Origin of the sequence: Microtetraspora niveoalba, from assembly GCF_001570405.1 — a bacterium.
GTDB lineage: Bacteria > Actinomycetota > Actinomycetes > Streptosporangiales > Streptosporangiaceae > Microtetraspora > Microtetraspora niveoalba.
The window spans coordinates 1-55,059 of the sequence record NZ_BBYM01000030.1 but is presented as its reverse complement, the minus strand read 5'-3'; the positions used below and the strand labels follow the sequence as shown (position 1 = coordinate 55,059).

Sequence of the window (55,059 nt, the reverse complement as noted above, 5' to 3'; positions counted from 1 at the left end):
GGGCGAGGAGGAGAGATGAGCGACCCCACCCGCGAGCCGACGCACGATCTGACCCATATCGACGAGACGGGCGCCGCCCGCATGGTGGACGTCTCGGCCAAGGACGTCACCGTGCGCACCGCGACCGCCACCGGGCGCGTCCTGCTCGCCGCGCCCGCCGTGGCCGCGCTCCGCGCGGGCGACGTCCCCAAGGGGGACGCGGTCGGCGTGGCCAGGATCGCCGGGATCATGGGCGCGAAACGCACCCCCGACCTCATCCCGCTCTGCCACCCGATCGCCGTGCAGGGCGTCGAGGTCGTGCTCGACGTCGTCGACACCGGCGTGGAGATCACCGCGAAGGTCAAGACGGCCGACCGCACCGGCGTCGAGATGGAGGCCCTGACCGCCGTCACCGTCGCGGCGCTCGCCCTGGTCGACATGGTCAAGGCCGTCGATCCGGCCGCCGTCATCACGGGGGTGCGGGTCGAGGAGAAGACCGGCGGCAAGACCGGCGTCTGGACCCGCCCGTGAGAGCGCTCGTGATCACCGTCTCGAACCGGGCGTCCGCCGGGGTCTACGAGGACACCTCGGGGCCGCTCCTGGCGAGGCTGCTCGCCGAGGCGGGCTGCGACGCCGTGGACGGCCCCGCCGTCGTCCCCGACGGCGAGCCGGTCGAGGCGGCCCTGCGCAAGGGCGTCGGCGACGGCTACGACGTCATCGTGACGACCGGCGGCACCGGCCTCACCCCCCTCGACCTCACGCCCGAGATGACGCGCCGCGTCCTCGACCGCGAGATCCCCGGCATCGCCGAGGCCGTACGGCAGGCCAACCGCGAGAAGGTGCCCGCGTCGATCCTGTCGCGCGGGCTCGCCGGACAGGCGGGGTCCACACTGGTCGTCAACCTGCCCGGCTCCTCCGGAGGCGTACGGGACGGGATGGCGATCCTCGCCCCGATCCTGGCGCACGCCGTTGACCAGATCCGGGGCGGCGACCACCGTCGGTGACCGGTTCCGGCACCGGCATGGCGCCCCGGCGGGCTTCCGGGAGATGATTGACGCGTGGATCGACTTCGCGGCTGGCCGGCGGCCCTGACCGAGGGGCCCGTCGGGCTCCGGCCCCTGCGGCTGCGTGACGTCCGGGCCTGGCGTGAGACCCGGCTGCGGAACGCCGACTGGCTGCGGCCATGGGAGCCGAGCAACCCCGAGACCCCGCTCTTCCGGACCGGCCTCGGGCCGTACGTCTCGATGGTGGGCACCCTGCGGCGCGAGGCGCGGCAGGGGCTCGCCCTGCCCTGGGTGGTCACCTACCAGGGGCAGTTCGCCGGGCAGCTCACCGTGGGCGCCATCGTCTGGGGCTCCGCCCGTTCCGCGCAGGTCGGCTACTGGGTGGACGGCGCGCTCGCCGGGCGCGGCATCATCCCGACCGCGCTCGCCATGGCCGTCGACCACTGCTTCTTCACCACCGGGTTGCACCGCCTGGAGGCCAACATCCGGCCGGAGAACCACGCCAGCCGCAGAGTGGTCGAGAAGCTCGGCTTCCGTGAGGAGGGCATCCGCAGGCGCCAGCTCCACATCGACGGCGCGTGGCGGGACCACATCTGCTACGCGCTGACGGTCGAGGACGCCCCGCGCGGCCTCCTCGTCCAGTGGCGGCGCGCCCGCGAGGCGGCGGCGTCCAGGCGCACGGAGACGACCCCGGGACAGTGAGCGTTCCCGGTGATCACACACCGGGATCGAATTACATGAAGAGCTTTGACGATCTCGCGACACACCGCATCGAATGCTCGTCAATCAGTGACACGCAGTCTTACGGTGCGTGACGTGAGCACATCTCCGACGCCCAGAGTCCGCAGGTGTGCTCGGCATCTCCGGAGGTGGTCGCATGGGTAGCGTCCTCCTCTACCTCGCCATCGTCGTCATGTGGCTCGGGGTCCTGCTGCCGATGTGGCTGCGCAGGGACAAGCACGCCATCGACGACCTGTACGAGGACGAGCCCGCCGAGCCCGCGGCCGACGCGGACACGGTCATCGAGAGCCCGCGTACGGCGTCCGTGGAGGGCGAGGGCTCGGCCTCCGCTCCGCTCACCGTCCCGCTGCCCGCTCCGGTCCCGGAGGGGGCCGGACAGGCCGCCGCCACGGCCACCACAGGCGCGTCCGCGGACTCCGCGGACGACGGCGGCGTCCCGTCCGGCGCGGGCACCCAGCGTGACGACGCGTCCGCCGACGAGGCGTCCACCGGCAGTGAGGAGGCGGCCGCCGAGGGCGCCTCCCGGCCCCGGGAGGACAGGGTGGCACGGGCGCGCCGGGCGGCACGGCGCCGTCGGGCGCTCATCATCGCCCGGCGCCGCAGGCGGCTGCTCTGGAGCATCCTGCTCGTCGTCGCCTCGACCGTCACCGCCGCCGTCAGGGTCATGCCCTGGTGGGCCGTCGCTCCCTCGGGCGTCCTCATGGTCGCTTACCTCGCCGTGCTGCGCGTCGCCGTACGGGTGGACGCGGAGCGCCGCGAGCTGGCCGCCAAGGCGCGCGCGGAGCGGCTGGCCAAGCAGCGTGAGCGCCGGCGCGCCATCGAGGCCATGGCCCGCGAGGCGGAGGTCATCATGCTGGAGGCGCGCAAGCGGGTCCAGGTCTTCGACCAGTACTCCGACAGGCGCGCGGTCGGCGATTGATCGGATGGCGCGAACAGCTCCGAATGTTTGCTAATCTAGTCGAGGCATTGGGGCTATAGCGCAGTCCGGTAGCGCACTTCGTTCGCATCGAAGGGGTCTGGGGTTCAAATCCCCATAGCTCCACCAGGCCAGAGGCCGGTTCCGATCCTCGGAACCGGCCTCTTCGTTTTCCCGGCCGACCGCGGCTCGAAGTCTTTCCCGTCGATGGCGGCTCGAGAACCGGGGATCGCCGACGCCGTCTCTACGCGGGGACGTCGACGCGCGCGTCCCACGGGATGCGGTAACGCAGCTCCGGGCCCGTGGTCCTCTCCGGATTCATGACCGTCTTCATCAGCAGCGGCATGAGGAGCGGCATCAGCGTCCGCGCGACGGGGCCCGGCGTCTTGCTGTGGTTGATCTTCGAGGCGCGCGCCGCCACCTTCTCCACCCGGGTACGGCGGAGCCGCTCGTACGCGGCGAACGCCTGGGGCACGTCGTCGATGTCCCGCAGGCAGCGGGCGAGCTGTATCGCGCTCTCGATGGAGAGCGACGCGCCCTGACCCGAGCTGTTCGACGGCGCGTGGGCGGCGTCGCCCACCAGGACCATCCGGTCCCGGTGCCAGCGCGGGACGCTGGGCATGATGTGGAGCGCGCCCGTCACGTGCACCGACTCCACCGACGTGTGACGGATCAGATCGCCGCCGGGCACGTCCTCGCCGTAGGTGCGACGCAGGATGCGCATCCACTCCTCGGTCGACACCTCGCGGGCCTCGGTGAGGGACAGCGGCCGGTGGTAGGGGAGGTTGACGCCCCAGGTGCTGCCGCCGTCCCTCTCGGGCCAGTAGAGGTAGTAGCCGCGCTTCCCGAAGGCGAAGACCATCGTCTCCGGATCTTCGGGCACCTCGTACGACGACACCCCCTCCAGGCCGAGCATGCCGGTCCACTTGGGGCCGGGCGCGTTCGGGTCGATGAGCCGGCGAACGGTCGAGTGGATGCCGTCGGCGCCGACCAGGACGTCGAACTCGGCCCGGCCGCCGTCCTCGAAGACCGCCGTGGTGTGGTCGACCTCGACGAGCCGCTTGCCGTACTCGATCTCGATGCCCTGCCTGACGGCCTCGTCGTGCAGCACCCGGTAGAGGTCGGCGCGCCGGACCACGGACAGCGGCCCGACGCCGGACAGGCCGGGCAGCTCCATGCGCTTGCGGCCGGCGATCGTCAGGACCGTCCGCGAGCTGGGGCGGGAGACCGCCCTCACCGCGTCGGCCGCGCCGAGGATCTCCAGCGCCGCCATGCCGTTGGGGGCCAGGGCGAGCGTGCCGCCGATGCCGTCGGCGGTGGTCGGGTACGCCTCGTAGACGGTGGCGTCGATGCCCGCCTTGCGCAGCGCCAGGGCGGTGACCGGGCCGGCGATGCCGGCGCCGATGATCGCGACGTGTCTCATTTCTCCTCCTGGTCGGTTGACGTGCTCGAACCGCCATGGAGGAGAGCCGTTATCCTCGTGACCGCCATCTTCGGGCCATCCGCATGTCGGTTCGAAGGTTCCCCTGGTGGCGGTGTTGCAGCACCGCCACCAGGACTAGATGCCAGTGATCTTCTTTTCGGCGAGCTCCTCCAGACCGGGCGGGATCTCCCCGGTCTCGTGGAAGGCCCGCCACTCCCGCAGGCCGGGGAAGGCGCCCTCGGTCAGTTCCTCGAGCAGGGAGCCGATCCAGGCCGCCTCCGCCTTCAGCATGGCCAGGTCGTACTCGGTCTCGATGAGGAACAGCCGCGGTACGTCCGCGATCTCACGCTCGTGGAGCTCCCGCAACTCCGTGATCTCTTCGCCGAGCGTCGCCAGCCGGTCGGTGAGCAGCCCGATCACGTCGTCCGGGGCGAGCGCCGCCATGACGGAGAGGCCGGCTCGGAACCGGGGGAACTCCGCGTGGGGCACTCCGAGCAGCTCGCGGGTCCAGTCGACCAGCTCCTCGCGGCCCGCCTCGGTGATCCGGTAGACCGTCCGCTCCGGGCGGCGCCCCTCGCGCGTGCTGCCGGCCTCCTCGATCAGCCCGTGCTTGGCCAGGTTCCCGACGACCGTGTAGAGGGAGCCCCACTTGATCCCCATGTCGCGCTCTTTGTTCCAGCCGCGCAGGGCCGCCGCCATCTCGTACGGATGCATGGGGCGATGCACGACCGCCGAGAGCACCGCCAACCCCAGCAGATTCGTCACCTTGCGCCGCTTCGCCATCACCGATCACCTCGCAGACGTTTACTCGTACACGAGTATACGTAGGCGAGCAAAACCTCGGCAATGGGCGGTCGCGGGTTTCAGTCGAGGCGGTTGAGGGTGGCCACGAGGACCATGCCGTAGACCACGTGTCCGGCGGCGAGAACGGCGGCGCGGCAGGAGTCGTCGCGGCTCTCCGGCGGCAGGATGCCGATGCGCGGCACCCAGCCGCGCCGGCTCGCCAGCCAGGCGGTCAGGGCGTACCCGACGCCCAGGGGCAGGCTGGCGCGTTCGCGCGTCAGGGTGCAGAAGACGACGCCGGACGCCACGCCGAACCCGAAATGGGCGAGGGACTCGGCGGGTCGGGAGCGGCGGGGTGTTCGCCGGGGAGACGGGGCGGGAGCGGGACGTCCCGACGGCCGGTCGCGCATGAGCCCGGCCTGGTCTCCGGCCAGTGACACCGCGGTGAGCGCCACGGTGGCGAGAGCGCCGCCGGCGGCGCCGCGCACCAGCATCCTGAGCATGATCATCCTTCTTCCCCGAGAGATCGGCTCATGCCCGTACGCGGCGGCGGGGAAACGGAGGACCGCAGGTGGGAGGGGTTTCGGCGGTCCCCGCCCGGGCAGCGAGGGGCACATGCGAGTAGTCGTGGTCGGAGCGACCGGCAACGTCGGGACGAGCCTGGTCTCCGCGCTGGAGTCGGATCCCGGCATCACCTCGATCGTCGGCATCGCCCGGCGGCTTCCCGGATGGCGGCCCGGCAAGACGGAGTGGCAGGCGGCCGACGTCGCCACGGCGGACCTGGCCCGGATCTTCACCGGAGCGGACGCCGTGGTCCACCTGGCCTGGCTGTTCCAGCCGACCCATGATCCGGTGACGACCTGGCGGGCCAACGTGATGGGCAGCCAGCGGGTGTTCCGCGCGGCGGGGAAGGCCGGTGTGCCCACGCTGGTCTACGCCTCGTCCGTCGGGGCGTACTCTCCCGGGCCGAAGGAGCAGGCCGTCGACGAGACCTGGCCGACCCACGGCTGGCCGGACGCCGCGTACGGACGGGAGAAGGCCTACGTCGAGCGGCTGCTGGACATCTTCGAACGGGATCACCCCGCCGTCAGGGTCGTCCGGATGCGTCCGGGCTTCATCTTCAAGCGGGAGGCCGCGACCGAGCAGCGGCGCATCTTCGCGGGGCCGCTGCTGCCGGGACGGCTGGTCCGTCCGGGGCTGGTCCCGTTCGTGCCGGACATCCCCGGGCTCCGGTTGCAGGTGTTGCACACCGAGGACGCGGCCGAGGCCTACCGGCTCGCGGTGACGCGGCCGGTCGTCGGCGCCTTCAACCTCGCCGCCGACCCCGTCATCACGCCGCGCATGCTGGCGGAGATCCTCGGCACGCGTACGGTGCCCGTGCCCGCGATCCTGGCGAGGAGCGCACTCGCGGCCTGCTGGCACCTGCGTCTCGTGCCCGCCGCGCCGGGCCTGCTGGAGATGGCGCTGAAGATCCCCCTGATGGACGTGTCGCGGGCCCACGACGAACTCGGCTGGCACCCGCTCAGGGACGGACGACGGGCGCTTGAGGAGTTCTTCGAGGGCCTCCAGCGAGGAGGAGGGATGGACACGCCGCCGCTGGCGAGCGAGGAGGGCGTGAAGGGCCGCGTCAAGGAACTCGCCACAGGCGTCGGGCAGCGCTCCTGACGCCCCTCGCTTGGCGCTCTCCGCTTGGCGCTCCCGGCTTCACGCTCCCGGCTTCACGCTCCCGCTTGGCGCTCTCCGCCGCTCCGTCGTGGGTGTCCTTGCACCGGAAGCGCACCGGCCTGATGAGGCCCGTACGGACCCGCCGGCGCCGGCCCGGCGCGGCCGACCCGGGCCGGCGGGGACGGAGGATTGTCGGTGCCGGCTGGTAGACCTTCCGCATGGACGAACTCGCTGATCAGGCAGTCGGTGTGGAGGAGTTCCTGCGGATCGTGCGGGCGCTTCCGGAGGCCGAGCTGGGCGCTCCGGGAAACCACGTCGGAGTCAAGGTGCGCGGCAAGGGGTTCGCCTACCTCCAGGAGGACACCGGCGTCGCCCTGGTGAAGGCGACGATCGAGGAGCGGGAGGCGCTCGTCGGGCAGGAGCCCGAGGTCTTCGCCCGTTCCTATACGGCGGGCCGTTTCGGCTGGGTGGAGGTCCGGCTGGACCGTGTGCGGCCGGACGAGCTGGCCGAGCTGGTCACCGAGGCGTGGTGCCTGACCGCGCCCCGGCGGCTGGTCGAGGAGTACGAAGCCGCCGGTTGAGCCGGGCCGGAGCGTCACGCCGCCGTCCAGGAAGTGTCCGGTCAGGCGAGAAGCGTGTGCTGTGCGGGGGTTTCCGGTCTGAGATGTCGGTGTCTCCGGGGGCGGGGAACACGGACGACGAGTTCGAGAGCCTCAGCAAGGCCGTCTGAGGCTGTATCGGCGATGCCGTGCGGGGAGCGCGGCATCAGGCCTGCTGGACCGGCGTGGCCCACGACCTGCTCCAGTCGAGGTCGCGTCCGTCCAGGCGGATGGTCGGCGTGCCCTGCACGCCGCGCGCGAAGGCGAGCCGGGACAACGCGTCGGCGCGGTCGGCGGTCTTCTCCGAGCTCAGGCACGCGGCGAACTCGGCCTCCGCGATGCCGACGCCCTTGGCGTACCGCACCAGCTCCTCGACCGCGAAGCCGCCTTCCAGGGTCTCTTCGGGCTGGTGGGAGTACAGCTCGTCGTGGTAGGCCAGCCACTTCCGCGGGTCGGTGACGCACAGGGACGCCATGAGGGCGCGGCGCGAGTTGTCGCGCGTCACCCCGGAGCTCTCACCGAAAACCGTGAAGGGGTGGATGACCAACGCGACCTTGCCCTGCATCGCCCACTCCCTGGCGACCCCGCCGTTGAGCCGCTCGAAGTCCCGGCAGTACGGGCACTGGTAGTCCTCGTACACCTCGAGGACGGGCGAGGTCACGCCGGGGAGCGCCATCAGGACCGTCCCGTCGGCACGGAAGGAGACGAGATCGGACGGGGAGACGCTCGCCGGATCCCTCTGGGGGGCCGGCGCCAGGGCGATCACGCCGAGGACGACGAGGACCACGGCCGCGACGGCCAGCTTGACGGCGCGCGTGCGGATCGAATGGAGGCGGGAGGTGTCCACGATCAGATAGCCCCTAGAGACGGCGCCGGATTGCGCGCCTGATCGTATCGGGAGCGGCCTCCCGCGCAGACCGCCGGACTCGGCCTGCGGGGGAGGGCGCCGAGCGGGGGGAAGACGGCGTACGAGCATGTGTGGGATGGGGGCCGGGGGACGCCGTCAGCGAGGCGGCGTGACCAGACCCGTCTCGTAGGCGATGATCACGAGCTGAACCCGGTCCCGGGCGCCCAGTTTGGTGAACAGCCGTGACACGTGCGCCTTGGCGGTGGCCACCGAGATGAACAGTTCCTCCGCGATCTCGGCGTTCGACCGGCCGCGCCCGACCAGGGTCAGCACTTCCCGTTCCCGCTCGGTGACGCCCTCGACCGGTCGTGTCGAGCGCTCAGGGGCGATCTGGGGGCGCCCGACGAAGTCGGCGATCAGACGGCGCGTCACGCCCGGTGCGATCAGCGCGTCGCCGGCGGCGACCACACGGATCGCGGCGAGGATGTCGTCCAGCGCCATGTCCTTGACGACGAAGCCGCTCGCGCCGGCCCGGAGCGCGCCGTAGACGTGGTCGTCCTCGTCGAAGGTGGTGAGGACGAGGACGCGGGTGGTCGCCGGACCCGCCGTGATCCGGCGCGTGGCCTCGATCCCGTCCATGCCGGGCATCCTGATGTCCATCACCACGACGTCGGGGCCGACGTCCTCGACCAGCCGGACCGCCTCGGCCCCGGTGGCGGCCTCGCCGACGACCTCAAGGTCGGGGTGATCGGCCATGAGCACGCGCAGACCGGACCGCACCAGCGGCTGGTCGTCGGCGAGCACGACCCGGACGGTCATCGGGCCTCCACCGGGACTCCGACGGGTTCGGGCAGCGGCAGCCGGGCCGCGACACGGAAGCCACCCTCGGGACGCGGCCCGGCGCTGAACCGGCCGCGCAGCAGGCCCACTCGCTCCCGCATGCCGACGAGACCGAAGCCGTGGGCCGAGCCGTTCTCGGCGGCGCCGCGCCCGTCGTCGACGACCTCCACGGACAGCTCCTCGTCCCCGTAGTCGATGGCCACCCGGCAATGTCCGGTGCCCGCGTGCCGGACCACGTTGGTCAGCGCCTCCTGCACGATGCGGAAGGCGGACAGGTCGATGTCGGCCGGCAGGGGACGCTGCTCCCCGCTGAAGCGCACGTCGACGCGTACTCCCGCGTCCGCGGTCGCCGCCGCCAGCCGTTCGATATCCGCCAGACCCGGCGACGGGGCGAACGACGCCTGCTCCGAGGCCACCGCGCCCGGGTCGGCCTGACGGAGCGCCACCAGCGTGCGCCGAAGGCCCGACAGGGTCTCTCTGCTGGTGGACTCGACGGCTCGCAGCGCCTCGCGGGCCGCCGCCGGCTGCGTCTCGATGACGCGGCCGGCCACCCCGGCCTGGATGGCGATGATGCCGATGCTGTGCGCGACCTGGTCGTGCAACTCCCGCGCGATCCGGAGCCGTTCGGCGGTCACGGCCTCGGCCACCTCCTGTGAACGCAGCGCCGCCGCGTGCTCGCGGCGCTCGCGGATCAGCAGGCCGACCGCGCAGGACGCGGCCATCGCCAGGAGGGCGATCACGCTGTTGACCGTCAGGTTGTCCCCGCCCCCGAAGCCGCCGATCACCAGGAGCTGCACGGTGAACGATACGGCCATGGCCACGATCGAGACGCGCCGCGTACGGGTGGCGACGATGAAGCCCAGGACGAGGTCCACCGCCAGGTACGACAGGAACTGGCCCTGATACGGCTCCTGATACGACTGCTGATACGACATCGCCAGGCTCGCTGGCACGTCGTGAGATGGGACCACCACCACGGCGGTGGCACCGACGAGTGTCATGGCCAGGGCCGGCAGTGGCGTCCGCCGCAACACACCGGTGAGCAGGCTCACGGCCAGCAGCGACCCGACGGCGTGGACCGTGCCCGAAGCCCGCGGCGCGCCCGTCAACAGCAGACCCAGCAGGAACAGGTACAGGACACCCCCTACCCACGCCGTGACCTTCGATCTCGTCATCGGCGGGGTGCGCTTCCCGGAACGGGGGTGCACCGCGAAACATGCATATGCACCGAGATGGGCGGTTTTTCCGGCATATTGTGACCCTAACCGGCCCCCGTCCTGGCAGGCATCAGCCCGTGGACGTACGCCCGCGGGCGGTGGGCCGGTCCCGCTCAGTGAGGCCCCGCCCGAGTCCTGACATGAGCGACTGTGCATGATGCGTATGACATGTATGACGGAGACAGCGGTGTCGGGATATGGGCCGCTCCGCCCGATTTGCGAGCGGAGGCCCTTTGAGCGCGACGCCACTCACCGGTCATGAGGAAGAGGCCGAGATCCGCTCGTCACGCGCCAGGGGCGTGGTCGTCGTACTGTCCTTCGCCGGCATCCTGGTCGCCCTGATGCAGACCCTCGTGCTCCCGCTGGTGTCCGAGCTGCCCGTCCTGCTGCACACGACCGCTGCCGACGCGTCCTGGGTGATCACTTCGACGCTGCTGGCCGGAGCCGTCGCCACCCCCGTCATCAGCAGGCTCGCCGACATGTACGGCAAGCGGCGGATGTTGCTGCTCAGCCTCGCGCTGCTGATCGTGGGCTCCGTGGTGTGCGCGCTGAGCGGCTCGCTCGCCCCCATGGTCGTCGGGCGGCTGCTGCAGGGAGTCGGCGTCGGGGTGATCCCGCTCGGCATCAGCATCATGCGGGACGAGCTGCCGCCCGCGAGGCTGGGTTCGGCGATGGCGCTGATGAGCTCCTCGATGGGCATCGGAGGCGCGCTGGGCATGCCGGCCGCCGCCGCGGTCGCGCAGTACGTCCACTGGCACGTGCTCTTCTGGGCGTCCGCCGGTCTGGCCCTCGTGGCGCTGGTGCTGGTGGCGGCCCTGGTCCCGGAGTCGCCGCTGCGCAGCGGAGGCCGCTTCGACGTCGTCGGCGCGTTCGGGCTCTCCGCGGGGCTGGTCTGCCTCCTGCTGGCCGTCTCCAAGGGTGGTGACTGGGGCTGGAGCAGCGGCGCGACGCTGGGCCTCTTCGGCGCGGCGCCGCTGGTGCTGCTCGTGTGGGGCCGCTACCAGTTGCGCACGCGCGATCCCCTGGTGGACCTGCGGACGAGCGTGCGCCCCCAGGTCCTCATGACCAACCTCGCCTCCGTCGTGGTCGGGTTCGCCATGTACGCGCAGGCGCTCGTCCTCCCGCAGCTCCTGCAACTGCCGGAGGCGACCGGGTACGGCCTGGGCCAGACCATGCTGGCCGCCGGGTTGTGCCTGCTGCCCGGCGGGCTGGTGATGCCGCTGGTCTCGTCGTTGTCCGCGCGGATCTCGGCGGCCCGGGGGCCGAGAACGTCGTTGTTCATCGGTTGTCTGGTGATCCTCTGCGGCTACGTGATGGGGCTGGGGATGACCCGGCACGTCTGGCAGATCACGCTGATCTCCGCGGTCATCTCGGCGGGCATCGCGTTCACGTACGCCGCCATGCCCGCACTGATCATGTCGGCGGTGCCGACCTCGGAGACGGCGGCCGCGAACGGGCTGAACAGCCTGATGCGGTCGATCGGCACCTCCAGCGCCAGCGCGGTCGTCGGCGTGGTGCTCAGCCACATGGTCGTGCATCTCGGCCCGAATTCGGTTCCGTCCATGGAGGGGTTCCGTACCAGCTTCATCGTGGGCGGCGGTGCGGCGCTGGTGGCCGCGCTGCTGTCCCTCGCGATCCCGGCCCGGCGGCGGCGGGCCGTCGCGGGCGTGCTCGCGGGTGAGAACGCCTGACCCGGCGCGCCGTTCGGAAGCGGTCGCTCATCCGCCGAGGATGTGGTCCGGCGGATCGGACCGCCACGGCTGCGGCGGCATGAGGGCGAGAGCACGATCGGCCAACTCACGCAGCAGTGCCCAGGTGGGGTGCGTGTACGGCCGGTTCCGGGGCGAGTCCCGCGATTTTCGTGGAGGCGGAGCCGCCAGGCTGGTGGGTCGGCCTCATCTGGAGTCCGCGGCCCTTGGAGGTGCGCGGCGCCCGATGCAGACTGGACCGATGATCGAAACTCTGCGTCCCCGGGACTGAGCGCGTTGTTCGACTTCGGCATTCCCGGCTACCTTCCGCAATGGTTGAGCGGCCGCGAAGCGATCACCGCCGCGCACGGCTCCCGGCTCGCCACGCTGGTGGGCCGGAGGCTGACGCGATCTCTGCTGGTGTGGGATGAGGACGAGGACGCCTGGTTCCCCGACGCTCCGGTCCTGCTCGACTTCGAGGGAGAGCAGGTCGAGATCGTCCACTGGAAATTCGACGAGCTCTCGATCACCTGGAACACCGTGGACCCGGACCGGTCGCTGAAATGGGCGGCGGAGGAATTCCGGTTGTCCTGGCGGAGCGGGGTGCCGAGCGCACTGGCCGCCCTGGCCGGGCGGCCGCTGCTGGAGGTCAGCCTCCTCGAATGGGCCGGACGCGATCTCGCGTACGGGACGGTGGCCCCGGCCTTCCGCTTCCCGGACGGGCAGGTGACGGTCTACAACGCGCTCGACGAGAACGGGCTGGAGTTCGAGACTCCGGACCACCGGTACGTACGGCACCGGTTGGGGAGGGACGGTGGCGGGGGCGTCAGGCCGTACGGAGGTCGGCGATGACGCGGAAGCGTTCCAGGACCACCGGTGTGGTGTCGTCCACGGTGAAGGCGTCATCCCCCAGCGCGGCGCGCATCTCCTGACCGTGCCAGAACGCCTCGTGGGCGGCTCGCCACAGCCCGACCGTCGTGTGCCCCTCGCCTTCGTCCCTCGCGTGGGCGTCGTCCACCTCTCCCAGGGGCACCACGTGTACGCCGGTCGTCTCGATGACGGCCACCGGGCGGTCGTCGGAGTCCACCACGGCGGAACGGTCGCCGACCGCGGGCAGCGCCTCGCCGGCGAGTTCGTACTCGATGAGCAGGGAGGTCGTGGCGACCTTGCGGCCGTCGAGGATCGCCGCGACCAGCAGGTCCCGCAGCGGGCCGGGGAAGGCGAACTCCGCCCTGGGCAGGGAGGCGGGATCGATGATCTCCATGGATTCGGGCATTCCATTACCTTTGCCGAAGTTCGTCATATTTTCCAGGACGTCCGCGAAACATGTCCGGAGCCGGAAACGTCAACCATCTCTCCCGACGACGCGGTGAAGACGTGAGGGGGACGACGTGGCCGGGAAGGGCGCGGGCGACGGGGACCGCACGCGGGTCCACCGCTTCACGGTCGGGGATCTCTCCTGCGCGGTGGTCAGCGACGGTCAGCTCGACCCTCCCTGGGATCCCCCGCTGGCCGATTTCTTCAGCCCCGCCTCCGGTGTGCCCGAGCAGGAGTTGCGGGACGCCGTGGCCGAGGAGGGGCAGGGGAGGGCGACGCTGACGTGCGGCTACAACTGCCTGTGCGTCGAGACCCCGGCCGGCCTGGCCGTCATCGACACCGGACTCGGCAGGGGTTTCCTCGGATACGGCCCCGATATCGCCCCCCTCGTCGGCGGCTTCACCGGCGGACTGACCGAGGCCGGGTTCCCGACGTCCGAGCCGGCCGCCGTCGTGTTCACGCACCTTCACGAAGACCACGCGCGCGGAGCCGTGTGGTCGGGCGAGCCGAGCTTTCCGGACGCGATCCCGCTCGCGCACGCCGCCGAGGTGGCCTTCTGGTCGGACGCCGCCTGCTCTGCCCCGCCGGAGCAACGCCGCCCGGCCCGTGAGGCGATCAGGCTCTTCGGCGAGCGGCTGCGCGGGTTCGAGTACGACGCCGAGATCCTGCCCCACGTCCACACCGTGGACGCGGCCGGCCACACCCCCGGGCATTCGGCGTTCTTGCTGCGGTCGCGGGGGGAGCGGTTGTTGTGCGTCGGGGACACCTTCTACGACCGGCTCCAACTGGCCCACCTCGCCTGGCGCACACCATGGGATCTCGACGCCGGGCGGTCGGTGCTCAGCCGCCGGAGGCTGGTGGAGCGGGCGGCCGACGAGAACCTGCTCGTCCACGCGTACCACATGCCGTTCCCGGGGCTGGGGCGGATCGAGCGCCGCGGGGACCGCTTCGGGTGGCGGCCGGTTCCGCCCTCCTCGTCCTGAAGCGGAGACGGCCGCCTCGTGAGGTGGTTCTTTACGCGGCGGCGTCGTCCTTCTGGCGAGAAACCGCGTTGCCCGTGAACGGCCGCCGGGTATGGGGGACTGACCACAGGTGGAGTACTGCTCGCCGAGACCGGGCAGCGAGATCGGGCAGCGAGGTGGGGACCAGTGACCACATCCGCCGAACACCGCCGGCACGTCGATCACGACCACGTTCACGGGGCCGACTGCGGGCATGTCGCCGTCCCGCATGGCGATCATGTCGACTACGTCCACGACGGGTGCCTGCACCGGGTGCACGACGACCATGTCGATGAGTGCGAGCCCTCCGGCCACACCACGCACACCGAGCACGACCACCAGCACGGGCCCGGCTGCGGCCACGTGGCCGTCCCGCACGGCGATCACATCGATTACGTGCACGACGGCCATCGGCACGCGAGCCACAGCGGGCACTGGGACGACCACTGAGCCCTCCCCGTCCCGGGAGGCCGAGATCGTCGATGGACCTCGCCGGCGGGCGTGGTTTACAACTGGGGAATGCGTCTGGGCATTTTCCTGATCGCCCCGTGTCTTCCGGATCGCTCGCCGGGAACGGTCCTCGCCCAGACCGTCGACGCCGTCGCCGCCGCCGAGGCCGCCGGTTTCGACGACGCCTGGATCGCCGAGCACCATTTCATGACCTATGGGGTCTGCCCCTCGGCCACCGTGCTGGCGGGCGTCGCGCTGGGCCGGACCACGCGGATCGCCGTCGGCACCGCGGTGGCCACGCTGTCCACCCGGCACCCGGTCGCCCTCGCCGAGCAGGCCGCGGTGCTGCACCACGCTTCCGGCGGCCGGTTCCTGCTCGGTGTCGGTCGTGGCGGCCCCTGGCGGGACCTGGAGGTGTTCGGCACCGGCCTGCCCCGGTTCGAGCGCGGGTTCGCCGAAGGTCTCGACCTGCTGTGTACGGCCCTCTCCCGGCCCGAGGTGGCGGCGGACGGCGAGTTCTTCAGGTTTCGCCCGGTGCCGATGATGCCGCCCGCCCGGCTGCGGCCGCTGGTGGCCTGCACATCCGCGGACACCGTACGGCTCACCGCCGAGCGGGGCCTGCCCATGCTGCTGGGCATGCACATCGACGACGCGGAGAAAGCCGCGATGATCGAGGAATACGGACGATACGCCGCAGCCCCGAGCGTGCCCGCCGCGTCCGACGGGCTCGACGGGCTCGGGGTGAGCGGGCACGTGGCCGCCGTGATGGCCCATGTGGCCGACTCCACGGCGGCGGCCGTACGGGAGCTGCGCGCCGAGATGCCCCGCTGGCTGGAGCCGGGACTGGCCGGGTACGTGCGGGTGGACGGCGCGGGCCCCGTCCGCACCGACCCGGCGAGTTACGTCGAGCGGCTGTGCGCGATCCATCCGGTCGGCTCGCCGGAGCACTGCGTCGAGGTGATGCGGGCCACGGCCGGCGCGACCGGTCTGCGGCACCTGATCCTCATGGTGCAGGGCACGGCCCGCCATGAACGGACCCTGGAGAACATCGCCCGGCTGGGCGCCGAGGTGCTGCCTCGCCTCCACGGCCATAGCAGTACGATCCCCCAGGGGCGCGGGACGCGTCCGGGAACGGGATGACATGTCGTGATCCGGGAGCACGCCGGGGATGAGCGCTGAGGCGTCCGAGTCGCCGCAGGAGCGGGCACTCCGCCATGTCGCGGCCCTCTCGTCAGGCGGTCCGCTCAACCCCCGGACGCGCGTGACACTGAACTTCCATCCGGACCGGCCGGCGGGCGACCGGCCGATTCTGCTCGAGCTCGCGGACGACGGTCACTACCGCTCCCAGTTCGTCACGGGAACGAGCAACGGCGGGCTGACGGCGTATCCGGGCGGGGACCGGTGGCGCTGGGAGAGCCGGATCTTCGGCGGCGCGTACGATCACGCGCCCGCTCACCATCGCCCCGTCTACGGCGCGTTGAACTTCCGCGGCAGGCCGACCGGCGCGGCGCCGCGGTTCGGGTCCAGCCATCTCAGGCTGACGCCGGAGGCCCTTTCACGAGCCACATTCTGTTATCCGGACAGCTTCTTCGAACCGTCGGCCTTCGGCGTCGCGACCCGTATGGCGCTCATCGAGCTGGCCGAAGCCGATGACCGGGACGCCCTGGACGACTACGTCGAGGCCCAGGTCCACGGACCGGTCAGGCTCGACCGGGACGTGGAGGCACTGGTCCTCGATCCGAGCTATCGCGGCACGGCGGTTCACCGCGCGGCCGAACGGCTTCCCTGCCCGGTCGAATGGCACGCGGGATTCCGGCTGTCCGTCGACCGGCTGCGCCGCGAACCGGACTACCGCGGACAGGAATATGTCGATCTGGGCGCGGAGATCGCCGTGGACGGCCGTCTCGATCCGCAAATCATCGGAGACGCGGCCCGCACGGGCCGGTACGACCCGCAGGCACTCAAGAAGGTGTGGCACTGCGTGGCGCGTTTCGGCGCGCCACCCGGATCGCCCGGTGGATGAGCACCGCCCCATTCGAGCGTCGCGAGATCCATGACTGTAGCCAAGGGGGGTGGCGGGGTGTTCGCCGACGAGGTCCGGGGAGGCCGCCGCAGTCCGGAAAGGGCCGTCGCCCGGAGGGGGCATTCGTTGGTACTACCAACGGTGTAGGGTGGCTGTCGTGGAACAGATCCCCGCACGCCTGACCGCGAAGCCGAGCTGGCTGCTCACCCAACTGGCGGTGCACGCCCACCGGTTGGCGTCGGAGGGCTTCGGCGAGGTGGGGGCGCGCGGATACCACTACCGCATCCTGGCCGCGCTGGATCAGTTCGGGGAGGCCAGCCAGGCCGAGCTCGGTCGCCGGTGCAACATGGACCGCAGCGACGTGGTGGCGGCGATCAACGAACTGGCCGAGCAAGGTTTCGTCGAGCGGACGCCGGACCCCGATGACCGAAGGCGCAACATCGTGACCCTCACCGAGGCGGGTGAGCGGCAGATGCGGCGCATCGACCGAGCGCTCGACGAGGTGCAGGACGACCTGCTCGGACCGCTTTCGCCCGAGGACAGGCAGACCTTGACCCGCCTGCTCACCCTCCTGCTCACGCACCACCGGCAGGAGCGGACGTAGCTTCACGGCCGGCAGGGGAAGGTACGGCTGTCGCCGCGGCGGAGCCGGGCGCGGCGGCCGTGTACCGAGACCTCCAGCGTGGGGGGACCGTCGTCGGCCCGGGTGACGCGCACCTGGAGCGGATCGGCGTCGATCGCCAACTCCGCGCCGCGGAAGCGGACGGTCAGCGACAGCGCGGTGAGGTGTTCGGGGAGCGCCGGATCCAGGCGCAGGCCGTCGGGCCCGGCCTCCAGGTCGAGGTAGCAGCGCTGCACGAGGTCGAGCGTGCCCGCCATCGCGCCGAGGTGCACGCCTTCCGCGGTGGTTCCTCCCTGGACGTCGGTGAGATCGCCGGTGAGCGTCTCCGTGAAGAACCGCCAGGATCTCGCGCGATCCGATCGCGCGAGCACCCAGGCGTGGACGACCGCGCTCAGCGTGGAGCCGTGGCAGGTGCGGGCCAGGTAGTGGCGGATCGTACGGTGGATCATGTCCGGGGTGGTCGGATAGCCCAGCCGGTCCAGGATGTGCCTCAGCTCTCGTGCCGTCAGGAGATAGAACAGCATGAGCACGTCGGCCTGCTTGGACGCCTGGTAACGGTTGGGGCTGTCGTCCTCGGCCTCCAGCGCCCGATCCAGCCGGCGCACGCCCCGATAACGCGTCCAGTCCAGTTCCGCGAGCCGCTCGTAGCCGGTGAACTGGCTGATGATCCCGTCGTGGAAATCCACCCGCATCCGGCGGGTGATCTCTTCCCAGCGTTCGGTCTCCGCCTCTGTGAGGCCGAGCCGGCGGCGCAGGTCCTCCCGCGCGCGCCGGGGGACCAGGTCGAGGGCCTGGCGTGCCCGCAGCAGGAGCCAGACGGCCATGATGTTGGTGTAGGCGTTGTTGTCCAGACCCGGTGAGGACGCGCCCGGATAGCCGTCGTGGTACTCGTCCGGCCCCATCACCCCGTGGATCTCGTAGCGTCCCGACGCGGGATCGAGACGCGCCAGCGAGGCGAAGAAGCGGGCGATCTCGGCCAGCAGGCGGACACCCGTCCCGGACAGGAACTCGACGTCCCCGGTGATCATGTAGTGCTGCCACGTGTTGTAGGCGACGGCCAGCCCGGCGTGGCGCTGGAGGTGCGAGTGGTCGGGCGTCCACCGGCCGGAGCGGGGATTGAGATGGAACCGCTGGGTCTCGTCCCGCCCGTCGCTGCCGCTCTGCCAGGGGAACATCGCTCCCCGCAGGCCGGAGGCGCGGGCGGCGGCCCGCGCCTCCGGGAGCCGCCGCAGCCGATACCGCAGCACGCCGCGGGCGATCTCGGGGAACCTCAGGCTCAGCCAGGGCAGCACGAAGAGCTCGTCCCAGAACACGTGTCCCCGGTACGCCTCGCCGTGCAGGCCCCGCGCGGGCACGCCGACGTCGAGGTCGGCGCTGTGGGGCGACAACGTCTGCAGCAGGTGGAAGGTGTTCAGGCGGACGTCCCGCTGGACGCGGGGCCCCGTGACGTCCAGGCGGGCGCGTTCCCACAGGTCGTGCCACGCGATCTCGTGCTGCTCCAGCAGGTCCGCGAAGCAGGGCGCCAGTTCCGCTCGGCGCAGCGCGGCGGAGGAGGCGTCGGCGAACGCGAGATCGCGGGACGTCGTGAGCGCGACGGTCTTGGTCAGCACGACGGGGCGGTCGCGTTCCAGCCGCAGCACGCGCGTCTCGGCGACGCGGTCGTCGTTCCGCTCGATCCCGGCCGGTTCCTCGCGGCCGGAGGCGACGTCGACGCGCGCGGCCAGGACGACCTCGACGCCGGAGGAACGGGTCCGCGCGCGGAGCCACGTCAGCGGCCCCCGGACCCCGGTCGCGTGCCCTGTCAGGTGGTCGCCGCGCAGATCGCGGTACCGGGGCACCCCCGTGTTGGCCACGCGGCCGTCCAGGCCGGACCGCACGCGGAGCGGCCCCGACCAGTTCTCGGCCGTGAAGGTCGTCTCCAGGGCGGCCAGGTACGGATCGGCCATGGAGACCAGCCGGCGTTGCCGGACCGAGGTGACGCGGCCCTCCGCGTCGCGGAGGCGGATCACGCGGTGCAGGACGCCGTGGCGCATGTCGAGCTCCTGCCGGTACCTGAGCAGTTCGAAGCCGCCGGGGGAGAACCACTCCGAGCCGGGCGTCGCGAAGGTCAGGGGCAGCCAGTTCGGCAGGTTGACCATGTCCTCGTTGGTCACCTCGTGGCCGGCGACGACCGAGGTGAGCCGGTCGTAACATCCCGCGACGTACGTCCCCGGGTAGTGGACCCCGTCGGCCTCGGCCTCGGGCGCCGCGCCGCGGGTGGCGAAGCGACCGTTGCCCAGCGTGCAGAGCGCCTCCCGCAGCCCTTCAAGCGCCGGGTCGAATCCCTCGTACACCACCGACCATGGGTTCACCGCCGCTCCTCTCCGGCCGCCGTGATCGCGTCTCGATCCACCCGGTTCAGCCGAGCCGCAGCCGTATGGCGTCGGCCGTCTCGCGGATCGCCGCACGGACCGGTGGGGTGACGGGTGCGTGGAGCCCGAAGTCGCCGCCTTCGATCCCGAAGACGAGCAGCTCGTCCGGGAGCCGGTCGAGGGCCTCCCCGAGCACGATCGCGTCCGCCGGCCCGAGGGCGCGTGAGCTGCGTCCGTCAGTTGGGGTGATGCCCCTGTACACGCTGATATCGCCGAAGCGAGCCGTAATTTGTCCGAAATCCAGATCTATGTCACGAAAAGGCGGGAAATGGCGGGATCGCGCTCACGGCCCGGAGCGGATGCAGGGCATCCCGTACGGCGCGTGTCCGATTAGGGGCGATCGCCGGGGGAAGGGGCGGAAGAACGTACTGCGCCCAGGGCGTCGGCCCGCCGACCGGCGACGGGTCGGCCTCGGGTCCCGGCGGTCAGACCCGCGACCAAGGGGGAGGCGTGAGGGCCCATGGTGCGACCGATCGTCGTCGGTGTCGACGGATCACGGGGCTCGCTGGAGGCGGCCGGGTGGGCGGGGGACGAGGCCCAGTTACGCGGCGCACCGGTCCGGATCGTGCACGCGGAGCCGCGATGGGCGCACTTCGTCCCGCTGGTCCCGCAACCGGATGCCTGGATCTCCGCGGAGATCGAGACCGTCCAGGAGATGCTGCAGGAGGCGGCCAACCGCACCCGGGCAGGCCATCCGGACGTGCAGGTCAGCACCGAGGTCGTTGAGGAAGGGCCGCAGGAGGCGCTCGTCGCCGCGGCGGAAGGGGCGCAACTCGTCGTCGTCGGCAGCAGGGGACACGGCGGGTTCGCCGAGCTGCTGCTCGGATCGGTGAGCCGGTACGTCACCTCGCGGGCGCCGTGCCCCGCCGTCGTGGTCCGTGACCCGCGCGCCCACCTCGCCGGACGGATCGTCGTCGGCGTCACGGGCAGGCCCGACCAGGAGCACGTGCTGGACTTCGCCTTCAGGGAGGCCGACCTGCGCGGCGCCGAGCTGTGCGTCCTGCACGCCTGGACGCGCCCCACCAGTACCGGGCCGGACGAAGCGCTTCTCCCGTTCGACATCGAGGCCGTGGGGAGGGAGGAGGAGGTCCTCCTGGCCGAGAGCGTCGCAGGATGGCCGGACGAGTTCCCCGACGTCCGGCTGATCCGCGAGGTCGTGTACGGGCATCCGGCCAAGGCCCTGATCGACGCGTCGGCGGACCACGACCTGACGATCGTGGGGGCGCACCGCGGAGGCCGCGCCCTGCTCGGCCTGGGATCCGTCGCCCACGCGGTCGTCCACCACGCGCGCGGCCCGGTCGCCGTCGTCCGCCGCTGAGCCATCCGGCACGTCACGGGAGGATAGGCAGTGCAGCGATCATGCCGTAGGAGAGGAGGAGGACATCGGAGCCGGTGAAACCGGCAGGTCAGAGGTGAAGCCACCGTGAAGCCGCGATGAAGCCGACAACGCGGAAGCTCTCCTCGGACGCCGGGAGGTACCCGGCGGAGAGAGGAGACGCGTCATGGCGGACCTCAGTGCCGTCCGGGCCGAGAGTCTGGTCAAGGACTTCGGAGACTTCCGGGCCGTGGACGGAATCGACCTTCACGTACGGCAAGGCGAGATCTTCGGAGTCCTGGGCCCCAACGGAGCGGGTAAGACCACCACGCTCCGGATGCTCGCCACCCTGCTCCCGATCGACGGCGGCCACGCGGAGATCTTCGGTGTCGACGTCCGGCGGGAACCCCACCGCATCCGGCAGCTGGTGGGCGTCACCGGCCAGTACGCCTCGGTGGACGAGGACCTGACCGCCCGGGAGAACCTCTGGTTGTTCGCCCGTCTACAGGGCCTGCCCGGCACCCGGGCCAAGACCATCGCCGGTGAGTTGCTCGAACGCTTCGGCCTCCAGGAGGCGGCCGACCGTCCCCTGTCCCAGTTCAGCGGTGGCATGCGCCGCCGCCTGGACCTCGCGTCAAGCCTGATCACCCGCCCACCCCTGATCTTCCTGGATGAGCCCACGACCGGCCTCGATCCGAGAACCCGGGGCCAGATGTGGGACACCATCCGCGAGCTGGTCACCGACGGCTCCACGATCCTCCTCACCACCCAGTACCTGGACGAGGCCGACCAGCTGGCCGACCGCGTAGCCGTGATCGACCGAGGCCGGAAGGTCGCCGAGGACACCCCCGACGCCCTGAAGACCCAGGTCGGCGACTCGACCCTGCAGCTCAGCCTCGCCGACGGCTCCGACATCGCCCTAGCCGCGAACGTCGTCCGCCGGCTGCTGGGCGAGGAGCCGGTCCTGACTCCGGAATCAGGACGCATGAACATCCCCCTCCCCGACCCCAACCGGGCCGCGGACGTCCTGATCGGCCTGCGGGAAGCAGGCCTCGGCATCTCCTCGGTGAGCGTCGCCAAACCGACGCTGGACGAGGTCTTCCTGGCGCTGACCGGCCACGGCGCCGACGACGAACCCCAGATGGAGGCGGCCCGATGACCACGACGAGCACCATGACCGCGACCACCCCCACCCCTCGGCGCGTCGACCCGTCCGCCGCGGTCGCCCGCACCACGTCCCACAGCTCCGTTCAGGAGACCTGGGTCCAGATCCTGGCGATGGCACGGCGAGCCCTGAAGAAGATGCGCCGCAAGCCCGAGCAGTTCTTCGACGTCCTCATCCAGCCCCTGCTGTTCACCGCGATGTTCGCGTTCATCTTCGGCGGCGCGATCTCCGGCAGCGTGTCGGACTACCTCCCGGTACTGATCCCCGGCATCCTCGCCCAGACGGCCCTGACCGTCTGCATGGCGACCGGTGTGCAGTTGCGCGAAGACATGGACAAGGGGGTGTTCGACCGCTTCAAGTCCCTGCCGATCGCGAGGATCGCCCCCTTGGCCGGACCGATGATCGCCGACCTGATCCGTTACGGCATCGCGTCGGTGCTGACGCTCGTCACCGGCCTGGCCATCGGTTACCGCCCCGGCGGCGGCGTGTTCGGCTGCGTCGCCGGTGTGGCACTCACTGTGATCTCAGGCTGGTCGCTGGCGTGGATCTTCACCTGGCTGGGCACGATGGCGCGTTCCGCGCAGAGCGTCCAGGGCATCTCGATGATGATCATGTTCCCGCTCACCTTCCTGTCCAACGCCTTCGTCCCCGCCGAGACGCTGCCCGGGTGGCTGGAGGCGTTCGTGAAGGTCAACCCGGTGTCGCACGTCGTCTCCGCGGTGCGCGACCTGTTCAACGACGGGGCCGTGACGGCCGAGGTCGGCTGGGCGCTCGTCGGCTGCGTGGTCGTCGTCGTGATCTTCGCTCCGCTGGCGGTCCGCTCGTACTCCCGCAAGATGTAGAGGGTGTCAGCCCACCCGCTCCAGGACGGTACGGGCCTCGGCCAGCAGGTCGGGGCCGCGTCGTTCGCCGTATTCGGCCCCGATCCGCGACAACACGCCGGGAGCGATCCGCTCGGCGTGCGCGGACAGCACCGACCACTGCATCGTCGGGGTGAACCGGTTGTAGGCGAACCGGTCGGCGAGCACGAGCAGCCGGACCGCCTCCTCGGCGGGCAGCGCCTCCTTCAGCAGGCCCCAGATGCCCAGCCCGGCGAGCACCATCCCCACCACCGGGAAGTCCCTGAACGTGTGGTCTGGACCGAATATGACCAGGACCTTGGTCCGCAGCGACTCGAAGAAGTCCGCGCCGTCGTCGCCCTCGCCGTACTGCGCGAACGCCGAGAGCGCGATGACCTCGCCCAGGATGGTCCACGGTGTGAAACCGTCCGGCGTGCCGGGGACGCGCAGGTTCCGGAGCACCTCGGCGGTCTCGCGGTGCCGCCGCAGACCCTCGGCGATGTCGCCGTCGACGAGGGCCAGCTGGGCTCTGCCGGCGGCGGCCGACAGGACCCCGCCGCAGGTGCCCTGGGAGGCGAGAGAATCCAGGTCGTCGATCATCCGTGCGGCCTCGTCGCGGCGCCCCTCGGTGAGCGCCGCCATGGCGAGGGCGGCGCGGAGCTGGATGGCGTCGTCCACCGCCCCGAGGCGTTCGAGCACCGGGAGCGCCTCGGTGGCGTGTCCGGAGGCCGACGCCGAGTCACCGAGGTGCGCGTACAGGCCGGCGAGCTGAGTGTGCAGCACGGCCCGGCGCCAGGGACCGTCGTCGTCACCGACGAGCTGGAGGGCGGCCCGGGCCGCTTCGATCGCGCCGGCCGGGTCGCCGGCGTTCTCCAGGCCGTGGCTCAGCCAGTGCAGCGCGATCTGGCGGATCATGGGGTCGGGATCGGCGATCAGCGTGTCGAAGCCGGTCTCGGGGTTCGCCACCGTGGTGAGCAGCGCGGTCACCAGCGCCCGGATGGCCGGGTTCGCCGAGTCGGCGCCCAGCGCGGACAACATCCGTGCCAGCCCCCCGATCTCTTCGGCGGAGACCATGAGGGTGTTGAACAGCGCCATGCTCAGGGCCACCCGGGCCCGGTCGAGGAGCCGGGGCGGCGGCGTCCAGTCGGTCAGCGCGGCGGTGACGGCCGGGGTGAGGACGATGCCGCGCGGATGATCCCCGCGGATCGTCCAGTAGCCGCCCAGAGTGGAGAACAGCACGACCACCGCTTCCGGGTCGGGGTCGGCGAGGGCCTCGCGCAGGATGTCGGCGAGGTTCGTCTCCTCCGAACGCAGCCGGTCCATCGCGTCGACCTGCTCCGGAGAGTACAGCCGAACGCCGTGCCGGTCGGCGTAACCGACGGCCCACGCGCGTACGGCGGCCCGCGCCTCGGCGGTCTCGCCGGCCGAGTCCAGCCGCACCCGGCCGAACTCGCGCACCGTTTCGAGCATTCGGTACCGGACGCCGTCGACCGTCTCCACGACGGTGAGCAGGGACTGCTCCACGAGCTCCTCGACGTCGCCGAGAGCGTCGCCACCGAGAACCTCCTCCGCCGCGTCGAGGGCGAAGCCGTCCGGGAAGGCCGAGAGGCGGCGCAAGGCCAGGCGCTGCCGCTCACCGAGAAGGTTCCAGGACCAGTCGATCACCGCCAGCAGCGTCTGGTGCCGGGAAGGCGCGCTCCGGTCGCCGCCGCGCAGCAGCGCGAACCTGTCCTCCAGCCTGCGGGCGATCTCGGCCGGCGACATCACCCTGACCTTCGCGGCGGCCAGTTCGATCGCGAGCGGCAGGCCGTCCAGGCGGGCCACGACGGCGCGTACGCCCTCCTCGTCGAGGCGTACGCCGGGCCGGGCCGCGGTCGCGCGGTCGCGGAACAGCTCGACGGCGTCGCCGGTACCCAGCTGGGGCAGCGGGTAGACGCGTTCGGCGGCGATCGCCAGCGGCGAGCGGGTCGTGGTGAGGACGCGCAGCTCCCGCGTGGTCGCGGCCAGATAGGCGACCAGGTCGGCGACCGCCTCCACCAGATGCTCGCAGTTGTCGAGCACCAGCAGCGTCGGGGCCAGGTCGAGCTTCTGGGCGATCCGGGCGCGGACGTCGGCGCGTTGCCGCGGGGTGAGCGTGCGGCGTCCGGTCACCGAGTCGCGGACGCCGAGCGCCGACCCGACCTCGCCGACCAGGTCCTCGGGCGCGGTCACGCCGACCAGTTCGACGAAGTGCACCAGCGGCTGCGGGGCCTCGCGGGCGACGGTATGGGCGAGCCGGGTCTTGCCGAGCCCGCCCGGGCCGAGGATCGAGACCACCCGGGAGGCGGCGAGCAGTGCCCGCACCCGCCGGAGGTCGTCGTCGCGGCCGAGCAGCGGGGTCGTGTCGAACCGCACGCCGGCGCGTACCGGGCTGTCGAGGGCCAGCAGCTCCTGGTGGACCCGCCGCAGCTCCGGGCCGACGTCGGCGCCGATCCGCTCACGCAGGTCCGACCGGTAGCGCTCGAAGCGGTCCAGCGCGGCGCCCGTCCCGCGTACCGCCGCCTCGCTGCGCAGGAGGTCGGCATGCAGTCCCTCGTCCTCGGGGTGGACGCGCACGGCCTCCTCCAGGCCGGGCAGGGCGGGGCCGTGGTCGCCGCTCCGGCTTCGGGCCCGGGCGAGCACGAGCCGCGCGGAGGCCAGGTCGCGTTCCGCGCGCCGGCGCACCTCGGCCAGCGGGCCGCCGCCCTCGGGTGGCAGCGCCCCGATGCCCAGCGCGAGCGCCTCCTCCGCCGCCGCGGCCGCCGCGGCCGGATTCTCGGCGAGCAGCGCCCGCGCCCGGCTCGCGAGTTCGTGCAGCCGGCCGGCGTCGACCCGGTCGGGCGGAACGTCGAGCCGGTAGCCGCCCCCTTCCGTGACCAGCGCCTCCGACCCCACGACCGATCTGGTCCGGGACACCAGGACCTGCAGCGCTTTCGCCGGATTGGCCGGTTCGTCGTCCCCCCACACCTCCGCGACGAGCCGGTCCGCGTTCACGGTCCGGCAGGCGAGTGCGAGGGCTGCGAGCAGCGTCTGGGCCCTCTCGCCGACCACCGACTGCCCTCGCCACCGCACACCGTCGAGCAGGCTCAGGTAGATCGGCATGGCGCAAGTCTAGTTTTCGCCGAGCCGTCCACCCGTTCTCGCCTTCCTCCGGCAGGCGCGATGCCCGCCGCGAGCCCGGCCTTGCCTGGTGATCTTCATGAGCTGGAAGATGTCCACCTCGTGACCTAATCCCGGACGAGCAGGTGTCATGCAGGCCGATCCCCCCATTGATCCGCAAGATCTGCTTCGGTACCCCTCTTCCCCGAGGAATGCCGAGAAGGGTTCCCCGAGGAATGCCGAGAAGGGGTGCCTCCTCGCTCTGGCTGTACCGGTGCTGTTGGTGTTGCTCCTCGTCAAGATGCCGATGTGGATCAATGACGGGCGGCTGGACGACTTCGCCGAGCGGTTCTACGCCTATCCGCGGCCTCCCTCGACGGAGTTCGCGGACCATGACTGGCAAGGGTCGGTCCAGCTTCGCGGGAACGGGAACCACTGTGACTACCTTGTCAGGTTTTCGCTTACGACCCAGCTCTCGGACGAGGAGATCACGCGCTACTACGAACAGGCCGAGATCCCCGGTGTCGATGGAGATCGCGCCTACGTGACGGTGTACTTCCCCAAGTACTCCAGCCGGTTCGAGGGTGGCTGGCCTGAGTCGTTCGTCGTGGAGATCTTCGACAGCACCGGTCCCGGCTGGGATCTCCGCTGCCACTGAACTGCTCGGCTCCCCCGGGGATCGCCGGCCGTATCGGCATGCATCGGGCATGCGGGCGAGGCGGCGGCTGTAGGTGTCGCTGCTACGGCTCAGGCGAGGATCTCGACGTACCCGTCGGTTCCGTGAACGCGGATCCGCTGCCCGTCCCGGATCAGCCGGGTGGCCTGCTCCACGCCCACGACGGCCGGCAGGCCGTACTCCCGCGCGATCACCGCCCCGTGCGTCATGAGGCCGCCCACCTCCGTCACCAGGCCGGCGGCGGCGACGAACAGGGGAGTCCAGCTGGGGTCGGTGTAGGCGGTGACCAGGATGTCGCCCGCCTCAAGGTCGGCCTGCGCCATGTCCATGACGACACGGGCGCGACCCTCGACGGTCCCGGCCGAGACCGGGAGGCCGGCCAGCGCGCCGGGCGGGGCGTCGTCACGCCGATACCGGCCGGTGATGGCCTCGCCGTCCGACGTGAGGACCCGGGGCGGTGTGAGCGTCTCGTACGACCGGAACGCCTCCCGCCTTTCCAGAATGAGTTCGGCGTCCACGTCGTTGGCGCGCACGACTTCCTGCAACTCCTGGAACCGGAGGAAGAAGATGTCTTCTCTCTCGCGCAGTGTGCCGGACCGGACGAGGCGGTCGGCTTCCCGCAGCAACGCCTGCTTGTAGACGAAGTAGCGGCTCACCATGCCGTACTTGGGGTACTCCCGGTATCCGGCGAAGGTGCGGACGCGGTCGATCATCCGCTTGGTCTCCTCGGCCTTCTGCTCCCCGTGGGGCAGGGCGCGCAGTCGCGTCAGCAGTTCCTGTTCCTTCCGTCGTGACTCTTGGAGTCCTTGATCGAAGCGTCGCTTGCCGGCGCCCGGCTCGAAGTTCTTGATGTTGCCGAGGATGGCGGGCACGAGCGTGGCGGGATGCTCGCTCCAGCGCGTTCTGGTGATGTCGATCTCGCCCGCGCAGCGCATGCCGTACTCGTCGAGGTAGCCCCGGATGGCGTCACGTGCTTCCCGCCCGCCGGCCAGCCCGGCCAGTTCGTCCAGGAAGTCGTCGCCCTCCCGGCCTTCGTCCGCGACGCGCTGCAAGAACGCCACGACGTCCGCATGCGGTCGGATGGTGTCCGCGACGTCGAGGAGCGCCAGCCCCATCTCCGACGTGACGTTGTGGGGGACGGATTGCGTGAGCGCGTCGGCCGCGTTCTTCTCGCCCAGCCAGGTCTCGAGGTGGTCATTGAGCCACCAGGTCGCCTCCATCCCCGCCATGATCACCTGGTGGCTCTGCGGAGAGAACAGGATGCGCTTCAGCTCTGCGATGTCGGCCAGGATGAAGTCGAGCAGCGCCGGTCCGGACAGAGTCCGGATCTCGCGCTGCAGGGTGGCGACGGACGCCTCACTGTGTCGGATCAGCTGGGTGACGACGGCCGGATCGGTCTCGATCGGGGCGGGTGGGTCACCGGCGGGTGCGGCGCCAGAACCTCCGTCCGGAAGCGAGCGGAGGAAGTCGCCGCGGTCGAGGACGGTCTGCAGCGCGTCCCGGATGAGCGGGTCGGACTTCCCCAGGGTCCCGAGGAGGTACGCGCGACCCGCGGGCGTCCCCAGGACGGGGGCCACGTCGACGAACAACCGTCCGCCCGCCTCGTGCATCGGCCGTGGGGTCGTCAGCTGCCACACGGAGAGCCCCAGCGGCTTCATCGCGTCGGTCATCATCTGCTGGTGACCGACGGAGACGTAGACGTGGTTCTCCTGGTCATCGGCCTCGGGGACGGGGAACAGGGTGGTGATCGGCCGGCTCTGGACGATGTGGAAGTCGTCGCCGACCAGGCACCACTCGATGTCCTGGGGCCGGCCGAAGTGCGCTTCTATTCGCCGGCCCAGCCGTACCAGGCGCACGACTTGTGCGTCCGTCAGCGCCGGCTGCGTCTGCCGCTGCGGCTCGATCGGCGCGTCCTGGGTACCGCCTTCCGGCGACGCCCGGAGGAACCGCGGCTTGGTGGCGACCGATGCGGTGACGACCCGGTCGTCGCGCACCGTGTAGACGTCCCCGGCGACCAGACCGGAGACAAGCGCCTCGCCGAGCCCCCAGCCCGCTTCCACGGTGGCGATCTTCCGGTTCGAGGTCACGGGGTCCGCGGTGAACAGGATCCCGGCCGCGTCCGGGAACACCATCCGCTGTACGACCACGGCCATCCGTACCTTCCGGTGGTCGAAGCCGTTACGGCACCGGTAGGTCACCGCCCGCTCGGTGAACAGCGAGGCCCAGCACCGCCGGACATGCCGAAGGATCGCCTCTGGGCCCACGATGTTCAGGTACGAGTCCTGCTGGCCGGCGAAGGACGCGGTCGGCAGGTCCTCGGCCGTCGCGCTGGAACGCACCGCGTAGGAGGCTTGCTCCCCGAGCCGGGCCAGCGATTCGCCGATCGCTGCCACGAGATCGTCGGGCAGTGCGACGCCTTCGATGACGCGGCGGATATCCGCGCTCAGGGTGCGGATCGCCGCGCGGTCGTCTGGTTTCACGCGCGACAGCGGGTCAAGCTGAGCGTCGAGCGACGGCGCCTCGGCCACGACCCGCTGGAAGGCGTCCGTCGTGACGCAGAAGCCGTCCGGCACGCGGATGCCATCGATTCGCGAGAGCTCGCCCAGGTGCATCCCCTTGCCGCCGACCTCTGCGACATTCGTCGAGTCGATTTGCTCGAAACCCATCACGTAAGCCAATTCCGTTGCTCCATCGTTCGTCGGGTCGGTTCGCGACGTGCAAGTATGAAACACTTTTCGGCGCCTCATGAGGCGCGCGAATGTGCTATAAAGTGAAACTGGCGGGGAGTGGTGCGCGCCGCGTGCGCAGTCCGACCCGGCCTTCCCCTCGGCGCCGTGACCGAACTGCCGGCGTCGACCGGTCCGAGCACGCCGCTCATCCAGTGAGTTCGCCGTCGTCGCGCAACGATTCGTTTCGCCCTTCAGGCGTGAACGGATGACCTGAATCAAACCGTCCTTCCTGTGGATGACGGACCGCCGCGGCTGGACCACCAAGCCCGGCCTGAGGCCATCGATATCCAGCGAGCTGGATTCGAACGCGCTTGAGCACCCCTGCCTCGGCAATTCCGGCGATGGCGAAGACCACGAGGCGTGGAAGAAACGCCTGAACGAACCCGCCGAGATCGCCGAACGCGGCGCATCGATGATCCGGTCACGCGACAAGCCTCGCGCTTCTTCCATCAGGCGATGGTTTCGCGCGAGTGCGGCCCGCGCGTTTTTCCTCCGCGCATCCCGGATGACGTCGGCCCACCACGAAGCGCCAGCGGGAGGGCGATGATCGACTCTCCGATCGGCTACGTACACTGACGGGCATGGCATGCCGCATCAGTGAGTTGGTCATCGACGCCGCCGACCCCGAGCGGCTCGCCGCATTCTGGAGCGAGGTCCTCGGCTACGTCGAACTCGGCCGGGAGGACGACGGAAGCATCGCGATCGGGCCGCCCGGCGTCGGCTTCGGCGGCCCGCAGCCCACCCTCGTCCTCAGCCCCAGCAGCGACCCGCGCGCCGGGAAGCTCCGACTGCACATCGACGTCAACGCCACCGACCGCGACCAGGACGCCGAGCTGGAGCGACTGCTCGCTCTCGGCGCCAGGCCCGCCGACGTCGGCCAGACCGGCACCGAGAGCTGGCATGTTCTGGCCGACCCGGAAGGCAACGAATTCTGCCTCCTGCACACCCGGCTCCAGCCCCTCTGACCACCTGCGTCCTGCCGCCAAGCCGCTCAGCCGTTCCAGCCCATCCCGTCTGCCGGACTTGCCTGGGGCGTGGGGGGCGGGGCGGTCAGGCTTCCACCTCGGCCGGCTACGGCCCCGGCTCACGTACGGGCGATCATTCCGGAGTGAGGGCCCGCCGGAGGCATGGACACTTCAGCGCGCATCGTCGCACACCGCCGCCGCCTGCCAACCGTCCCGAGTTGCCTGCTCTCGGAGAAGCGGAGGCCAGGTCTCGATGAAGCCGTGAACAGCTGGATCCCACGGGCCGACGTTGTACACGAAGGACGTTCCGACCAGTTCCCGCACTCGAATATCTGTCGAGTGAAGAGCACGCTCCAGGAAGTCGAGGCAGCGCTCGACAAGCTCTTGGTCTCCTCGCTCATGCGCGTCAAGGACGAACGTTGTGACGTGCCAGAACAGCACGTGCTGTAGGACCTCTCCGTTGTCGGCCACGTGTTCTCGCCAAATCGGAGCGAACTCCGGAACCTCCCGCACGAACCGGTCCACCACGTCCTCGTAGGTCATCGGCTCCATCTTCTGAGAATTCCGCTTACGTGCGGTCCGTGTCCAGGCGAGACAGGGCACGGTGTTCGGACGGCAACCTTCTGTTTCGCATTGACCCGCCATGCCCTGTGGATGCGGGCCGGGGTGTCGGCGACAGGCCACCGGGGCCGGATTCCCGGCCGGGACGGGAGACGCACCTCATGCCACCCGGGAACCGCATTCCGCACGCTTTACGTGTTCACGGAGAGGAGAAAGAGAATGCGTGCGGTGATCGATCGGCTGGCGCGGGTACCGCTGGCGGCGGTCGGCTTTCTGATCCTGTTGAGCGCGGCGATGGCAGCCGGGCACGTGCTGCTGCTGGAGCAGATCCGGGCCAGCGGCGGGGAGGAACTGCCTCAGTGGGTGGCCCGGCTGACCATCGAGACGTACTGGGGGCTGCTGCCCCTGGCGTTTCTCATGCTGTGGGCGCGCCGCGGGAAGCGGGGAGGGCTGCTCGGCCGGATCGGCGCGGCGCTGCTGGCCTGCGGGCCGGTCACCGCGCTGCTCATTGCGGTGGGCGCGCTGGTGTGGGGTGGGATCCTCGGTCGCGGCGATCTGCCCCCGTCGGTGATGACGGTGGAGTCGCTCTTCTACGCCATGATGCTCGGCGTGGTGGTGTGCGGGGTGGCGTTCCTGCTCGATGCCGGAGTGCGCTGGTGGGGAGCGATGCTGCTCATCGGCCTGCTGGGTGACTTCGTCATGCCGATGGCGCTGGCGGCGGTGTACGCCGTGTTCGGCATCATGTTGGTGGTCGGCGCCGCCCGGGCGGGCCGCCGGAGTACCGACGTCGAGACCGCGCTCGACGCGGCGCACTGACCAGCGGGGAGGCGATGAGCGGGGTCACGGTGACCACCGGCCGGGCGGTCCGGCGGCCGCCGGGCGCGCTGCTCACCATGGTCGCCACCGTCGTCATGACCGCAGCCGGTGGAACCCTCTCGCTGGCCGCCGGTACGGCGCTGAATTGGGCGCTCGTCGGCAACGTCGGACACAGCCTGCTGTTGGGCGGAGCCGGATGGTGGTTGTCCCGCAGCCGAGGGGGTCGGCCAGTCGGGTGGCTGCTGCTCGGCACCGGCACGGCCGGCGCCCTCGGCGTGCTCGCCGAGGGGTCGGGGACTGCGGGGTTCCAGGCCGGCTGGCCCGGGTGGCAGGTGGCGGCATGGTTGGTGCTGTGGTTGTGGCCGCTGTACGTCGTGCCGCTGTTCACGGTGTTGCCGTCGATCTTCCCGAACGGACGGGCGCCTTCGGGGAACTGGCGGTGGGCGTCATGGCTTGGCGCCGGGGCCAGCGTGCTGACGGCGGTGGCGGCTGCTGTGGAACCCGGTCCACTGCTGGTCGGCGAGGATGCCGGCCCGCCGAATCCGCTTGCCATCGCCGCCGGCGGGACTCTGATGACCATGGCGGGCCTCATGGTCGTCGCGGCCGTCCTGTCGAGTCTGGCCAGCCTGGGAGTGCGGTGGCACCGCGCCGGCTCGACCCAGCGCCAGCAGATGAAGTTCCTGTGGTACGCCATGGCGCTGGTTCTCGCGATCGAGCTGCTCGGCGGGCTGATGCCGCACCACGTTGCGCAGGCGGGCTACTTCCTCATTCCGTTCCTGCTCGTGGGCGCGATCGCGCTGTCCGTACGCCGCTACCGCCTCTACGACATCGATCTCGTGATCCGGCGCACCGTCGTGTTCGCCGCGTTGACCGCGGTGGTGTTCGCGGTCTACCTCGGGATCGTCTCCGTGCTCGGCATGGCCGTGGGCCCCTCACCCGGTCTCGCGCTGATCGCGTCAGCCGCGGTCGCCGGGCTCGCCGATCCGGTGCGGCGGCGACTGCAGCGGGCGGTCAGCCGGTTCCTCTTCGGACAGCGGGAGGAACCGCTGGAGGCTCTCGCCGGACTGCGACAGCAGCTGAGAGCCGTGGCCGACCCGTCGGAGATGCCTGCCACAACGGCCAACGCGGTCGCCCGGGCTCTGCGCGCCGAGTACGTGTCCGTACAGTTGCTCGCCGACGGCGAGTACGGCGAGGTGGCCCGCGTCGGCGTCTCCGGCGTGGAGCCTTCCGTGGACGTGCCGCTGGAGTGGCGCGGTGAGCTGGTCGGGACGTTGACGGTGGGACCGCGCGCGCCCGGCGAGGCGTACTCCCGGTCCGACCTGGCGCTGCTCAACGAGCTGGCGTACGCCATCGGCTCGGCCCTGCACGCCGTCCGTCTCGCAGAGGATCTGCGCACCGCGCAGGAGCAGGCGGTGCACGCCATCGCCGATGAGCGGCGCCGGTTACGCCAGGATCTGCACGACGGGCTCGGGCCGTTGCTGTCCGGCATCGGACTGGCCGTGGACGGCGTCCGCCGTACCCTGAGCACGGACAGCCCGGTGGCGGGGGAGTTGCGCGTCATCACCGACCAGGTGCGCTCGGCGGCCACTGAGGTCCGCCGCATCATCGACGCCCTGCCGTCCGCCGCCGTGGCCGATCTGGGCCTGACCGCGGCGATCGCCGACCACCTCGAGCGGTGTGCCGAGCTGCCCGGGGCACCTCTCATCACCTACTACGCGGACGTGGACGAGGCACGGGTGCCGCCCGCCGTGGCCGAAGCCGCCTATTTCGTCCTGCTGGAGGCGGTGGCCAACGTCCTGCGGCACGCTGATGCCGTCGCCTGTACGCTGACCCTTTCCACCCGCTGTGGGCGGCTGGTCGTACAGATCGATGACGATGGGGTCGGCATCGGCGAGCGGTACGTCGCCGGCGTCGGTACAGCCTCGATGCGACGGCGGGTGGGTGAATTGGGCGGTCGGTTCGAGCTGCGCCCCCGAGACGCCGAGGGCACGACGGTACGGGCCGTGTTCCCGATGGAGGGCGGCGGATGAACGAGCTGCGGGTGGTGATCGCCGACGATCACCACGTGTTCCGGATGGGGCTGCACAGGCTTCTCGACAGTGTGCCCGGCATCATCGTCGTCGCTGAGGCGGCCGACACCGATGCGACGGTCGCCGCAGTCGTGGAACACGATCCCGACGTGGCCATCGTCGATCTGCACATGCCCGGCGGCGGTGGGGCCTCAGCGACCGAACAGATCCGGCGCGGAGGGCTGCGTACGCGGGTGCTCGTCCTCACCATGCACGCGGAGCACGCCATGGTGCGGCAGGCGATCCGGGCGGGCGCCCGCGGCTACCTCCTCAAAGACGCCGAACCCGACGAGATCATCCGCGCCGTGCACGCGGTGCACGCCGACCAGGCGATCCTCGACTCCGCCGTGGCCGACCGGATGCTCGCGGCGCTCGCGGACACCGCCCCGGCCAACCCGTTCCCGCAGCTCACCGGGCGGGAGCTCGACATCCTGGCGCGAATGGCCGCCGGCCAGTCCAACCAGGCCATAGCCGCCAGGCTTGGGATCAGCCTGAAGACCGTGCAGAATCACGTCTCCAACGTGCTGCTCAAGCTCGGTGTCGAGGACCGGGCACAGGCCGTCGCGCGGGCGCGGGACGCGGGAGTCCACCGGCCCACGTGAGCCGCCGGTCGCCGGCCGGGATCTGTCCGTGCCGCGTCACCGCCGGTCATGCTGCGCGGCCTACGACGTCGGCGTTTTGTCGTTCGCCGTTGCTATAGATGGTGCCACCACCTGACCTTGACGAGAGCGCGGTGTTCGATGGCATTGGTGACGTTTCGCGATGAGACCGCGACTGGCCGGGCGCTGGCGGAGTTCTCCCTGTCCGACCTGTTCGAGCGCATCTCGGCCCGGGAGCTGGTACGGCTGCGCGTCCGCGAGGAGGTGGCCCGCCACAACGCCGCCCCCTCCCACCACTTCCGCGGTCTGGTCGAACCGGCCGACGCCGAGGCCGAACTCAACGGCTACCGGATGCGGACGCCGCGCAAGCTGGACTGGGAGAAACAAGCCGATGCCGCCGAGGCGGCGTTCGCCCGCAATGGCTTCCTGCTGCTGATCGGCGACCGGCAGATCCTCGACCTGGACACGGAGATCGACCTGATCGCCGACCCCGTCGTCTCCTTCGTCAAGCTCGTCCCGCTGGTCGGAGGCTGACATGAACGTCTCCCCTCTCGCGCAGCTCTCCCGTCCCGCGAAACGCCTGTTCGATCTTCTCGAGGGGTCCGCGGAGGAGCCGATGCGCTGGCCCGACGCCTCGCAACTGGGCGCCGCGTTGGGCACGTCGGCTTCGGGACGGTACACGTTCACCGAAGAGAACCGGCGGCGACTGATCGAGCCGGCCCGCGAACTGGTCGAACTCCTCCTGCGTGAGCGGTATCGGCTCTTGGGGCTCTATTCCGAGGTGGTGGCGGCGGGGCTGGCGGACATGGACGCCGAAGTGTGGGCCCGGCTCGCCGGGGAGCGCGGCCCCATCGCGGTCGCCGAGCTGCGCGTGTTGTTCGGCTGGGAACTGGAATTGCGGGCGCTGTTCGCCGAGGCGATGCGGATGGCGTCGAGCTCGCCCCCCAGGCCACCGGCCGCCGTACTCGACTGGCTCGCGGCCCAGCCCGGCTACCTGGACTTCGCCAGGACCGCGCTGGAGACGGCCGTGGCCCGCGTCACGGCGATCCACGCCGGCGAGATCCCGTACAGAGCGGAGAAGGCGTTCGAGAACGGGGAAACGGAGACCCTCGGCCGGGCCGTCCGGATGGCGCTCCACCGGGACGAGCCCTGGCTGCCCGATCTGCTGCACAGTCTGGTACGCGGAATCGCGGTGGCGCCCACCCCGGCCAAGACCCTGCCCTCACAGGCACTGCTGTTCGAGATCGCCCGCGCGGCGGAGGACTACCCGACCCCCGAGGTGATCATCGCGCTGCGCACCGCCCGCCGGATCACCCGGCACGCGGGGGTGCCCAAGGAACTGGACCGCAAGTTCAAGCGCATCGAGCCCGCGCTGGCCAACCGGCTGGAGGTGGCGTTTCGGCTGCCCGACGGGCAGGTCCGACAAGTCGTCGGCGACCATACCGCGGTGATCACCACCGACGGCGGCGTCGAGCTGTCCTGGTGGCACGGGGACAAGAAGCTGAAGTCGGTCCCCGCCGCGGTCAAACGGGACCACCCCGAGGAGGTCAAACGGCTGCGCGAGCTGGCCAAGCAGACCGCGCAGCAGCAGGCCACCCTGGCCAGAGCGCTGGAGGCCGGATACACCAACGAGCCGCCTCCGCCGTACCGGCAGCTTGAAGGCCACGCGATCACCGACCGGCTGATCTGGGAGTTCGAGGTCGCGCCCGGGGTGTGGCGGGCCCAACTGGGGTTGAGCGTGCCGGACGTGCCGGTGCGGCTGTGGCATCCGGCGCGCGCGTCCGTGGAGGAGGTGCGCGCCTGGCGGGAGGTCGTGGAGAGCAAGGAACTGCGTCAGCCGTACAAGCAGGCATTCCGTGAGGTCTACCTGCTGACCCCCGCCGAGGAGACGACCGGGACCTACTCCAACCGGTTCGCCGGGCACGTGGTGGACTACCGCAAACTGCGCGCATTGTTTAAGGACCGCGGCTGGAAATCCCACTACCTGGGGTTTTGGGATGGCGGCCACAACGACGGGGCGGCCCAGCGGGTATTGGCCGGCGGGCAGTGGCGGGCGACACTGAGCCACGGTCTGTACGAGGAGGGCTACGCGCTCACCGATCAGGTCCACTTCCACAGGCTGGCCGGGGGCGTCTGGCACCAGGCGCCGTTGAGGGAGGTCCCGGCGCTGGTCTTCAGCGAGGCCATGCGGGACGTCGACCTTTTCGTGGCCGTCACCTCGATCACGACCGACCCCCACTGGTCCGACCAGGGGCCGGACCAGATGCAGGACTACTGGCGGACCGGTTCGTTCGCTGCGCTGACGTCCTCCGCCGAGGTGCGGCGCGACGCGCTGTCGCGCCTGATCGGCCGTACGGCCATTGCCGACCGGTGCACCTTGACCGACCGCTTCCTGGTGGTCCGGGGCGATCTGCGCACCTACAAGATCCATTTGGGGTCGGCGAACATCCTGATGGAACCCAACGACGCCTACCTGTGCATCGTTGCCGCGCATGGCCCCCACACCGGGCTGTTTCTTCCGTTCGAGGAGGACGGCCGGTTGTCGCTCATCCTCAGCAAGGCCTTCCTGCTGGCCAACGACACCGCCATCACCGACACCTCCATCGTTCGCCAGATCCGGGCTTGATCCACGCAGCCCCGGGGGAACCCCGAATCGATGACGGCCTGCCCGGACAGGCCGTTTCGGTCTTCGCCCGCTGTGCGGCTTCCCGGAGCTGCACGTCGTCGGGGCCCGCAGCTCGGCTTCGCGAGTTGCGGGCCGCATTCGCCTTGACGCTCGGCGATCGCGGATGCCGTGCGACGGCGAGCCACTGTCCTGCCGGCTGATCCGTAGGTTCACTTGGTGAGGAGTGCTACGGCATCAGGGGCGAGACGGCCGAGGGTTCCATCGGAGCGTCGGAGGTTATGGCACCCGTCCAGCGCGACGTATGCCTCCCAGGAGCCCGGGGTTAGTACTGCGAACCGGGTATGGTCGCTCGGACAGTCGCTCGGCGGCGCGGTGTCCAGGGCATCGAGCAGGGCGCGCAGTCTGCTGCCCCGGAGGATGTGCGAAGATTCGAGCCTTCCCCTGACCATGTTCCAGGTCTGGGCCGTGCCCGGGGTCTTCTTTGTGATGCGGTAGACGCATACCCGTAGGCCCTGCGGTGGAGGGTTCCAGTTTTGGTGGGCCGCTCCTGGCTGTCTCCGGCGGCGGAGAATGTCGGGAAATTCGCCGCCGCAGCCGGCCCGGAAGGACTTTTCGCTCTCGATCCTCCGAACGGGTACCTGTTTGTCGACCTGGTACGGCAGGCTGCGAATGGCGGCCATAGCGGAGGGGAACGGCTCTCCGCATACGCCGTTCGGCACGTCGGGTAACACCGCCCTGCCGGAGGAGTCCACCACGACCAAATAATCGACCTTGATGCGTATGTCCAGGCAGTCCCGACCGAATAACGACCTCTCGGATGGGCGGCGTAGCTCGGTCATCAGCTCGGTTGCGGGGCCGTCGGCGTGCTCCTGGATCACGACCTCCCAGCTCCCCTTGCCGGGCAGATAGCGGGGCTCCCAACGGCAGCGGATGACCTGGGCCGGGATGAAGCCGTCGGGGAGCTGCTGGCGTGGCGAGGCCGGCAGGTACGGGTCCGGCATCTTCGGGCATGAAGCGGTGACGACGTGATCCAACTTGGCACTGCCTTCCTCGCGGTCGCATCCGGTGAGAACGACGACAGCGAACAGGGCGAGAACTACCCGAAGAGATCGCACTCCACTGGGACGTGTTGCCCGTCCCATTCGGTTCGCCGCGGAAAGCGACCAAGGGCAAGATTCTGCGGGCGTGCCTGATGAGGCCTCCTCCGGTATTCGCGGTGTGGGGTCCGAACGCGTGAGGGGGCGAAGTCCATCACGGGTACCTGCCGGCTCGGGGGGCCGGTCGTCTTGTTCCTGGCCTTGGCGTCGCCCTTGGCCCGCCCAAGTCCAAGGCGGGACGGCGGATCGTCGGCGAATCAGTTCAAGAGCACGCCGGCGCCTGAGGCAGGCGGAGATGGGTGGCCACCTCGGTGACGAGGTCTTCGACGGGACGGGTGCCGTCTACCGAGACCGTACGCAGCCCGTAGGCGGTGGCTTGCTGGCGGACCTCCTCATCCCACAGCGCGTCTCGGGCGAGGCGCTTGGCGAGCATTTCTTCTCGGCAGTGGGATCCCCAGGTGGTTCGGGCTCGCAGAGGGTCGGCATAGCGCATGGCGAGAACACGCCGACGGAACTCGGGGGAAGGCAGCAAGAACACCGCCTGGTGAAAGCCGGCGAGCAGGAGTGCGACATCGCGGGGCAGGACGCCGAAGTAGTCGACCAGGACGATCCGGTCGTTGGGAAGGGCAAGGAGATCCTCGATGAGGAAGCCGATCACCTCTCCATGCAGGCTGGCCATCGACCGGAACACTTCCTGTGCCGACCGGCCCGCCCATACCTGTCCAGGCGCAGCGCCCAATAGGGCGTGCAGGTGAGGGTGATGCTGCTGCGTGCTGCGGGCCACCCAGTCGTGTTCTGCTCGGTCACCGTTGTAGAGCCGGGCGTCGTGTCGGCGGGCCAGCGCCATAGTCACTGTGCTCTTGCCGGCTCCTGTTCCACCGGCGATCCAACGTACGTGCGCCAGATGCTCGATGAGCGTCCTATCGCTGCCTGGGGCAGTGCGGGGAGGCTTCATGCACACGAGTGTCCTGATGTACGTCGCATAATCACAGTCTTGTTCTTCACATGCACAGGGATTCAGTATGAGAGAGAGGGCGAACTCGTTCACTGGCTATAGCGACCATCATTGGTTATGCGGCGCCGCATGCTTCTCCCCATGCCACGATGATCAACCCGTGACCTGGCCTTTCCTCGCGCGGCGCGCACGCTCCGCCTGCCTGATCACTCTGTATGCCGTCGACCCGCCCGAAGGGGAAGTGACCAGGCCGCCGGGGCCAGGTGGAGCGCCCTACTGGACGAACGACCTGGATCCGGTGGCCTTGGTCTGCTCGGCTTGTCCTGGGTCGATGGCGAGCGGGGTGATCAGGCTTCCACCTCAGCCATCTGCGGCCCTGTGTGTGTAACACGGCGATCACCCCGTAGCCGGAGCGCCCCCACCGGAGGTGCGTTCGTTAATGGCTAGTCGCAGATAGGTTCCGCAGAGAACATGGGTTTCATGCCTGACCTGTTGTGGGATGACGTAAAGCCCTTCTTCGATCTGGAGTTCAATGGGGCGTTGCCCGACGTGGTGATCGAAGGAACGAGCGTTGAGGACTGGCAGACCCTTCTTGATCTCATTCAGTCTCATGGCTGGCAGTACGCCTATGAGCTGTACGACGAGCCTGCAGAGCTTCCCACCGCCACCCAGATGATCGCGACGGGAGCCGGCTCAGCACACTTGCGGGTGTGGCCGGTGCCCGAGATTGAAGCGATCTTTCGCGCGTATCAGGCCGAGTCAATCGACTTCGATGTCGACCTGAAAGAGTTGCAGGGGCAGGAGCGCTTGGACGTCCTGTTCGATTTCTACAGGGTGATCGGGCGGCGGCTCAGGAAGTCCGTGCTGATGTGCTCGGAGGGATCTGATGGTCCTCCGCTCCTGGGGTTCGATGTGGAGGCTGATCGAGTGGTGCTTTTGGCCGATCCGTGTGTGTAGGGATTGCGGGATCTCTGGGGGCGGGTGTGGGCCTGTCTGGACGCGGCCTGAGCTGCCGGCGGCCGGGACCGGCCCCCGGGCCGCATGCCCGACCGCCGAGCGGGTGCAGGGCCGCGAGGCGGCGCGGGAGCGCCGCCCTTGGCACGCTGTCCACAGCGATGATTCGGTAGTGGCGGGCCGACCTGCTCGGCAACGGCGTCTCGGTGTCCATGGCGGCCAAGGCGTATCGGCAGTCGTCCGGTCGGCAACGTCCGCAAGCTCAAGAACACTGCCTACCGGCTGCGCTTCCAGCGGTACGGCGAGATGCGCACCCATCCCGAGGTCTTCATGACGAGGGGCGATGCCGAGCGGGCGCTGTGGATCGTACGAGGTGATGCGCTGGTATATGGAGAAGGTCTCCGAGGAGGTCGAGCGCTGTCGCGTTGGGCTGATCAAGAACAGCGAAGGCGAGATGTAGGCGGCAGGCGACCACCGGGCCTGGGTCGATGGCGGGCAGGGGGCGGCTTCCATTCCATGATCTGCGTCACACCGGGAACACCTTCGCGTCGCAGTCCGGTGCGACGCTGCGGGAGCTGATGAACCGCATGGGGCACTCGACCACCCGGGCCGCACTGATCTGTCAGCACACCGCGATGGAGCGGGATCAGGCGATCGCCGACGCGCTCGGGAAGCCAGCTGAAGAAGCCCTGAGCGAACAAGATCCCAACGGATCGGGCACGTAACGGGCACGGAAGATCGAGAAGGCCCTAGAAATGATCAAGGCCCGGGTGGGGATCTACTTCCTGACCTGGGCCTTCGCTCGTGGAGCGGGTGACGGGAATCGAACCCGCGCTGTCAGCTTGGGAAGCTGATGTTCTGCCATTGAACTACACCCGCATCGGTCGTTCTTGAGAGCCGACCGCGTCCATCACTCTAGCGGAAATCGCGGTGTGGTCGCGCCGTCGAGGCCGAGAAGTTTCGCGGTGCCCCTTTCCCCAAAGGGAGAGGGCTCTGTCTCCTGCCGGGCTCGCCCAGGGCGAGATGCCCGGGAGGGCGGCAGGGGGAGGGGGTACGGAGCGTCCGGCGGGAGGTGGAGGTACGCGTGGGCGGGGTGCTTCCTGTGGATGTCCACGACTGGGGCTCGGCGGGGGCGGTTACCCTTGCACGCGTGTTGCTTTCCGACCGTGACATCCGTGCCGAAATCGAGACCGGACGGGTCAAGATCGATCCGTACGAGCCGGAGATGATCCAGCCGTCCAGTGTGGACGTGCGGCTGGACCGGTTCTTCCGGGTGTTCGAAAACCACCGGTACCCGCACATCGATCCGGCCGTGGAGCAGCCCGACCTCACCCGCCTGGTGGAGCCGGAGGGCGACGAGCCGTTCATCCTGCACCCGGGCGAGTTCGTGCTGGCCAGCACGTACGAGGTGATCAGCCTGCCCGACGACATCGCGTCCCGGTTGGAGGGCAAGTCGAGTCTGGGGCGGCTGGGGCTGCTCACCCATTCGACGGCGGGTTTCATCGACCCGGGGTTCGAGGGGCATGTCACCCTGGAGTTGTCCAACGTCGCCACTTTGCCCATCAAGTTGTGGCCGGGCATGAAGATCGGTCAGCTCTGCATGTTCCGGCTCAGCTCACCCGCCGAGTTCCCGTACGGCTCGCGCCGGTACGGCTCCCGCTACCAGGGGCAGCGCGGGCCGACGCCGAGCAGGTCGTTCCTGAACTTCCACCGTACGAAGATATGAGCGGCGGCCTCACTGGCCGTGCGGCGCCTCACCAGCACCAATGCATTAACGGATGACTACGGGGCAGTGATGGGGCTGTTACAAGCAGGCATGCATACCCTTAAGTTCGCATCCCAACCGGTTACCCGTACTCTTCTCTGCGGACCATCCCCGCACCTCACCTCTGGAGAATGACGTGCGCCTGCGTCTCACGCCCCGTGAGGACAGCTATTACGACTTGTTCGCAGACTCGGCGAACAACCTCGTCACCGCATCCCGGCTGCTGGTAGAGATCATCAGTGACGGGTCGGATCGGGAGGCCCTGGCCGACAAGATGCGCGCCTGCGAACACGCGGGTGACGAGCGCACTCATGCGATCATGAAGAGGCTCAACGAGAGCTTCATCACTCCGTTCGACCGCGAGGACATCTACCGCCTCGCGTCCAACCTGGACGACGTGATGGACTTCATGGAGGCGGCCGCCGACCTGATCGTCCTGTACCAGATCGACCATCTGCCGAAAGAGGTCGTCCGCCAGGTCGAGGTGCTGGAGAGGGCCGCCGAGCTGACGGCCGACGCCATGCCCCGCCTGCGTTCGATGCAGAACCTCAACGAGTACTGGATCGAGATCAACCGCCTGGAGAACCAGGCCGACCAGGTCTACCGCCGGCTCCTGGCCAAGCTCTTCAGCGGCGAGTACGACGCGCTCATGGTGATGAAGATGCGTGAGGTCATCGAGCAGCTCGAGCTCGCGGCCGACGCGTTCGAGCACGTGGCGAACACGATCGAGTCGATCGCGGTCAAGGAAAGCTAAGTGGAGCTCGCACTCGTCATCGGCGTCATCGTCGTCGCCCTGGTGTTCGACTACACCAACGGCTTCCATGACGCCGCCAACGCGATCGCGACCTCGGTCTCCACGCGGGCTCTCACCCCGCGGATCGCGTTGCTCCTCGCCGCCGTGATGAACTTCATCGGCGCGCATCTCGGCACCGCGGTCGCCCAGACCGTGGGCAAAGGGATCATCGACGCTCCGAACGGCACGCACGGCCTGGTGGTCGTGGGCGGCGCCCTCATCGGGGCGATCGTCTGGAACCTGATCACCTGGTACTTCGGCCTGCCGTCGTCCAGCAGCCATGCCCTGATCGGCGGGCTGGTCGGCTCCGCCCTCGCGGCGAGCGCGACCGTGCACTGGACGGGCGTGGTGGAGAAGGTCGTCATCCCCATGATCCTGTCGCCTGTCATCGGGTTCGTCCTGGGCGGCATCGTCATGATCACCATTCTGTGGATCTTCCGCAAGTCCAACCCGCACCGCACCAGCCGGGGCTTCCGCTTCGTCCAGCCGGTGTCGGCCGCCGCGATCGCCCTCGGCCACGGCCTGCAGGACGCGCAGAAGACCATGGGCGTCATCTTCCTGGCGCTCGTCGTCGGCGGTTACGCGTCCCCGACGGCGGACATCCCGGAGTGGGTCATCACCGCCTCGGCCGCCGCCATCTCCCTCGGCACGTACGCCGGAGGCTGGCGCATCATGCGGACCATGGGCAGGCGGATCATCCACCTCGACCCGCCGCGCGGGTTCGCGGCGGAGGCCGCGGCCTCGTCCGTCCTCTACACGGCCGCGATCGGCTTCGGCGCGCCGATCTCGACCACCCACACGATGACCACCGCGATCATGGGCGTCGGCGCGACCAAGCGCCTGTCGGCCGTGCGGTGGGGCATCGCGGGCAACATCGTGACCGCCTGGGTGCTCACGATCCCCGCAGCCGCGCTGGTGTCCGCGCTCGCCTACCTCGGCCTGCACTGGATCCTGGAATAGCGGGCCCGCCTGATCCGCCGGGCGGCTCCCCGGGAGCCGGGGAGCCGCGCGCCGGTACGGCTCAGCGGCGATACATCACATCCGTGTTCCACCGGGTGAACCCGAGCGACTCGTACAGCCTGATCGCGGGCCGGTTCTCCTCGTCCACGTACAGCATGACCTGGGCGAGGCCGCGCGAGCGCAGGTGCTCGATCCCGGTGAGCGTCAGGGCGCGGCCGAGCCCCGAGCCCTGCTCGGCGGGGTCCACCCCGACCACGTAGACCTCGCCGACGGGCTCGGCGTCCTGTCCCTCCCCACCGTGGACCTTGGTCCAGTGGAAGCCGGCGAGGGCGCCGTCCCGGTCGGCGAGGAAGAAGCCCTCGGGGTCGAACCACGGCTCCCGCTCGCGCAGCTCCAGGTCCTCCATCGTCCACGCGCCCTGCTCGGGGTGCCGGGAGAACGCGAGGGCGTTGAGCGCGAGCCACGCGTCCTCGTCCTTCCCGGGGACGAACGTGCGCAGCCGTACGCCGTCGGGCACGGTGACGGCGGGGAGCGGCGCGTCCAGCGGGCGGCGCATCTGCCACAGCGACCTGGCGCGGGTCAGTCCCGCGGATGCGGCCAGCGCGGCGGCGCCGGGGTGGTCGCCGTGCGCCCAGAGGCGGACCCGCCCGCCGGTCTCGGCCAGCACCGCGTCGAGCAGCCGGCGTCCGAGGCCGCGGCGGCGGAGCGCCGGGCGGACGACCAGCTCGCCCCCGGATCCCTCCACGGGGTCGGCGGGGTCCAGGTGGGCGAACCCGGCGAGCGTGTCACCCTCGTGAAGGAGCACGGCTCTGGCGCCCGGGTCGGCGCCGTGACGCACCTGCAACATGACATGCTCGTTCAGCGGACGCACCCCGTCGGCCTCCGTGGCCTCGCTGACCAGATCCATGACTTCGGCGACCTGCCGGTCATCGAGTCGTCTCCCGGTCTCCACACGCACGTCCACGTCGTACACCTCGGTTCCGTCTAGTGGCAAAAGCCGCCATCATCACGCGCGGCGAATCGTTGTCTCTTCGCCATCTCATGTAAAGGTCGCGGTCCTAGTGTCCTGTTCCATGACCTCTCGCTCCCTTCTCCGCCTCACGGTGGCGGGCGTCGCCGCGGCGGCGGGACTGGCGGCGGCCGCGCACCCCGCGGCGGCAGCGCCGACCGCCTCCGCCAAGCCGCAGCCGATCCCGATCCGGCTGCTCACGGTGAACGACTTCCACGGCAACCTGGAGACCCCGTCCGGGTCGAGCGGCCGCATCGTCGACGAGACGGGCGTGACCGTCCAGTCCGCCGGCGGCGCGGCTCATCTGGCCACCGCGATCAAGCAGAACAGCATCAAGGGCAGGACCGACGTCGTCGCGGCCGGCGACCTGATCGGCGCATCGCCGCTGGTCTCGGCGGCCTTCCACGACGAGCCCACGGTACAGGTGCTCGGCGCGCTCGGGCTCGACGTGTCGTCCGTGGGCAACCACGAGTTCGACGAGGGGCTGCCGGAGCTGCTCCGCCTGCAGAAGGGCGGCTGCCACCCCACGGACGGCTGCTCGCCCGCCGGGCGGTGGAAGGGCGCGCAGTTCGACTACATCGGGGCGAACGTCGTGGACGACGACGGCAGGAACGCGCTGCCGCCCATCGCGATCCGCGTGGTGAACGGCGTCAGGATCGGTTACATCGGCCTGGTGACCAAGACCACCCCGTCCATCGTGACCCCCGCCAGCGTGGCGGGCCTCACCTTCCAGGACGAGGTCGAGGCGGGCAACCGGGCGGCCGCCTGGCTGAAGAGGCGCGGCGTCAACGCCATGGTGGCCCTGGTCCACGAGGGCGACTCGGTCGCCGCCAACCAGAGCCCGGACGCCTGCCCGCTGACCACGGGCGTCGGCCGGACGATCGCGAGCAAGCTCAGCGCCGACGTGGACCTCGTCGTCATGGGCCACTCGCACCAGGCGTACGTCTGCACGACGACCGACCCCGCGGGCAACACGCGCTACTTCACGCAGGGGTCCTCGTTCGGCCGGGTGCTCACCCAGATCGACTTCCAGGTGGACCGGCGGACGAAGGACGTCATCCGCTCCTCGGTGACCGCCGACAACAAGGTCGTCGCGGTGGACGGCCCCGCCAACGCCGGGCTCGCCATCACCAAGTACGCCGCCGACCCCAAGATCGAGTCGCTGGTCGCGTACTGGAAGACGGCCGTGGCGACCAAGGCGAACGCGCCGGTCGGCAAGATCACGGCGGACATCTCCAACGTCGTCCCGGCGGGCGGCAGCGGAGAGACCGCGCTCGGCGACGTCATCGCGGACGCCCAGCTCGCGGCGGCCAAGAGCGGCGGCGGCAACGCCGACGTCGCCCTGATGAACCCGGGCGGCGTCCGGACGCTCCTCACCTACGCCGGCTCCGCCGCCGGTGAGGGCGACGGCGTCGTCACCTACGGCGAGGCGTTCGCGGTGCAGCCGTTCAACAACCTGCTGCAGGCGGTCACGCTGACCGGGGCACAGCTCAAGACGGTGCTCGAGCAGCAGTTCACCGGAGGCCCGAACGAGCAGGCATTCACCAAGATCCTGCAGCCGTCGTCCAACCTCACGTACAGCTACGACGCGAGCGCGGCCTGGGGCTCCCGCATCTCGGACCTCAAGATCGGCGGCGTGCCGGTGACGGACGCCCAGCCGGTCCGGGTGGCGGCCAACAACTTCCTGATCTCGGGTGGCGACGCGTTCGCCGAGTTCACGAAGGGCACCGACCTGTGGACGTGGAACGGCGGCTTCGACGTCGACGCCTTCACCGCCTATCTCACGGCCAACTCCCCGGTGGCGCCGCCGGCGCTGAACCGCATCACCAAGATCGGTTGATCGCGGGCCCGTCCGGCGCCCCCGCGAGGGGTCAGTGCCGGGCGGGCTCCTGGTCGTCGGTCTCGGCCTGCTCGCCCCCGCGGTCGGGCACGAAGCGGTAGCCGACGTTCCGGACCGTTCCGATCAGCGACTCGTACTCGGCGCCGAGTTTGGCGCGCAGCCGCCGGACGTGGACGTCCACGGTGCGGGTGCCGCCGAAGTAGTCGTATCCCCACACCTCCTGCAGCAACTGGGCGCGGGTGAACACCCGGCCCGGGTGCTGCGCGAGGTACTTGAGCAGCTCGAACTCCTTGAAGGTCAGGTCGAGCGCGCGTCCGCGCAAGCGGGCCGTGTAGGTCGCCTCGTCGATCGCCAGGTCGCCGCTGCGGATCTCGTCCGGGACCTCGTCGGCGGCGGCCAGCGACAGCCTGCCGGTGGCGATGCGCAGCCGGGCCTCGACCTCGGCGGGGCCGGCGCTGTCGAGCAGCACGTCGTCCACGCCCCACTCGGCCGTCATCGCGGCCAGGCCGCCCTCGGTCACGATCACCAGCAGCGGGCAGGCCAGCCCGGTCGTGCGGAGCAGCCGGCACAGGCTCTTGGCGTGGACGAGCTCGCGCCGCGCGTCCACCAGGACGGCGTCGGCGGGCGGGGTGTCGATCAGCGCGGAGGCCTCGGCCGGCGCGACGCGTATCGAGTGCAGGAGCAGGCCGAGCGCGGGAAGCACCTCGGCGGACGGTTCCAGCGCGTTCGTCAGCAGGAGCAGGTTGCTCACATCGACCTCCTCGCCACGCCCCCGCACTGGCGGGATTGTCGAGATCGCTCGCTCACATGCCCTCCTCGTCACAAGCGAAACGGCAGGGCGCGCCGGGAGAGCACCGCGCTGTGCACGTTCACAGGCTCGCCTCCTCCGCGTCATCACGGCGTGAGCCGTACAAACACGTCGGGACCCGGGGGCAACGTCGCCCAGGTCCCGTCTTCCGTAGGGTAGCTCACAGGAATATTGGGTCCAATGTGAGTCGGGCGTGTTAAAAGTTCTTCACGTGGACAATCGGCGTAACCGTCCGGTCACGCACAGGTGTCCGCCGGGCGTCCCGGAAAACACGACAAACCAGGACGTACGGCGGGAAACGGAGGGGGATCATGGCCACGGGCACGGTCCGTTATTGGGCGGCGGCGAAGGCCGCGGCCGGGGTCGCCGAGGAGCGGTTCGACGCGCCGACGCTCGGGGACCTGCTGGCGGGGATCTCCGCCAACCCCGATCTGGCGCGGGTGTTGCGGCGCTGCTCCTTCCTTGTGAACGGCGCGCCCGCGGGGACGCGTGACCCGCACACGGTCGATCTCCCCGAGGGAGCCGTCGTCGAAGTTTTACCTCCCTTTGCCGGGGGATGAGGAGCGAAGGCCGCCCGACCCGGGTGCGGACCCGGACGGCGTGTCGCCGGGCGGAGCGGGTCTCCCGCCCCCGGAGGCGCGTCGCCAGGGGCACGCGCGACAGGGCATGATTTGTCAGGACCCACCAACCTCGTCAGGCACTACCAAGGGTGAGCCGACCCGCGTGCCCCCGTCAGACCGCGCCCCCGGAGGAAGACGGATGCGCAAGCTCGTCGTGTTCCTGATCCTGCTCGTCGTCGTGCTCGCCATCCTCGACCGGGTGGCGGTCGCCGGGGTGCAGCGGGAGATCGCCAGGCAGATCGAGGCCAAGTACGACCTCTCCTCGACCCCGACCGTCCACATCGAGGGCATCCCCTTCCTGACCCAGGCGGTCGCGGGGAACTATGAGGAGATCACCATCGCCACCGGCCCGCTGACCCGCGAGGGCGTCTCGATCTCCAAGATCGACGCCACGCTGTACGGCGTGTCCGCCCCGCTGGCCGACCTGATCCAGGACGCCTCCAAGGCCGACCTCCGCGCCGAGCGGGTGACCGGCACCATCGTGATCTCCCGCAAGACCCTCGACGAGCGGGCGCCGCGCGGCGTCAAGGTCGAGGGCGGGGACGGCGACCGGCTGCGGGTGTCGGGCAAGGTCACCGTGCTGGGCCAGGACATCCCGATCACCGCCGACCTGAAGATCGAGACGGCCAAGGGCGGCATCCGGCTGGTCCCGGCCGACGTGCGGATCGCCGGAGGCATCTCCGTGCCCAACGTGGAGAAGTTCGTCGGCTTCACGGTGCCGGTGAAGAACCTGCCGCTCAACCTGAAGATCACCAAGGTGAGGTCGGTGCCCGAGGGGCTCGCGGTCGAAGGCTCGGCGACAGATGTCCCGCTCCGCTGAACCCGACGATCCGTCCCTACGTCAAGAGGACGTGAGCCCAGCAGGAACCGCCGACGAGGAGCTCGTCCGCGTCCTCTTCGACGATCACGCCGGGCCCCTGTACGGATACGTGTTGCGGCTGACGGGCGACCCCGGACGTGCCGAGGACGTCGTCCAGGAGACGCTGCTGCGCGCCTGGAAGAACCCCTCGGCCATGTCGGGGCGGCCGGTGCGCGCCTGGCTGTTCACGGTGGCGCGTAACCTCGTCGTCGACCAGCACCGGGCGCGCCGGTCGCGGCCGAAGGAGACCGGCGACGAGGCGCTGGCCGTGCTGCCCGCCGCCGACGAGCTGGACAGGGCCGTCGAGTCGTGGGCCGTGGCCGAGGCGCTGGCCTCGCTGAGGGCCGAGCACCGCGAGGTGCTCCTGGAGACGTACTACCGGGGGAGATCGGTGAAGGAGGCGGCGGAGATCCTCGGCATCCCGCCGGGGACGGTCAAATCGCGGACCTTCTACGCGCTCCGGGCGCTCAAGCTGGCTCTGGAGGAACGGGGGCTGGCACCATGACCTGCGACGACGTCCGGATCTCGCTGGGCGCGTACGTCCTGGGGGCGCTCGACGACGAGGAGACCGCGCAGGTCGAGGCGCACCTGGACGAGTGCCCCGACTGCCCGGCCGAGCTGGCGGAGCTGTCCGGGCTGCCGCCGTTCCTCGCCCGTGTGTCGGAGGAGGACATCAGGCACGCGGCCGAGCCGCCGCGCGAGGTGCTCGACCGCCTCCTCGCGGCCACCGTACGGCGCAGGCGCCTCTCGCGGGCCATGCTCGGGCTCGCCGCGTCCGTCGTGGTGGCGGCGCTCGGCGGGACGACCTGGATGGCGGTCGCCCGCCCGTCGGCGGACGGCTCCGCCGGCGCGTCCACCGTTTCGGCACAGGCGCAGCCCCGGTCCGACGCCGCCGGCGGCGAGCCGGGGGCGGCGGCCAAGACGGAGGCCAGGACGGAGGCCGACACGAGCGCCGACTCTCTCGCGCGCACGCTCACCGCCCCCGCCACCGAGGCGACCGGCCGGGAGGGGAACGTCCGGATGACGGTACGGCTCACGCCCGGCGAGGGCGGCACCAGCGTGGAAGCGACCGTCACAGGGGTGCCGGCCGGTGTGGTGTGCCGCCTCACCGCCGTCGGCCTGGACCGCACACGCTCCGCCGTGGCGAGCTGGTCGGCGACCGCCCAGGGGTTCAGCTCGGCCCCGGCCGCGTTCACGGGGTCGACCGAGCTCCGGGTCGGGGAGATCGCGCGCTTCGAGCTGACCACCGCGGACGGGCGGAAGCTGGTCACCGCACGTGTGAAGCCGGGGGAATGACCCGTGCCGCGCGCGGGTTGTCCATCGCGATGGTAGGAATCGTCGTCCTGTGCGCGACGCTCGCCGCCGGCCTGGTCATCGGGCTCCTGGCGCGGCGGCGGGACGGGAGGCTGCGTGACGTGCGGCCGCCCTCCGGGACGGGTACGGCGGCGGCCGGGGGCGCGGCCTCCGGGACGAGCGAGGGGGCGGGTGCCGTGACCGGTGAGGAGATCGGCGCGGAGCTGGGGGAGCGCGCCACGCTCGTGCAGTTCTCCACCGCGTTCTGCCAGCCGTGCCGGGCGACCCGCAGGATCCTGGACGAGGTGGCCGCGATGGTGCCCGGCGTCCGGCACGTCGAGATCGACGCGGAGAGCCGCCTCGATCTGGTCCGGCGGTTCGACGTCCTGCGTACGCCGACGGTGCTGGTTCTCGACGGTTCGGGAAATGTCGTGAAAAGGGCGTCCGGGCTGCCCAGGAAGGCCGATGTGATCGCGGCCCTCGGCGCGGCGGTGACGGCCGGCGAGGGCGCCGCGATCCAGGGGAAGCCCGGCCCGGCGGCCCGGTTTGATCAGAGCTCGGACAAATCGTCTCACCAATCGGACGCGGTGTGACAGATGTCGAGACGCCGGGTACTGTCGAGACCATGACTCCCACGACAGAGCTGCTGACGAAGCGGCGGGCGGTTGACTTCTGCCGCGTCGCCACCGCGCTCTGTCGCATGGCCTGAGGGTGATTCCGCGCGGCTGACACGCCGCAATCCGAATCCTTCAGGAGCATCTCACGATGCAGGTCGATCCCCGAGGCCCGCGTTTCGGCGCGGCGATCACGACTGTGGTTCTCGCGCTCGTCCTGGTGACGGGCAGCGCATGGCTCCTCGCCTTCCAGGCGATCGTGTTCATGCTCGGCGTCCTCGACGTCTCCCCGTACGGCTTACTCTTCCGCGGGTTCGTACGTCCGAGACTGGGGCCGCCGGGAGAGCTGGAAGACGCGGCGCCGCCCCGGTTCGCGCAGGGCGTGGGCATCGTCTTCGCGGTCGCCGGCCTGATCGGGTTCGCCACCGGGATCATCCCTCTGGCTCTGGGTGCGACAGCAGCGGCACTGCTGGCCGCCTTCCTCAACGCCGCCTTCGGCTTCTGCCTGGGCTGCGAAATGTACTTGATCATCCGCCGTCTACAACCTGGGAGAACCACATGAGCCGCTCCGCCGTCCTGGTGGATGCCGACTGGGTCGAGGCCAACCTCGACACGCCCGGTGTCGTGCTCGTCGAGGTCGACGAGGACACCAGCGCCTACGACAAGGGTCACATCCGTGGCGCCGTGAAGATCGACTGGAGGGACGACCTCCAGGACCCCGTCCGCCGCGACTTCGTGGACCGGGCCGGGTTCGAAGCCCTGCTGTCGGCTCGCGGCATCGCCAACGACGACACGGTCGTGCTTTACGGCGGAAACAACAACTGGTTCGCGTCCTACGCGTACTGGTACTTCAAGCTGTACGGCCACGAGAACGTCAAGCTGCTCGACGGCGGCCGCAAGAAGTGGGAGCTCGACTCCCGCGAGCTGGTCGAGGAGGTGCCGCAGCGTCCGGCCACCACCTACACCGCGCAGGAGCAGGACCTGTCGCTGCGCGCCTTCCGTGACGAGGTCGTGGAGGCCATCGGCAAGCAGAACCTGGTCGACGTGCGCTCCCCCGACGAGTTCACCGGCAAGCTGCTCGCCCCGGCGCACCTCCCGCAGGAGCAGGCGCAGCGCGCGGGCCACGTGCCCACCGCCCGCAACATCCCGTGGTCCAAGGCGGCCAACGACGACGGCACCTTCAAGTCGGACGAGGACCTGAAGAAGCTCTACGCCGCGGCCGGCGTCGACTTCGGCAAGGACACCATCGCCTACTGCCGCATCGGGGAGCGCTCGGCGCACACCTGGTTCGTGCTGCACGAGCTCCTCGACCAGCCCAATGTGAAGAACTACGACGGTTCGTGGACCGAGTACGGCTCGCTCGTGGGCGTGCCCGTGGAGCTTGGGGAGGCTCGCTGATGACCACCACTCAGGGTTGCGCCGCACCGGAGCAGACCGTGGCGCTGCCGGCAGGCATCGACCTGTCGACGCAGGCCGTCATCCAGGGCGTCGTCTCCGGCGCCGGTACGGCCTACGCCCGCCTGCTCGACCACTCCGGCGAGTTCACCGGCGAGGTCGTCGTCTCCGACGAGGGCGTCTTCCGGTTCTTCGCCGCTCCCGGCCAGTGGACCGTCCGCATCATCGCGGGCGGCGGCGTCACCAAGGACGTCGCGGTCGAGGCCAAGCTGGGCGAGGTCGCCCAGCTCGCCGTCGCCGTCTGATCCGGTTCTCCCGTAAGGGCCGGTGCGTCTCCCGACGCACCGGCCCTTTCGCTTCTTGTGCCGTTCGACCGGCCCCACCTAGTGTTACGTGGTAGGTGTAATACGTGTCTGGAGTGGGCTGCATGCGGCTGAACAGCAAGGGGCAGGTCACCATCCCCGCCGAGATCCGCGAGAAATACGGTCTGCACGAAGGTGACGAGGTCGACGTGATAGAGGTCGGCAACACGCTGCAGATCGTCCGTCGTGAGGCGAGCGCCACCCGGGGACAGCGTGCGACCCGGCGGCTTCGCGGAACCGCGACGACGACCATGAGCACGGACGAGATCATGGGGCTGCTGCGTGGCGACTAGTCTGCATGTCGTCGGTGATCGGGTCACGATGGTCGACTCCTGCGTGCTTCTTGATATCGCCACCGATGACCCGAAGTGGGCCGACTGGTCGGACCAAGCCGTCGCGTCGGCGCGTGACAAGGGTCGTGTGGTCATCAACCCGGTGATCTACGCGGAGGTCTCGGTCGGATACCCGGGCATCGAGGCCGTCGATGCGGCGCTGCCCTCCGACGATTTCGAGCGCGAAGACATTCCGTACGAAGCCGCGTTTCTGGCCGGGAGGGCGCACCTCGCCTATCGAAAGCGTGGCGGTGAGCGGAGATCTCCCCTGCCGGATTTCTTCATCGGCGCGCACGCGGCCGTGCGGAACTACACCTTGCTGACAAGGGACGGAGCGCGCTACCGCACCTACTTCCCGACTCTGGACCTCGTCACGCCCTGAGATCAGGCGGCTGGATTTCCCGGCATCGGCCGTCGCCGGTGATGAGGGACGTACGGCCGTGGCATGGTGCTGATGCGACCGGAGTTAACCCGATAACATTCACGAGATGTCCGGAACGTCCGCGCTTGTCGCGCCACGCCAGGCCGCCGAACCGCGCTCGCGGTGGATGCTGTCGCCGTACTCGCTGCCGCTGCACGTGTTGCGTATCGCCGGGTCGTGCGCACTGCCGCTGATCATGTGGTTCGCCCTTGGGCGGGTGGTGCGGTGGGGACTGCTCCTGCTCGCCGCGACGGTCTCACACGGCTCCTGGTACCAGGCGCGCCTCGTGGTGACCGTGTTCCTGTTCACGCTCGTCGTGATGACGTCCCTCGCGACCACCGTGGGCATGCTGTACGTGATCCGCGGCGCGCTCATGGAGACCCGGGCGCGCCGGGCGGCCGGAGAGGGCCGCGAGAACATCTTCGGAGCGTTCAACCGGACCGCGCTCCTGTTCGCCGGCATCTACATGACGTGGGGATTCGTCCTGCAGGACGTGCGGGACTTCATGAACATCGACTACTTCCGCAAGCCGGACGCCCTCACCGTGGAGGCGTTCACCGGTGAGCACAGCGGGGTGGCGCAGGGCCTGACCAACCTGAGCCTCACCGTCTCGCTGGTCGCGATGATCCTCGCGTACGTGCTCAAGACCGTGGCGGGCCGCAGGCACGAGGCGAACGAGGGGCGTTTCTCCGGCGTCCTCGCCACCTTCGGCGAGCTGGCGTTCGTGTTCTACGGCATCAACGTGGTCGGCGCCGCCGCGGACACGCGCAGCGGATGGGTCGGGAGCCGCACCGCGTTCGTCGCGCTGCAGGACTGGGTGGCCGACGCGGAGAAGAGCGTCCCGGGGTTCGCGGCGGTCTCCGAGTTCGTGACCGAGGCGTGGCCGTACGTCGTGGAGGCCCTGATCCTCCCGCTGGCCTGGCTCACCGTGGGCGTCCTGGCGTACGGGGCGTACGTGGAGGACACCGAGACCACGATCAGGGGGACGCGGCTGGAGACGGTCGCCGAACGGGTGCGGCGGACCCACACGCTCACCCGCCGCGTGGCGGCGCGGCTGACGGCCGGCTGGTCGGAGCGCTGGATCCCGCTGATCAACGCCTTCCGCCTCACCGTCAGCGGAGGCGCCCCGCTCTTCGGGCTGTTCGCCCTGTGCTACGTCGGGCTCCAGATCGGCTCCGACTACCTCGGCCGGGCGGGGCGGTATCTCGCCGCGAGCGACGAGCCGTACTTCTGGTTCGTCACGGACGTCCCTGTGGACTTCGTCACCGAACTGGTCACGACGACGCTGACCATGTGCCTGATCGCCGCCACGTTCGACCTGGCGGCGACCCGGAAGCGGCTCGGCGTCTGACGTCGGTCACTGCAGGAACCGGAGCACCCGGTCCCTCTTCTCCGTCGTCGACGCCGCCTCCTTCATGAAGTCCTCCACGGACTGCCCCGGCACGCTGCGATAGGTGCTCGGGCGCAGATCGACCATCACCTCGTCCGCGATCGCCGGGGGAACCACCCCGAGGAACTCGATCCGGTACGGCGCGCCGATCTTGTTGTCCAGGGTGTCGGGCGGGGTGGCGTCGTTCAGGAGCTGGGTCTTCCAGGTGCGCCCGGCCCGGTCGGAGAACTCCACGTCGGGGGCGCCGTGCCGGATGGCTCCCTCCTCGTCCAGAGCCGTCCGCGTCGCGACGATCTTCATCCACTGGCGGTCCGGACTGGCGGCCTTGCCCGTGGGATCGGGGATGCGCTCCACGGCGACCCGCCAGGAGACGTGCCGCCAGGTGGCGGTCTGCCCGGGCTGGACGGTCTGGATGTGGTCGGCCGGCCGGCCGTACTCATAGACGTTGTAGGCGAACCAGCCGGGGCCGGCGAGGGCGACCGTGACGGACAGCAGCGCGCCGGCGCCCTGGAGCGCGAGCCGCTTGCCGCGGGGCATCGGGGCGCGCGCCGGGGCGGGTCCGTGGGCCGCGGCGGGGCCGGGCGAGGGC

General features: G+C 70.3%; 57 protein-coding genes, 2 tRNA genes and 1 pseudogene. 42 read left to right on the top strand and 18 right to left on the bottom strand.

Features of this window, described 5'->3' with window-relative positions; all coding sequences use genetic code 11:
- Positions 1-15 precede the first annotated feature (15 nt).
- The 5 genes from moaC (at position 16) to AWQ70_RS27195 (ending at position 2,769) form a co-directional block, all read left to right on the top strand.
- Positions 16-510, top strand: a complete 495-nt coding sequence (gene moaC, locus AWQ70_RS27215) for a cyclic pyranopterin monophosphate synthase MoaC (protein ID WP_067181783.1) — start codon at positions 16-18, stop codon at positions 508-510.
- Positions 507-983, top strand: coding sequence for a MogA/MoaB family molybdenum cofactor biosynthesis protein (locus tag AWQ70_RS27210; RefSeq protein ID WP_084517864.1), 477 nt, complete (start codon positions 507-509; stop codon positions 981-983). Before moaC ends, AWQ70_RS27210 begins: the two co-directional genes overlap by 4 nt.
- Before the next feature lie 54 nt (positions 984-1,037).
- Positions 1,038-1,685, top strand: coding sequence for a GNAT family N-acetyltransferase (locus tag AWQ70_RS27205; RefSeq protein WP_067181780.1), 648 nt, complete (start codon positions 1,038-1,040; stop codon positions 1,683-1,685).
- Positions 1,686-1,860: 175 nt separating this feature from the next.
- Complete coding sequence (sepX, locus tag AWQ70_RS27200; protein WP_067181777.1) at positions 1,861-2,643, top strand: divisome protein SepX/GlpR; 783 nt, start codon at positions 1,861-1,863, stop codon at positions 2,641-2,643.
- Between the two features lie 49 nt (positions 2,644-2,692).
- Positions 2,693-2,769, top strand: a tRNA-Ala gene (locus AWQ70_RS27195).
- Positions 2,770-2,884: 115 nt separating this feature from the next.
- Here AWQ70_RS27195 and AWQ70_RS27190 read toward each other — a convergent pair.
- The 3 genes from AWQ70_RS27190 to AWQ70_RS27180 form a co-directional block, all read right to left on the bottom strand.
- Positions 2,885-4,063: an FAD-dependent oxidoreductase gene (locus AWQ70_RS27190; protein ID WP_067181775.1), complete on the bottom strand. Its 1,179-nt coding sequence runs from the start codon at positions 4,061-4,063 to the stop codon at positions 2,885-2,887.
- Between the two features lie 135 nt (positions 4,064-4,198).
- Entirely contained in the window at positions 4,199-4,846 is a 648-nt protein-coding gene (locus tag AWQ70_RS27185; protein ID WP_067181773.1) for a PadR family transcriptional regulator, read from the bottom strand.
- A gap of 80 nt (positions 4,847-4,926) precedes the next feature.
- Positions 4,927-5,349, bottom strand: coding sequence for a hypothetical protein (locus tag AWQ70_RS27180; RefSeq protein WP_067181943.1), 423 nt, complete (start codon positions 5,347-5,349; stop codon positions 4,927-4,929).
- Positions 5,350-5,461: 112 nt separating this feature from the next.
- On the opposite strand from AWQ70_RS27180, the gene AWQ70_RS27175 reads away from it, so the two are divergent.
- Both AWQ70_RS27175 and AWQ70_RS27170 read left to right on the top strand, forming a co-directional pair.
- Complete coding sequence (locus tag AWQ70_RS27175; RefSeq protein ID WP_067181770.1) at positions 5,462-6,511, top strand: SDR family oxidoreductase; 1,050 nt, start codon at positions 5,462-5,464, stop codon at positions 6,509-6,511.
- Between the two features lie 218 nt (positions 6,512-6,729).
- A complete protein-coding gene (locus tag AWQ70_RS27170) occupies positions 6,730-7,092 on the top strand; it encodes an MmcQ/YjbR family DNA-binding protein (protein WP_067181767.1) in 363 nt (120 codons plus the stop codon).
- 184 nt (positions 7,093-7,276) lie between these two features.
- Here AWQ70_RS27170 and AWQ70_RS27165 read toward each other — a convergent pair whose 3' ends face one another.
- From AWQ70_RS27165 to AWQ70_RS27155, 3 genes are all read right to left on the bottom strand, one after another.
- Positions 7,277-7,957 (bottom strand): DsbA family protein, encoded by a 681-nt coding sequence (locus tag AWQ70_RS27165; RefSeq protein ID WP_067181764.1) that lies wholly within the window; start codon positions 7,955-7,957, stop codon positions 7,277-7,279.
- 156 nt (positions 7,958-8,113) lie between these two features.
- Positions 8,114-8,776 carry a response regulator gene (locus AWQ70_RS27160; protein WP_067181761.1) on the bottom strand — a complete coding sequence of 221 codons (663 nt, stop codon included), beginning with the start codon at positions 8,774-8,776 and terminating at the stop codon, positions 8,114-8,116.
- A complete protein-coding gene (locus AWQ70_RS27155; protein ID WP_067181759.1) occupies positions 8,773-9,972 on the bottom strand; it encodes a sensor histidine kinase in 1,200 nt (399 codons plus the stop codon). The genes AWQ70_RS27160 and AWQ70_RS27155 overlap by 4 nt, the downstream gene beginning before the upstream one ends.
- A 275-nt stretch (positions 9,973-10,247) precedes the next feature.
- On the opposite strand from AWQ70_RS27155, the gene AWQ70_RS27150 reads away from it, so the two are divergent.
- Both AWQ70_RS27150 and AWQ70_RS27145 read left to right on the top strand, forming a co-directional pair.
- On the top strand, positions 10,248-11,705 hold the full coding sequence (locus tag AWQ70_RS27150) for an MFS transporter (RefSeq protein ID WP_281197113.1): 1,458 nt from the start codon (positions 10,248-10,250) through the stop codon (positions 11,703-11,705).
- Between the two features lie 333 nt (positions 11,706-12,038).
- On the top strand, positions 12,039-12,554 hold the full coding sequence (locus AWQ70_RS27145; RefSeq protein WP_218004679.1) for a hypothetical protein: 516 nt from the start codon (positions 12,039-12,041) through the stop codon (positions 12,552-12,554).
- On the opposite strand, the gene AWQ70_RS27140 is transcribed toward AWQ70_RS27145, so the two are convergent.
- On the bottom strand, positions 12,529-12,978 hold the full coding sequence (locus AWQ70_RS27140; RefSeq protein WP_067181754.1) for an ASCH domain-containing protein: 450 nt from the start codon (positions 12,976-12,978) through the stop codon (positions 12,529-12,531). The genes AWQ70_RS27145 and AWQ70_RS27140 overlap by 26 nt on opposite strands.
- A 115-nt stretch (positions 12,979-13,093) precedes the next feature.
- Between AWQ70_RS27140 and AWQ70_RS27135 the strand changes: the two genes are divergently transcribed.
- The 5 genes from AWQ70_RS27135 to AWQ70_RS27115 all read left to right on the top strand — a co-directional run bounded on the left by AWQ70_RS27135 (position 13,094) and on the right by AWQ70_RS27115 (position 17,097).
- On the top strand, positions 13,094-14,002 hold the full coding sequence (locus AWQ70_RS27135; RefSeq protein WP_067181751.1) for an MBL fold metallo-hydrolase: 909 nt from the start codon (positions 13,094-13,096) through the stop codon (positions 14,000-14,002).
- Positions 14,003-14,167: 165 nt separating this feature from the next.
- Positions 14,168-14,470, top strand: a complete 303-nt coding sequence (locus tag AWQ70_RS27130; RefSeq protein ID WP_067181748.1) for a hypothetical protein — start codon at positions 14,168-14,170, stop codon at positions 14,468-14,470.
- Positions 14,471-14,539: 69 nt separating this feature from the next.
- A complete protein-coding gene (locus AWQ70_RS27125) occupies positions 14,540-15,610 on the top strand; it encodes an LLM class flavin-dependent oxidoreductase (protein WP_067181745.1) in 1,071 nt (356 codons plus the stop codon).
- A gap of 28 nt (positions 15,611-15,638) precedes the next feature.
- The gene (locus tag AWQ70_RS27120) at positions 15,639-16,493 is read left to right on the top strand and encodes a DUF3626 domain-containing protein (protein ID WP_067181741.1); all 855 of its coding nucleotides are present in this window, start codon (positions 15,639-15,641) and stop codon (positions 16,491-16,493) included.
- 157 nt (positions 16,494-16,650) lie between these two features.
- Positions 16,651-17,097 carry a MarR family winged helix-turn-helix transcriptional regulator gene (locus tag AWQ70_RS27115; protein WP_067181936.1) on the top strand — a complete coding sequence of 149 codons (447 nt, stop codon included), beginning with the start codon at positions 16,651-16,653 and terminating at the stop codon, positions 17,095-17,097.
- 2 nt (positions 17,098-17,099) lie between these two features.
- On the opposite strand, the gene AWQ70_RS27110 is transcribed toward AWQ70_RS27115, so the two are convergent.
- Positions 17,100-19,466, bottom strand: coding sequence for a glycoside hydrolase family 65 protein (locus tag AWQ70_RS27110; RefSeq protein ID WP_067181738.1), 2,367 nt, complete (start codon positions 19,464-19,466; stop codon positions 17,100-17,102).
- Positions 19,467-19,512: 46 nt separating this feature from the next.
- Positions 19,513-19,662 carry a hypothetical protein gene (locus tag AWQ70_RS27105; protein ID WP_169808757.1) on the bottom strand — a complete coding sequence of 50 codons (150 nt, stop codon included), beginning with the start codon at positions 19,660-19,662 and terminating at the stop codon, positions 19,513-19,515.
- A 324-nt stretch (positions 19,663-19,986) separates the two neighbouring features.
- Here AWQ70_RS27105 and AWQ70_RS27100 point away from each other — a divergent pair, with 324 nt between their 5' ends.
- From AWQ70_RS27100 to AWQ70_RS27090, 3 genes are all read left to right on the top strand, one after another.
- Positions 19,987-20,844, top strand: coding sequence for a universal stress protein (locus AWQ70_RS27100; RefSeq protein WP_067181732.1), 858 nt, complete (start codon positions 19,987-19,989; stop codon positions 20,842-20,844).
- A gap of 184 nt (positions 20,845-21,028) precedes the next feature.
- On the top strand, positions 21,029-22,000 hold the full coding sequence (locus AWQ70_RS27095; RefSeq protein ID WP_067181729.1) for an ATP-binding cassette domain-containing protein: 972 nt from the start codon (positions 21,029-21,031) through the stop codon (positions 21,998-22,000).
- Positions 21,997-22,848 carry an ABC transporter permease gene (locus AWQ70_RS27090; RefSeq protein WP_067181726.1) on the top strand — a complete coding sequence of 284 codons (852 nt, stop codon included), beginning with the start codon at positions 21,997-21,999 and terminating at the stop codon, positions 22,846-22,848. Before AWQ70_RS27095 ends, AWQ70_RS27090 begins: the two co-directional genes overlap by 4 nt.
- A gap of 6 nt (positions 22,849-22,854) precedes the next feature.
- Here the strand turns inward: AWQ70_RS27090 and AWQ70_RS27085 are convergent, their stop codons facing one another.
- Entirely contained in the window at positions 22,855-25,965 is a 3,111-nt protein-coding gene (locus tag AWQ70_RS27085) for an ATP-binding protein (RefSeq protein ID WP_067181723.1), read from the bottom strand.
- 148 nt (positions 25,966-26,113) lie between these two features.
- Between AWQ70_RS27085 and AWQ70_RS27080 the strand changes: the two genes are divergently transcribed.
- Positions 26,114-26,620, top strand: a complete 507-nt coding sequence (locus AWQ70_RS27080) for a hypothetical protein (protein ID WP_157530457.1) — start codon at positions 26,114-26,116, stop codon at positions 26,618-26,620.
- Positions 26,621-26,709: 89 nt separating this feature from the next.
- Here the strand turns inward: AWQ70_RS27080 and rph are convergent, their stop codons facing one another.
- On the bottom strand, positions 26,710-29,817 hold the full coding sequence (rph, locus tag AWQ70_RS27075; protein ID WP_245647170.1) for a rifamycin-inactivating phosphotransferase: 3,108 nt from the start codon (positions 29,815-29,817) through the stop codon (positions 26,710-26,712).
- Between the two features lie 131 nt (positions 29,818-29,948).
- Here rph and AWQ70_RS27070 point away from each other — a divergent pair, with 131 nt between their 5' ends.
- Complete coding sequence (locus tag AWQ70_RS27070) at positions 29,949-30,332, top strand: VOC family protein (RefSeq protein WP_067181712.1); 384 nt, start codon at positions 29,949-29,951, stop codon at positions 30,330-30,332.
- 171 nt (positions 30,333-30,503) lie between these two features.
- Here the strand turns inward: AWQ70_RS27070 and AWQ70_RS27065 are convergent, their stop codons facing one another.
- Positions 30,504-30,875, bottom strand: coding sequence for a DUF7674 family protein (locus AWQ70_RS27065; protein ID WP_157530455.1), 372 nt, complete (start codon positions 30,873-30,875; stop codon positions 30,504-30,506).
- Positions 30,876-31,112: 237 nt separating this feature from the next.
- Here AWQ70_RS27065 and AWQ70_RS27060 point away from each other — a divergent pair, with 237 nt between their 5' ends.
- From AWQ70_RS27060 to AWQ70_RS27040, 5 genes are all read left to right on the top strand, one after another.
- Entirely contained in the window at positions 31,113-31,709 is a 597-nt protein-coding gene (locus AWQ70_RS27060) for a hypothetical protein (RefSeq protein ID WP_067181706.1), read from the top strand.
- Positions 31,710-31,723: 14 nt separating this feature from the next.
- Positions 31,724-33,739, top strand: a complete 2,016-nt coding sequence (locus AWQ70_RS27055) for a sensor histidine kinase (protein ID WP_067181703.1) — start codon at positions 31,724-31,726, stop codon at positions 33,737-33,739.
- Positions 33,736-34,380 (top strand): response regulator, encoded by a 645-nt coding sequence (locus tag AWQ70_RS27050; protein WP_067181700.1) that lies wholly within the window; start codon positions 33,736-33,738, stop codon positions 34,378-34,380. The genes AWQ70_RS27055 and AWQ70_RS27050 overlap by 4 nt, the downstream gene beginning before the upstream one ends.
- Before the next feature lie 138 nt (positions 34,381-34,518).
- Positions 34,519-34,911, top strand: coding sequence for a hypothetical protein (locus tag AWQ70_RS27045; protein WP_067181696.1), 393 nt, complete (start codon positions 34,519-34,521; stop codon positions 34,909-34,911).
- Position 34,912: 1 nt separating this feature from the next.
- Positions 34,913-37,003: a DUF4132 domain-containing protein gene (locus AWQ70_RS27040; protein ID WP_067181693.1), complete on the top strand. Its 2,091-nt coding sequence runs from the start codon at positions 34,913-34,915 to the stop codon at positions 37,001-37,003.
- A gap of 209 nt (positions 37,004-37,212) precedes the next feature.
- Here AWQ70_RS27040 and AWQ70_RS27035 read toward each other — a convergent pair whose 3' ends face one another.
- A complete protein-coding gene (locus AWQ70_RS27035; protein WP_157530453.1) occupies positions 37,213-38,037 on the bottom strand; it encodes a hypothetical protein in 825 nt (274 codons plus the stop codon).
- Positions 38,038-38,362: 325 nt separating this feature from the next.
- Positions 38,363-39,055, bottom strand: coding sequence for a hypothetical protein (locus tag AWQ70_RS39300; RefSeq protein WP_157530452.1), 693 nt, complete (start codon positions 39,053-39,055; stop codon positions 38,363-38,365).
- Between the two features lie 480 nt (positions 39,056-39,535).
- On the opposite strand from AWQ70_RS39300, the gene AWQ70_RS27025 reads away from it, so the two are divergent.
- Together AWQ70_RS27025 and AWQ70_RS27020 are read left to right on the top strand one after the other, a co-directional pair.
- The gene (locus tag AWQ70_RS27025; protein ID WP_067181933.1) at positions 39,536-40,012 is read left to right on the top strand and encodes a hypothetical protein; all 477 of its coding nucleotides are present in this window, start codon (positions 39,536-39,538) and stop codon (positions 40,010-40,012) included.
- Positions 40,013-40,497: 485 nt separating this feature from the next.
- The gene (locus tag AWQ70_RS27020; RefSeq protein ID WP_067181683.1) at positions 40,498-40,734 is read left to right on the top strand and encodes a hypothetical protein; all 237 of its coding nucleotides are present in this window, start codon (positions 40,498-40,500) and stop codon (positions 40,732-40,734) included.
- Between the two features lie 80 nt (positions 40,735-40,814).
- On the opposite strand, the gene AWQ70_RS27015 is transcribed toward AWQ70_RS27020, so the two are convergent.
- Positions 40,815-40,888 (bottom strand) — tRNA-Gly (locus AWQ70_RS27015).
- 271 nt (positions 40,889-41,159) lie between these two features.
- Here AWQ70_RS27015 and dcd point away from each other — a divergent pair.
- The 3 genes from dcd (at position 41,160) to AWQ70_RS27000 (ending at position 43,527) form a co-directional block, all read left to right on the top strand.
- Positions 41,160-41,735, top strand: coding sequence for a dCTP deaminase (gene dcd, locus AWQ70_RS27010; protein ID WP_067181679.1), 576 nt, complete (start codon positions 41,160-41,162; stop codon positions 41,733-41,735).
- Positions 41,736-41,910: 175 nt separating this feature from the next.
- On the top strand, positions 41,911-42,528 hold the full coding sequence (locus AWQ70_RS27005) for a DUF47 domain-containing protein (protein WP_067181676.1): 618 nt from the start codon (positions 41,911-41,913) through the stop codon (positions 42,526-42,528).
- Positions 42,529-43,527, top strand: coding sequence for an inorganic phosphate transporter (locus tag AWQ70_RS27000; RefSeq protein ID WP_067181674.1), 999 nt, complete (start codon positions 42,529-42,531; stop codon positions 43,525-43,527).
- Positions 43,528-43,588: 61 nt separating this feature from the next.
- On the opposite strand, the gene mshD is transcribed toward AWQ70_RS27000, so the two are convergent.
- Positions 43,589-44,491 carry a mycothiol synthase gene (gene mshD, locus AWQ70_RS26995; RefSeq protein ID WP_067181930.1) on the bottom strand — a complete coding sequence of 301 codons (903 nt, stop codon included), beginning with the start codon at positions 44,489-44,491 and terminating at the stop codon, positions 43,589-43,591.
- Positions 44,492-44,600: 109 nt separating this feature from the next.
- Between mshD and AWQ70_RS26990 the strand changes: the two genes are divergently transcribed.
- Positions 44,601-46,376 (top strand): bifunctional metallophosphatase/5'-nucleotidase, encoded by a 1,776-nt coding sequence (locus AWQ70_RS26990; RefSeq protein WP_067181671.1) that lies wholly within the window; start codon positions 44,601-44,603, stop codon positions 46,374-46,376.
- Positions 46,377-46,407: 31 nt separating this feature from the next.
- On the opposite strand, the gene AWQ70_RS26985 is transcribed toward AWQ70_RS26990, so the two are convergent.
- The gene (locus AWQ70_RS26985; RefSeq protein ID WP_067181667.1) at positions 46,408-47,127 is read right to left on the bottom strand and encodes a winged helix-turn-helix transcriptional regulator; all 720 of its coding nucleotides are present in this window, start codon (positions 47,125-47,127) and stop codon (positions 46,408-46,410) included.
- A 368-nt stretch (positions 47,128-47,495) separates the two neighbouring features.
- Here AWQ70_RS26985 and AWQ70_RS26980 point away from each other — a divergent pair, with 368 nt between their 5' ends.
- The 12 genes and pseudogenes from AWQ70_RS26980 to AWQ70_RS26930 all read left to right on the top strand — a co-directional run bounded on the left by AWQ70_RS26980 (position 47,496) and on the right by AWQ70_RS26930 (position 54,431).
- On the top strand, positions 47,496-47,744 hold the full coding sequence (locus AWQ70_RS26980) for a MoaD/ThiS family protein (protein WP_067181664.1): 249 nt from the start codon (positions 47,496-47,498) through the stop codon (positions 47,742-47,744).
- A gap of 199 nt (positions 47,745-47,943) precedes the next feature.
- Positions 47,944-48,624 carry an LmeA family phospholipid-binding protein gene (locus AWQ70_RS26975; protein WP_067181661.1) on the top strand — a complete coding sequence of 227 codons (681 nt, stop codon included), beginning with the start codon at positions 47,944-47,946 and terminating at the stop codon, positions 48,622-48,624.
- A 31-nt stretch (positions 48,625-48,655) separates the two neighbouring features.
- A complete protein-coding gene (locus AWQ70_RS26970; protein WP_281197112.1) occupies positions 48,656-49,168 on the top strand; it encodes a sigma-70 family RNA polymerase sigma factor in 513 nt (170 codons plus the stop codon).
- Positions 49,165-49,959, top strand: a complete 795-nt coding sequence (locus AWQ70_RS26965) for an anti-sigma factor family protein (protein ID WP_067181654.1) — start codon at positions 49,165-49,167, stop codon at positions 49,957-49,959. Before AWQ70_RS26970 ends, AWQ70_RS26965 begins: the two co-directional genes overlap by 4 nt.
- Before the next feature lie 194 nt (positions 49,960-50,153).
- Positions 50,154-50,450 (top strand): annotated as a pseudogene (locus AWQ70_RS42455) (thioredoxin family protein); the annotation flags it as partial.
- 131 nt (positions 50,451-50,581) lie between these two features.
- Positions 50,582-50,665 carry a putative leader peptide gene (locus AWQ70_RS42450; protein ID WP_352231756.1) on the top strand — a complete coding sequence of 28 codons (84 nt, stop codon included), beginning with the start codon at positions 50,582-50,584 and terminating at the stop codon, positions 50,663-50,665.
- Positions 50,666-50,721: 56 nt separating this feature from the next.
- Positions 50,722-51,132, top strand: a complete 411-nt coding sequence (locus AWQ70_RS26955; protein WP_067181650.1) for a DUF4395 domain-containing protein — start codon at positions 50,722-50,724, stop codon at positions 51,130-51,132.
- Positions 51,129-51,968, top strand: a complete 840-nt coding sequence (locus AWQ70_RS26950; RefSeq protein WP_067181646.1) for a sulfurtransferase — start codon at positions 51,129-51,131, stop codon at positions 51,966-51,968. The genes AWQ70_RS26955 and AWQ70_RS26950 overlap by 4 nt, the downstream gene beginning before the upstream one ends.
- Positions 51,968-52,270: a DUF1416 domain-containing protein gene (locus AWQ70_RS26945; protein ID WP_067181643.1), complete on the top strand. Its 303-nt coding sequence runs from the start codon at positions 51,968-51,970 to the stop codon at positions 52,268-52,270. The genes AWQ70_RS26950 and AWQ70_RS26945 overlap by 1 nt, the downstream gene beginning before the upstream one ends.
- A gap of 122 nt (positions 52,271-52,392) precedes the next feature.
- Positions 52,393-52,620: an AbrB/MazE/SpoVT family DNA-binding domain-containing protein gene (locus AWQ70_RS26940; protein WP_066933939.1), complete on the top strand. Its 228-nt coding sequence runs from the start codon at positions 52,393-52,395 to the stop codon at positions 52,618-52,620.
- Positions 52,610-53,041 (top strand): type II toxin-antitoxin system VapC family toxin, encoded by a 432-nt coding sequence (locus tag AWQ70_RS26935; protein WP_218004678.1) that lies wholly within the window; start codon positions 52,610-52,612, stop codon positions 53,039-53,041. Before AWQ70_RS26940 ends, AWQ70_RS26935 begins: the two co-directional genes overlap by 11 nt.
- Positions 53,042-53,147: 106 nt before the next feature.
- Positions 53,148-54,431: a hypothetical protein gene (locus tag AWQ70_RS26930; protein ID WP_067181639.1), complete on the top strand. Its 1,284-nt coding sequence runs from the start codon at positions 53,148-53,150 to the stop codon at positions 54,429-54,431.
- A 6-nt stretch (positions 54,432-54,437) separates the two neighbouring features.
- On the opposite strand, the gene AWQ70_RS26925 is transcribed toward AWQ70_RS26930, so the two are convergent.
- Positions 54,438-55,059: hypothetical protein (locus AWQ70_RS26925; RefSeq protein ID WP_218004677.1), on the bottom strand; the 622-nt coding region annotated here is incomplete at its 5' end.

Excerpts from the sequence above, each read along its gene's own strand:
- AWQ70_RS27065 (WP_157530455.1), bottom strand. The coding sequence starts at position 30,875 with ATGACCTACGAGGACGTGGTGGACCGGTTCGTGCGGGAGGTTCCGGAG.
- AWQ70_RS27090 (WP_067181726.1), top strand. The coding sequence starts at position 21,997 with ATGACCACGACGAGCACCATGACCGCGACCACCCCCACCCCTCGGCGC.
- AWQ70_RS27050 (WP_067181700.1), top strand. The coding sequence starts at position 33,736 with ATGAACGAGCTGCGGGTGGTGATCGCCGACGATCACCACGTGTTCCGG.
- AWQ70_RS42450 (WP_352231756.1), top strand. The coding sequence starts at position 50,582 with ATGACTCCCACGACAGAGCTGCTGACGAAGCGGCGGGCGGTTGACTTC.
- AWQ70_RS27180 (WP_067181943.1), bottom strand. The coding sequence starts at position 5,349 with ATGCTCAGGATGCTGGTGCGCGGCGCCGCCGGCGGCGCTCTCGCCACC.
- AWQ70_RS27085 (WP_067181723.1), bottom strand. The coding sequence starts at position 25,965 with ATGCCGATCTACCTGAGCCTGCTCGACGGTGTGCGGTGGCGAGGGCAG.
- AWQ70_RS26930 (WP_067181639.1), top strand. The coding sequence starts at position 53,148 with ATGTCCGGAACGTCCGCGCTTGTCGCGCCACGCCAGGCCGCCGAACCG.
- AWQ70_RS27060 (WP_067181706.1), top strand. The coding sequence starts at position 31,113 with ATGCGTGCGGTGATCGATCGGCTGGCGCGGGTACCGCTGGCGGCGGTC.
- AWQ70_RS27185 (WP_067181773.1), bottom strand. The coding sequence starts at position 4,846 with ATGGCGAAGCGGCGCAAGGTGACGAATCTGCTGGGGTTGGCGGTGCTC.
- AWQ70_RS26965 (WP_067181654.1), top strand. The coding sequence starts at position 49,165 with ATGACCTGCGACGACGTCCGGATCTCGCTGGGCGCGTACGTCCTGGGG.
- rph (WP_245647170.1), bottom strand. The coding sequence starts at position 29,817 with ATGGAAGAAGCGCGAGGCTTGTCGCGTGACCGGATCATCGATGCGCCG.
- AWQ70_RS27140 (WP_067181754.1), bottom strand. The coding sequence starts at position 12,978 with ATGCCCGAATCCATGGAGATCATCGATCCCGCCTCCCTGCCCAGGGCG.
- AWQ70_RS26945 (WP_067181643.1), top strand. The coding sequence starts at position 51,968 with ATGACCACCACTCAGGGTTGCGCCGCACCGGAGCAGACCGTGGCGCTG.
- AWQ70_RS27095 (WP_067181729.1), top strand. The coding sequence starts at position 21,029 with ATGGCGGACCTCAGTGCCGTCCGGGCCGAGAGTCTGGTCAAGGACTTC.
- AWQ70_RS26975 (WP_067181661.1), top strand. The coding sequence starts at position 47,944 with ATGCGCAAGCTCGTCGTGTTCCTGATCCTGCTCGTCGTCGTGCTCGCC.
- AWQ70_RS26950 (WP_067181646.1), top strand. The coding sequence starts at position 51,129 with ATGAGCCGCTCCGCCGTCCTGGTGGATGCCGACTGGGTCGAGGCCAAC.
- AWQ70_RS26955 (WP_067181650.1), top strand. The coding sequence starts at position 50,722 with ATGCAGGTCGATCCCCGAGGCCCGCGTTTCGGCGCGGCGATCACGACT.
- AWQ70_RS27160 (WP_067181761.1), bottom strand. The coding sequence starts at position 8,776 with ATGACCGTCCGGGTCGTGCTCGCCGACGACCAGCCGCTGGTGCGGTCC.
- AWQ70_RS26990 (WP_067181671.1), top strand. The coding sequence starts at position 44,601 with ATGACCTCTCGCTCCCTTCTCCGCCTCACGGTGGCGGGCGTCGCCGCG.
- AWQ70_RS27175 (WP_067181770.1), top strand. The coding sequence starts at position 5,462 with ATGCGAGTAGTCGTGGTCGGAGCGACCGGCAACGTCGGGACGAGCCTG.
- moaC (WP_067181783.1), top strand. The coding sequence starts at position 16 with ATGAGCGACCCCACCCGCGAGCCGACGCACGATCTGACCCATATCGAC.
- AWQ70_RS39300 (WP_157530452.1), bottom strand. The coding sequence starts at position 39,055 with ATGAAGCCTCCCCGCACTGCCCCAGGCAGCGATAGGACGCTCATCGAG.
- AWQ70_RS27020 (WP_067181683.1), top strand. The coding sequence starts at position 40,498 with ATGGCGGGCAGGGGGCGGCTTCCATTCCATGATCTGCGTCACACCGGG.
- AWQ70_RS27125 (WP_067181745.1), top strand. The coding sequence starts at position 14,540 with ATGCGTCTGGGCATTTTCCTGATCGCCCCGTGTCTTCCGGATCGCTCG.
- AWQ70_RS27100 (WP_067181732.1), top strand. The coding sequence starts at position 19,987 with ATGGTGCGACCGATCGTCGTCGGTGTCGACGGATCACGGGGCTCGCTG.
- AWQ70_RS27155 (WP_067181759.1), bottom strand. The coding sequence starts at position 9,972 with ATGACGAGATCGAAGGTCACGGCGTGGGTAGGGGGTGTCCTGTACCTG.
- AWQ70_RS27120 (WP_067181741.1), top strand. The coding sequence starts at position 15,639 with ATGAGCGCTGAGGCGTCCGAGTCGCCGCAGGAGCGGGCACTCCGCCAT.
- AWQ70_RS27025 (WP_067181933.1), top strand. The coding sequence starts at position 39,536 with ATGCCTGACCTGTTGTGGGATGACGTAAAGCCCTTCTTCGATCTGGAG.
- AWQ70_RS27190 (WP_067181775.1), bottom strand. The coding sequence starts at position 4,063 with ATGAGACACGTCGCGATCATCGGCGCCGGCATCGCCGGCCCGGTCACC.
- AWQ70_RS27170 (WP_067181767.1), top strand. The coding sequence starts at position 6,730 with ATGGACGAACTCGCTGATCAGGCAGTCGGTGTGGAGGAGTTCCTGCGG.
- AWQ70_RS27055 (WP_067181703.1), top strand. The coding sequence starts at position 31,724 with ATGAGCGGGGTCACGGTGACCACCGGCCGGGCGGTCCGGCGGCCGCCG.
- AWQ70_RS26940 (WP_066933939.1), top strand. The coding sequence starts at position 52,393 with ATGCGGCTGAACAGCAAGGGGCAGGTCACCATCCCCGCCGAGATCCGC.
- AWQ70_RS26980 (WP_067181664.1), top strand. The coding sequence starts at position 47,496 with ATGGCCACGGGCACGGTCCGTTATTGGGCGGCGGCGAAGGCCGCGGCC.
- AWQ70_RS27080 (WP_157530457.1), top strand. The coding sequence starts at position 26,114 with ATGCAGGCCGATCCCCCCATTGATCCGCAAGATCTGCTTCGGTACCCC.
- AWQ70_RS27070 (WP_067181712.1), top strand. The coding sequence starts at position 29,949 with ATGGCATGCCGCATCAGTGAGTTGGTCATCGACGCCGCCGACCCCGAG.
- AWQ70_RS27040 (WP_067181693.1), top strand. The coding sequence starts at position 34,913 with ATGAACGTCTCCCCTCTCGCGCAGCTCTCCCGTCCCGCGAAACGCCTG.
- AWQ70_RS27045 (WP_067181696.1), top strand. The coding sequence starts at position 34,519 with ATGGCATTGGTGACGTTTCGCGATGAGACCGCGACTGGCCGGGCGCTG.
- sepX (WP_067181777.1), top strand. The coding sequence starts at position 1,861 with ATGGGTAGCGTCCTCCTCTACCTCGCCATCGTCGTCATGTGGCTCGGG.